At 45.8% G+C, this 51,796-nt stretch carries 47 protein-coding genes and 1 pseudogene; 21 read left to right on the top strand and 27 right to left on the bottom strand.

The genetic code is table 11. The features are described from left to right. The 5 genes from QUB08_RS20150 to QUB08_RS20130 form a co-directional block, all read right to left on the bottom strand. Positions 1-1,148: tetratricopeptide repeat protein (locus QUB08_RS20150; RefSeq protein ID WP_333226459.1), on the bottom strand; the 1,148-nt coding region annotated here is incomplete at its 3' end. Then, positions 1,141-5,232, bottom strand: coding sequence for a tetratricopeptide repeat protein (locus tag QUB08_RS20145; protein ID WP_333226457.1), 4,092 nt, complete (start codon positions 5,230-5,232; stop codon positions 1,141-1,143). The genes QUB08_RS20150 and QUB08_RS20145, both read right to left, overlap by 8 nt. A gap of 24 nt (positions 5,233-5,256) precedes the next feature. After that, on the bottom strand, positions 5,257-8,040 hold the full coding sequence (locus tag QUB08_RS20140) for a tetratricopeptide repeat protein (protein WP_333226455.1): 2,784 nt from the start codon (positions 8,038-8,040) through the stop codon (positions 5,257-5,259). Positions 8,041-8,243: 203 nt separating this feature from the next. Further along, the gene (locus QUB08_RS20135) at positions 8,244-8,372 is read right to left on the bottom strand and encodes a hypothetical protein (protein WP_333226453.1); all 129 of its coding nucleotides are present in this window, start codon (positions 8,370-8,372) and stop codon (positions 8,244-8,246) included. Positions 8,373-8,490: 118 nt separating this feature from the next. Beyond that, on the bottom strand, positions 8,491-9,354 hold the full coding sequence (locus tag QUB08_RS20130) for a calcium-binding protein (RefSeq protein WP_333226451.1): 864 nt from the start codon (positions 9,352-9,354) through the stop codon (positions 8,491-8,493). An 866-nt stretch (positions 9,355-10,220) separates the two neighbouring features. Between QUB08_RS20130 and QUB08_RS32190 the strand changes: the two genes are divergently transcribed. Then, positions 10,221-10,340: a transposase gene (locus tag QUB08_RS32190; protein WP_445300402.1), complete on the top strand. Its 120-nt coding sequence runs from the start codon at positions 10,221-10,223 to the stop codon at positions 10,338-10,340. Between the two features lie 1,927 nt (positions 10,341-12,267). Here QUB08_RS32190 and QUB08_RS20125 read toward each other — a convergent pair. After that, the gene (locus QUB08_RS20125) at positions 12,268-12,720 is read right to left on the bottom strand and encodes a hypothetical protein (protein ID WP_333226449.1); all 453 of its coding nucleotides are present in this window, start codon (positions 12,718-12,720) and stop codon (positions 12,268-12,270) included. 191 nt (positions 12,721-12,911) lie between these two features. On the opposite strand from QUB08_RS20125, the gene QUB08_RS20120 reads away from it, so the two are divergent. Continuing rightward, complete coding sequence (locus QUB08_RS20120) at positions 12,912-13,109, top strand: hypothetical protein (RefSeq protein ID WP_006632170.1); 198 nt, start codon at positions 12,912-12,914, stop codon at positions 13,107-13,109. A 709-nt stretch (positions 13,110-13,818) separates the two neighbouring features. Then, entirely contained in the window at positions 13,819-14,019 is a 201-nt protein-coding gene (locus QUB08_RS20115; protein ID WP_333056545.1) for a hypothetical protein, read from the top strand. 148 nt (positions 14,020-14,167) lie between these two features. On the opposite strand, the gene QUB08_RS20110 is transcribed toward QUB08_RS20115, so the two are convergent. Then, entirely contained in the window at positions 14,168-14,917 is a 750-nt protein-coding gene (locus QUB08_RS20110; protein ID WP_333226447.1) for a pentapeptide repeat-containing protein, read from the bottom strand. 96 nt (positions 14,918-15,013) lie between these two features. After that, complete coding sequence (locus tag QUB08_RS20105; protein WP_333226445.1) at positions 15,014-16,201, bottom strand: RNA-guided endonuclease TnpB family protein; 1,188 nt, start codon at positions 16,199-16,201, stop codon at positions 15,014-15,016. Positions 16,202-16,317: 116 nt separating this feature from the next. Between QUB08_RS20105 and QUB08_RS20100 the strand changes: the two genes are divergently transcribed. After that, positions 16,318-16,830 carry a phosphoribosyltransferase family protein gene (locus QUB08_RS20100; protein WP_333226443.1) on the top strand — a complete coding sequence of 171 codons (513 nt, stop codon included), beginning with the start codon at positions 16,318-16,320 and terminating at the stop codon, positions 16,828-16,830. Between the two features lie 229 nt (positions 16,831-17,059). Here the strand turns inward: QUB08_RS20100 and dxr are convergent, their stop codons facing one another. After that, on the bottom strand, positions 17,060-18,250 hold the full coding sequence (dxr, locus tag QUB08_RS20095) for a 1-deoxy-D-xylulose-5-phosphate reductoisomerase (RefSeq protein ID WP_333226441.1): 1,191 nt from the start codon (positions 18,248-18,250) through the stop codon (positions 17,060-17,062). 127 nt (positions 18,251-18,377) lie between these two features. On the opposite strand from dxr, the gene QUB08_RS20090 reads away from it, so the two are divergent. Continuing rightward, positions 18,378-19,961, top strand: a complete 1,584-nt coding sequence (locus QUB08_RS20090; protein ID WP_333226467.1) for a DUF2079 domain-containing protein — start codon at positions 18,378-18,380, stop codon at positions 19,959-19,961. 9 nt (positions 19,962-19,970) lie between these two features. Then, on the top strand, positions 19,971-21,407 hold the full coding sequence (locus tag QUB08_RS20085; protein WP_333226439.1) for a DUF2079 domain-containing protein: 1,437 nt from the start codon (positions 19,971-19,973) through the stop codon (positions 21,405-21,407). Between the two features lie 155 nt (positions 21,408-21,562). Here the strand turns inward: QUB08_RS20085 and cas6 are convergent, their stop codons facing one another. Continuing rightward, on the bottom strand, positions 21,563-22,687 hold the full coding sequence (cas6, locus tag QUB08_RS20080; protein ID WP_333226437.1) for a CRISPR-associated endoribonuclease Cas6: 1,125 nt from the start codon (positions 22,685-22,687) through the stop codon (positions 21,563-21,565). Positions 22,688-22,998: 311 nt separating this feature from the next. On the opposite strand from cas6, the gene QUB08_RS20075 reads away from it, so the two are divergent. The 5 genes from QUB08_RS20075 (at position 22,999) to QUB08_RS20055 (ending at position 26,926) form a co-directional block, all read left to right on the top strand. Beyond that, positions 22,999-23,361 (top strand): ferredoxin thioredoxin reductase catalytic beta subunit, encoded by a 363-nt coding sequence (locus tag QUB08_RS20075; RefSeq protein ID WP_333104114.1) that lies wholly within the window; start codon positions 22,999-23,001, stop codon positions 23,359-23,361. 147 nt (positions 23,362-23,508) lie between these two features. Beyond that, positions 23,509-23,925 (top strand): DUF309 domain-containing protein, encoded by a 417-nt coding sequence (locus QUB08_RS20070; protein ID WP_333226435.1) that lies wholly within the window; start codon positions 23,509-23,511, stop codon positions 23,923-23,925. Positions 23,926-24,305: 380 nt separating this feature from the next. Beyond that, complete coding sequence (locus QUB08_RS20065; protein ID WP_172186331.1) at positions 24,306-24,776, top strand: LptA/OstA family protein; 471 nt, start codon at positions 24,306-24,308, stop codon at positions 24,774-24,776. 173 nt (positions 24,777-24,949) lie between these two features. Beyond that, positions 24,950-25,678, top strand: a complete 729-nt coding sequence (lptB, locus tag QUB08_RS20060) for an LPS export ABC transporter ATP-binding protein (protein WP_333034782.1) — start codon at positions 24,950-24,952, stop codon at positions 25,676-25,678. Positions 25,679-25,759: 81 nt separating this feature from the next. After that, positions 25,760-26,926 carry an LptF/LptG family permease gene (locus tag QUB08_RS20055; protein ID WP_333226433.1) on the top strand — a complete coding sequence of 389 codons (1,167 nt, stop codon included), beginning with the start codon at positions 25,760-25,762 and terminating at the stop codon, positions 26,924-26,926. Between the two features lie 72 nt (positions 26,927-26,998). On the opposite strand, the gene QUB08_RS20050 is transcribed toward QUB08_RS20055, so the two are convergent. After that, positions 26,999-28,366 (bottom strand): hypothetical protein, encoded by a 1,368-nt coding sequence (locus QUB08_RS20050; RefSeq protein WP_333226431.1) that lies wholly within the window; start codon positions 28,364-28,366, stop codon positions 26,999-27,001. 477 nt (positions 28,367-28,843) lie between these two features. Here QUB08_RS20050 and pgl point away from each other — a divergent pair, with 477 nt between their 5' ends. The 4 genes from pgl (at position 28,844) to QUB08_RS20030 (ending at position 31,932) form a co-directional block, all read left to right on the top strand. Further along, positions 28,844-29,563, top strand: a complete 720-nt coding sequence (gene pgl, locus QUB08_RS20045) for a 6-phosphogluconolactonase (RefSeq protein WP_333226429.1) — start codon at positions 28,844-28,846, stop codon at positions 29,561-29,563. A gap of 210 nt (positions 29,564-29,773) precedes the next feature. Next, on the top strand, positions 29,774-30,565 hold the full coding sequence (locus QUB08_RS20040) for an FHA domain-containing protein (RefSeq protein WP_333226427.1): 792 nt from the start codon (positions 29,774-29,776) through the stop codon (positions 30,563-30,565). Positions 30,566-30,647: 82 nt separating this feature from the next. Continuing rightward, complete coding sequence (locus tag QUB08_RS20035) at positions 30,648-31,139, top strand: FHA domain-containing protein (protein WP_333153305.1); 492 nt, start codon at positions 30,648-30,650, stop codon at positions 31,137-31,139. Positions 31,140-31,194: 55 nt separating this feature from the next. Then, the gene (locus QUB08_RS20030; protein WP_333226425.1) at positions 31,195-31,932 is read left to right on the top strand and encodes a PRC-barrel domain-containing protein; all 738 of its coding nucleotides are present in this window, start codon (positions 31,195-31,197) and stop codon (positions 31,930-31,932) included. Here QUB08_RS20030 and QUB08_RS20025 read toward each other — a convergent pair. Continuing rightward, on the bottom strand, positions 31,918-32,064 hold the full coding sequence (locus tag QUB08_RS20025) for a hypothetical protein (protein ID WP_333226423.1): 147 nt from the start codon (positions 32,062-32,064) through the stop codon (positions 31,918-31,920). The genes QUB08_RS20030 and QUB08_RS20025 overlap by 15 nt on opposite strands. 60 nt (positions 32,065-32,124) lie before the next feature. Between QUB08_RS20025 and QUB08_RS20020 the strand changes: the two genes are divergently transcribed. Further along, complete coding sequence (locus QUB08_RS20020) at positions 32,125-32,799, top strand: hypothetical protein (RefSeq protein ID WP_333226421.1); 675 nt, start codon at positions 32,125-32,127, stop codon at positions 32,797-32,799. Continuing rightward, complete coding sequence (locus tag QUB08_RS20015) at positions 32,796-33,248, top strand: FHA domain-containing protein (protein WP_333153302.1); 453 nt, start codon at positions 32,796-32,798, stop codon at positions 33,246-33,248. The genes QUB08_RS20020 and QUB08_RS20015 overlap by 4 nt, the downstream gene beginning before the upstream one ends. A 145-nt stretch (positions 33,249-33,393) precedes the next feature. Here the strand turns inward: QUB08_RS20015 and QUB08_RS20010 are convergent, their stop codons facing one another. Continuing rightward, a complete protein-coding gene (locus QUB08_RS20010) occupies positions 33,394-33,972 on the bottom strand; it encodes a DUF1997 domain-containing protein (RefSeq protein WP_333226419.1) in 579 nt (192 codons plus the stop codon). Positions 33,973-34,180: 208 nt separating this feature from the next. On the opposite strand from QUB08_RS20010, the gene pheA reads away from it, so the two are divergent. After that, positions 34,181-35,128, top strand: coding sequence for a prephenate dehydratase (gene pheA / locus QUB08_RS20005; protein ID WP_333226417.1), 948 nt, complete (start codon positions 34,181-34,183; stop codon positions 35,126-35,128). Positions 35,129-35,178: 50 nt separating this feature from the next. After that, complete coding sequence (locus QUB08_RS20000; RefSeq protein ID WP_333153299.1) at positions 35,179-35,820, top strand: pentapeptide repeat-containing protein; 642 nt, start codon at positions 35,179-35,181, stop codon at positions 35,818-35,820. 33 nt (positions 35,821-35,853) lie between these two features. Here QUB08_RS20000 and QUB08_RS19995 read toward each other — a convergent pair whose 3' ends face one another. The 8 genes from QUB08_RS19995 to rpsL form a co-directional block, all read right to left on the bottom strand. Continuing rightward, the gene (locus tag QUB08_RS19995) at positions 35,854-36,792 is read right to left on the bottom strand and encodes a PspA/IM30 family protein (protein ID WP_333226415.1); all 939 of its coding nucleotides are present in this window, start codon (positions 36,790-36,792) and stop codon (positions 35,854-35,856) included. Between the two features lie 220 nt (positions 36,793-37,012). Then, positions 37,013-37,654, bottom strand: coding sequence for an LON peptidase substrate-binding domain-containing protein (locus QUB08_RS19990; protein ID WP_015174045.1), 642 nt, complete (start codon positions 37,652-37,654; stop codon positions 37,013-37,015). Between the two features lie 303 nt (positions 37,655-37,957). After that, positions 37,958-38,176 carry a hypothetical protein gene (locus tag QUB08_RS19985; RefSeq protein ID WP_333226414.1) on the bottom strand — a complete coding sequence of 73 codons (219 nt, stop codon included), beginning with the start codon at positions 38,174-38,176 and terminating at the stop codon, positions 37,958-37,960. 46 nt (positions 38,177-38,222) lie between these two features. After that, positions 38,223-38,540 (bottom strand): 30S ribosomal protein S10, encoded by a 318-nt coding sequence (rpsJ, locus tag QUB08_RS19980; protein ID WP_006632193.1) that lies wholly within the window; start codon positions 38,538-38,540, stop codon positions 38,223-38,225. A gap of 182 nt (positions 38,541-38,722) precedes the next feature. Further along, positions 38,723-39,952 carry an elongation factor Tu gene (gene tuf / locus QUB08_RS19975; protein WP_333226412.1) on the bottom strand — a complete coding sequence of 410 codons (1,230 nt, stop codon included), beginning with the start codon at positions 39,950-39,952 and terminating at the stop codon, positions 38,723-38,725. 101 nt (positions 39,953-40,053) lie between these two features. Then, complete coding sequence (gene fusA / locus QUB08_RS19970; protein ID WP_333226410.1) at positions 40,054-42,126, bottom strand: elongation factor G; 2,073 nt, start codon at positions 42,124-42,126, stop codon at positions 40,054-40,056. Between the two features lie 345 nt (positions 42,127-42,471). Beyond that, positions 42,472-42,942, bottom strand: a complete 471-nt coding sequence (gene rpsG, locus QUB08_RS19965; RefSeq protein WP_006632196.1) for a 30S ribosomal protein S7 — start codon at positions 42,940-42,942, stop codon at positions 42,472-42,474. A gap of 144 nt (positions 42,943-43,086) precedes the next feature. Beyond that, positions 43,087-43,467 carry a 30S ribosomal protein S12 gene (rpsL, locus tag QUB08_RS19960; RefSeq protein ID WP_006632197.1) on the bottom strand — a complete coding sequence of 127 codons (381 nt, stop codon included), beginning with the start codon at positions 43,465-43,467 and terminating at the stop codon, positions 43,087-43,089. 455 nt (positions 43,468-43,922) lie between these two features. Here rpsL and QUB08_RS19955 point away from each other — a divergent pair, with 455 nt between their 5' ends. Both QUB08_RS19955 and QUB08_RS19950 read left to right on the top strand, forming a co-directional pair. Continuing rightward, positions 43,923-44,126, top strand: a complete 204-nt coding sequence (locus QUB08_RS19955) for a hypothetical protein (protein ID WP_333226407.1) — start codon at positions 43,923-43,925, stop codon at positions 44,124-44,126. Between the two features lie 218 nt (positions 44,127-44,344). Then, entirely contained in the window at positions 44,345-45,196 is an 852-nt protein-coding gene (locus QUB08_RS19950) for an Npun_R2479 family HD domain-containing metalloprotein (RefSeq protein ID WP_333226405.1), read from the top strand. Positions 45,197-45,352: 156 nt separating this feature from the next. Here the strand turns inward: QUB08_RS19950 and QUB08_RS19945 are convergent, their stop codons facing one another. From QUB08_RS19945 to QUB08_RS19920, 6 genes and pseudogenes are all read right to left on the bottom strand, one after another. Beyond that, positions 45,353-45,868 carry a transcriptional repressor gene (locus tag QUB08_RS19945; protein WP_333226403.1) on the bottom strand — a complete coding sequence of 172 codons (516 nt, stop codon included), beginning with the start codon at positions 45,866-45,868 and terminating at the stop codon, positions 45,353-45,355. 455 nt (positions 45,869-46,323) lie between these two features. Continuing rightward, a pseudogene (locus tag QUB08_RS19940) lies at positions 46,324-46,806 on the bottom strand (chlorophyll a/b binding light-harvesting protein); the annotation flags it as partial. 1,085 nt (positions 46,807-47,891) lie between these two features. Then, positions 47,892-48,629, bottom strand: a complete 738-nt coding sequence (locus QUB08_RS19935; protein ID WP_333226465.1) for a response regulator transcription factor — start codon at positions 48,627-48,629, stop codon at positions 47,892-47,894. Positions 48,630-49,312: 683 nt separating this feature from the next. Continuing rightward, positions 49,313-50,275: an FTR1 family protein gene (locus tag QUB08_RS19930; protein ID WP_333226401.1), complete on the bottom strand. Its 963-nt coding sequence runs from the start codon at positions 50,273-50,275 to the stop codon at positions 49,313-49,315. A 95-nt stretch (positions 50,276-50,370) separates the two neighbouring features. After that, positions 50,371-50,805: a ferritin-like domain-containing protein gene (locus tag QUB08_RS19925; RefSeq protein ID WP_333102835.1), complete on the bottom strand. Its 435-nt coding sequence runs from the start codon at positions 50,803-50,805 to the stop codon at positions 50,371-50,373. 116 nt (positions 50,806-50,921) lie between these two features. After that, positions 50,922-51,374, bottom strand: coding sequence for a hypothetical protein (locus QUB08_RS19920; protein WP_333226399.1), 453 nt, complete (start codon positions 51,372-51,374; stop codon positions 50,922-50,924). Positions 51,375-51,796 lie beyond the last annotated feature (422 nt).

Below are 51,796 nucleotides of genomic sequence, written 5' to 3'. Positions count from 1 at the left end.
ACAGGCATCTTGCCTGTATCTGCTTGTGGAACAGGCATCTTGCCTGTATCTGCTTGTGGAACAGGCATCTTGCCTGTATCTGCTTGTGGAACAGGCATCTTGCCTGTTCTCTTACTGATAATAGATGCAAAACTTTGTTTAAAACTAACAGTTTGATAACAGCTAATCGCCTCGGCAATTTTACATTGCCTCGTCAAAACTTCTCCCAAATTCAGATAAGGCCAAAAAGCCTCCGGTTTAGCTGCAACAACTTCGCGGCACAAGTTCTCAACTTCATCTAGCTTGTTTTGCCTAACAAAAACTTCCCACAAATTGTAATAAAACCACCAAGGAAGATCGGGAGTTATTTCTATTGCTTGGAAAAATGCCGCCGCAGCTTCCTCCCAATATTTTTGGTGGCTCAGAACAGCACCTAAATTGTAATAAGACCAGCAATCATCGGGTTTTTGGGCGACTGTTGCGCGAGATGAGGCTAATGCGCTATTGCACTTTTCTTGCTGCTGCAACAACTCCTCTAATTTCGCTGAAACATTACCATAATTAGGCAGAGCTGTCAAGAGATCTTGGTAAATAATAATTGCGCTTTTTGGGCGATCGTACTTAGCTAAATTCTCTCCTAACTGCAAATAAAATCCCCAATTTTCCGGTGTAATTTGCAATTGATATTGTTCTAAAACCAACTTTAAATCCGACTCAGTTTGTCCGAGAGCATATCCCAACTTCTCGTAAATTCCCGGCAAATCTCCGTCAATTTCAATAGCTTTTAAATACGTCGCAATAGCTTCATCCCACTGTTTTAGTTTAGTTAAAGCGTCGCCTAAATTGCAAAAAGACCAAGCAAAATCCGAGTTGAGTGCAATCTCGCAGCGGTAAGCAGCAGCAGCTTCTTCCCATTGCCGAAGTTTCTGCAAAGCATCGCCCAAATTGTGATAAGACCAGGAAAAATCTGGATTTAACTCAACAGCTTTTTTGTAAGCAGCCACAGCTTCCTCCCATTTTTCAAGTTTCAGCAAAACATCGCCCAAACTGTGATAAGACCAAGAAAAATTAGGATTTAATTCAATAGCTTTTTTGTACGCAGCAACAGACTCATCAAACCGACCGCTTTCTTGCAGGGAATTCCCCAAATCGTGGTAGTCATTATCCATGCAAAACTCCTGCAATAGTCAGTAATTTTTCCAGCGAGTTCAAATCCACCCGCATATCTTTATGTCCAGGAGATTTCTGAGTTGGGTTATCCACCAAATCGCCAAGTAAATAGTAATGTTCCAAACCGCACAAATTGCTAATCATCCAATAACAATGCGGAACATAAAGGGGAGAAAAAATCTCAATTACCTTGGTTCCCGGACTGCAGAAAACTAGATTAGTCAACCCCCCGCCATGAGGTGCGACAACTACTTTAGCAGCAGCCAAACACGATGCTTGTTCCGCTATCGACATCGTTTCTAACTTGACACTGCGAAACCCAAATTTTTCTAAGTATTTAATTACCTCTTCATCGTTGACGAGCCGCCGATAGGATGCTTGTTGACGGGTGATATAAATTCGCTCTGAATAGTCTGTGTTTAGTGGCTGTTGTTTCTTTAAAAATGTCTCTTTGAGATATTCACACTTCCATTTAGAAACCGCCCCCGATCCGTCATAAGATATTGACGGAACTATTAATTTATCGGCTGTAATGTGTAAATTGCAGCGACTTTCTAAAAGTTTATCTTGAGGAATTCCTAAAGTATCTAAAGTTTCTGCTTGATAGGAAGAATCCCAGGCATTGACAACAAACTTATCTATAGTTTCTATCAATCGGCTCCGCTGCAAAAGGTCAAATCGGGTAATCACATCAAACATCCAATGAAAATAAGCAGCTCCCCCCCAGCGAGCCGATAAAAAAGCCACATTTCCATCAACGTGTTCAGCGGGAGGCAATTTGTCGGAAGTGATTACCAATTCAGCACAGCCCATTGAAATATCAGCAACAAGTTTATTGTCTGAAGTAATCACAGCGGTAGTCACAACATCTGCCCAAGCTCGTCCGTTTGGCAATACGGCAACAAAAGCTTTTCTGGAATGACTTTGATGTTCCCAAAATCTGCGGCTGCTGTCGATTGTTTTGGAATCAGATAAATTGATTTGACTCGCAGGATGGATGTCAATGCAGGTGAGGTGCGGATTGGATTCTGCTGCAACGGTCAAATCTTCTCTAAACCCACAGTATTTTTTGAGAATACTTAAGGGTAAGATTAGATTGCTGTATTCTCCCCGATCGCTCTCATTGACTTCTCCTTGTTGTTCCATAGCATAACCTATATTATCGTATGCTTCAAACAAATCGGGTTTAATTTGCAGGGCTTGAACTAAATTAGTGATTGCAGGTTCCCACTGCTGTTTAGCCATTAAACTCAAACCCAATCCTTCGTAACACCAACAGGATTTTGGATCGAAATTGATGCCTTTTTCATAAATGGCGATCGCCCTTTCCAATTCCCCTTGATTCCGCAGTGCATCACCCAACTTTTTGTACAGCCAACTATGATCAGATTCTAGCTCAATAGCACGATCAAAAGCCCCTGCTGCTTCGGGCCAATTTTCTTGTAATTCCAGAAGTTCCCCCAAACTATTGTACAGCCAACAATCATTGGGGTTTAATTCAATAGCTTTGCGGTAAGCCACCGTCGCTTCTTCCCAATTTTCTAGTGCAACTAAAGCCCTACCTAATCTCTCGTAAGACCAACAAAAATCGGGATTGAGTTCAACTAACTTGCGGTAAGCAACAGCAGCTTCCTCCAACTCAGAAAGCTCCATCAGCACCTCGCCTAAATTGTTGTAAGTCCAACAAAAATCGGGATTTAACTCAATAGCTTTGCGGTAAGCAGCAGCGGCTTCGCCGTGTTCATCCATCGCCTGCAAAGTTTCTCCCAAAAATTGGTAAGACCAACTAAAATTAGGGTTGAGTGCGATCGCCCGTTGGTAAGCGGCCCGAGCTTCGTCAAATAGTTCTTTTTTTTGCAAACTTTTACCCAACTTGTGGTAAGTTATGTAGTTGCCAGACTTAATTTTAATAGCTGTTTGATAGCGGGCGATCGCCTCATCCAAATAACCGGAATTCGCCGCAATATCCCCCAACTTTTCCCAACCTAGAGACAACAGAGTTTGCTCCTCGCCCAAACTTTGATTGCCTATTTTTTTAACAATCAGTTGATAGCCTTTGTGTACAACTTCCAACTGACTTCCAAACATCTCCAAAAAAACATCTATCCCAATTTTAGTATCTTGCTCCGGGCTGTCGGGAAACGTAAACTCGTAATCGTCAAAAATCATCAATCCCCCAACTTTCACCAACCTCCAAGATAAAATCGCATCTTGCAGAGCACTGGTGGGTTTGTGGCAGCCGTCAATGTAAGCAACGTCGTAATATTCCGAAGTCAAATTCACTAACACATCTTGAGAGTAACCTTCTAATTCAATTACCCGATCTGCTGCTCCCGTTTTAACAATATTGCCCTTAAAAGGTTGTTGGAAATACAAATCAATACAAGTAATCTTTGCCGTCGGATGAGTTAAAATATTATCCAGCAGCCAGCAAGCAGACATTCCCTGAAAACTGCCGATTTCCACAACTTGAAAATCCGCAATTCCGGTAAATTCCTGCAAATGCCGTTGCCAAATAGGAATATTGTGGGTAAACCAATCTTGGGTAAATTGATAATCTTTTGCCGCACAATCACCCCAACCCCTCAATTCGCTCGCTTTTTGGTGACAAATAATTGCTTCTTCTAATTCCCCTAATTGGGGTAAAATATTTCCTAAATCGTTGTAAGGCTTAGAATTGCTCGGCTCGATTTCAATTTGGCGACGGTAAGTGGCAATTTGTGCGTAGAACTCCTGTTGTTTTGCCCGAACCTCATCCAGTTGGGCGACAACTTCCGCAGCATTGGGTTCAATTTGCAGTGCCATACTATAAAATACGATCGCACCTTCCAACTGCTTCTGTTTTGCTAAACTATTGCCTAAATTTATATAAAACTCCGCTCCATCTAACTCAATTCCCAGCAAGTTGTGGTAATTTTTCCCGCTTGCAAGTACCTCAATAGCTTGACAATAAGTTTCGATTGTGCTGTCTAAACCCGATTCGCTGCGCTTCCGCAAAACATATCCCAACCTCTGATTGATTCCGGTCAAATTCGGCTCAATCTGAACCGCGTGCAGGTAAGCAGCCACAGCTTCATCCCAGGATTGTTCGCAGGTTAAGGCAACTCCCAAATTGACATAAAACCAAGGAATATTGGGATTTCTTGCAATAGCTTTGCGGTAGCAACTAATAGCTTCGGACCACAGTTCTTTATGAGCTAAAGCGTCCCCTAAGCAATTGTATGCCCAGTAGGAATTATCATTAATTTCCAGAGTCTGACGGTAACATTTAATAGCTGCATCAAAGTCGCGTTTTTGTGCGAAAACATTACCTAAACCCACGTAAGCACGAGCATAATTTGGATTGAGTTCGAGGCTTTTGTTGTAACAGGCGATCGCCCGATCCAATTCTCCTCGCTCCGCCCAAGTCTTACCCAAACTGTGGTAAGATTCAAAAGAATTTGGATTGATGGCAATGGCTTGTCGGTAATTGGCGATCGCCTCATCCCACCGTTTCTGACCAACCAGCATTTCTCCCAAATTGTGATAAGCTGTTGCCAGTTTCGGGTTTAACTCAACTGCCCGCGAATAACATTCTCTAGCCCGATCGAACTTTCCCAATTCAACCAAACTATTTCCCAGAGTGACGTGCTCCTCAGCAGTTGCCCAATTCGGCTCGATATTAAAAGCTTGATACCAACAGTCTGCCGCCTCTTCTCGCTTCTCTAACTGCGTCCAAATTCTCGCCAACTGCCGATAAACAGCAGCAAAATTCGGCGCTAGCGAAATTGCTTTTTCACAATTGGCGATCGCCTTTTCCCACTGTTTTTCTTGAGAATACAAAATGCCGAGATTAGCATAAACTTCCGGCAAATTTGGATTGCGATCAATTGCCGATTCATACCACTGCTTAGCTTGCTCGATTTCACCTCGAACCTGCATCACCTTTCCCAGCGTCTGGCAAGCGGCAGCCAAATTCGGTTCAATTTTCAACGCTGACTCGCAAGCAGCAACTGCCTCATTCAACTTTCCTTCGGCTAAATAAACTTCTGCTTGCCGACTCAAATCAACCGCTGCCTTTTCCATCTTCTCAATCGAGGGCATAATTAAACTTTCTCCAGACACCAACTAACCCAAACCCACCACCTCAACCATCCTTTTCAGCGAACTCAAGTTCACCAAAATATCCTCTGTCAGCGAATTCTGATACATCAACTGTCTAATAGGATAGCATTCAAAAGCCTCGCCCGCTAAAAAGTAATGTTCCAACTGCAAATATTGACTGATTCCCCAGTAATAATGGCTGATATAGTGAGGCGACACCAACTCAATTACTTTAGTTCCCTGGCTACAAAAAATCGTATTTGTCAAGCCGCTGCCGTGGGCGGCAACTATTACCTCAGCGTGGTAAAAATGAGCAATTTGCTCTGCCAAAGACATCGACTCAGGAAAAATTGAAACAAAGCCAAAGTTCTCCAAAACCTCAACCACATCTTCCTCATTCAAAACTCGTCGATATCTTGCTTTGCTGCGGCTGATATAAATGCGTCTTGGATAGCTGAAACTAGGTAGAATTCCCTTGAGAAACTCCCGCCTCAAAAAATCCATCGCCCACCCAGAAGGCCAGCCTAAATATCCCGCAAAAGAAGGTACAATCAACTCGGTTGCTTGTATGTGAGGCAAGCGATCGCTCTCCAAGACTTTCTCTTCGGGAATGCCCATAATTCTTAGACTTTCCCGCTGAAATTGGTGTTGACAACTATTCACTAAAAACCAATCAATATCCGCCAAATCCCTACCGCTGTGCCGCAGCAATTCTATCCGCGGCAAAACATCAACCATCCAGTGAAAATAGACATTTCCCGACAAACCAGAAAGCACCGCCACGCTGCCGTCAATTTGCTTGAGAGACGGGAAGGAGTCTAACTGAAAAACGCTGTGTTTCCTCACATCATGCTTTTCGCATCCAGGTAAAAACCCCGGATAATCTCTCGACACATCAGCCAATAAATAATTGTCAGGAGTAATTACAGCGATCGCCTTACAAATCAGCCAATAATTTTCCTGCGGCACAATCCAAACTCGCCCGTTGGGAATTGCAGCCACAAAAGTCTTTGGCGACTCCACAGGTAGCGGTTGCGAGTTGGACAAACGGCAAACTCCCCAACCCAAATGCACCGGATCGAACCACTTAGAAAGTCGCTGCAAACACAGCCCGCAAGTTAACCCGGCACAATCGGAATTTGCCAATTGGGAATTGGATCTCGCCAATTGGGAATTCGGAATATTTTCTGCACTTGCGTCTGGTGCAGGTTTCCAAAATATTTCCACATAATTGTCAGCATCCAACTTAGCATTAACCAGCCAATCCCAACTAGATAAATAAATAGCGTGAGGAGGTTTTATAGAAGTGTTATCTGGCAAGATAAAACTCTGTTTTTTCCACTCTTTCTTCTCTCCATACCCGTGCAATTGCAAGTCTAAAACTTTTTGATAATAATCGAGCGCCCGTTCCCAGCGCCCCTGTTTTTCCAGCAGTTTTGCCAACTCAAAATAAACCTGCGGTAAAGCAGGTTGAATCGTCAAAGCCATGCGGTAAACTGCAATTGCTGCAATGAACCGCTTTTGCTGGGCTAAGGAATTTCCCACCCGCCAGTAAATCTCTGCATTCTGTGGTTGAATTTGCAAAGCTTTTTGATAATAAGCGGCGGCAGATTCGTGTCCGCCATACTCTGTTAAAGCATTTCCCAAATGCAAGTAAATTTCGGCTAAATTATCGCAGATTTCAGCAATTGGTAATTGGGCATTGGGCATTGGGCATTGGGCATTGGGAATAGTTTCTTTTTCTTCCCTCTTCCCTCTTCCTTCTTCCTTCTTCCTTCCAGTTAGTGCTGTGAGAAATCGATCGCACGCAGCGATCGCCCTTGAGAATTCATCATCATCTACCGCCGCAACTCTGCGCCTGTCTCCCAAGCGACAGTAAGCCTCAACAAAATCAGGCTTCAGAGCTATCGCCCGCTCAAAATAAGACATGGCGTCAGCAATTTTGCCCAAAACCATCAAAGAAAACCCGGCGTCTGTATAGCCCGAAATATAGTCGGAATTGAGCTCTATCGCGCGATCGAAACAAGCAAGCGCCGCCGAATGTTCCCCCTGTAATTGCCACGCTTTCCCCAGATTGTAGTGAGCCAAAACCATGTCCGGCTCCAACTCAATAGCTGTGAGGTAAGATGCGATCGCCCTTTCCGGAGTTTTGTCCAGGAAGGCTTGGCCCAAATTATTGTGCAGCGTCGCCCAATCCGGCTTAATCTCGATCGCCCGCTGGTAAACTTCGAGCGCCTCAGCAGCGCGATCGTCCTTTAGCAAAATCACACCCAGATTGCTGTAAGCTTTCACATAATCCGGCGCCACGGCAATCACCTGTCGGTAGGTATCCATTGCCTCTTCGAGCTGACTATTTTCATCTAAAACCACAGCCAGATTGTATAAAGCATCAAGATAATCCGGTTTTTGGGCGATCGCATTTCGGTAACACTCGATCGCCCCCAACAAATTACCCTGCTTGTGAAAAACATTTCCCAAGTTATAATGAACTTCTGCCCAATCTGGTTTCAAATCCAGAGCTTGTCGGTAGTGAAAAACCGCCTCATCCAGCCACGCATACTCGCTGTAAAGTTGACCCAAATAAGCATGAGCCCGAAAAAACTGGGGCGAAATCTCCAAAGCTTGCACAAAAGCGTCTCTTGCCGCCGTCGGATCGCCTTGAGCTTCGAGAATTTCGCCTAAAGTCGTGTAAGCCGAGGGCGAAAACGGTTGAAGTTCGATCGCCTTTTTGCAAAAATCGATCGCCTCAGTTAACTTCCCCCGGTTCAAATAAATTTGGGCTTGCCGGATATATTCTTCAGTGCTCATTGCTCGCGGTGCAGTTGCGGTTTCTTTACCGCTTCAGTAAAACCTAGAAATTCTAATTTAAAAACTTTGTATTTATATTTCAATACGCTTGGGTTAAAAATATTTATTCCGGGCGAGATCCCTTGCAGCATCCCCCTGATTGTTGGGCGACGCAAGAGTAAGTTCTTGCCCCCCCTTGTAGGGGCGGTGCCCCCGTGCCCGCCCTAGGCGCCGGGGGGATCGAGCTTAACCCAACCGTATTGATTTATCTTTTTCCCGATCGGGCGATCGATTAATTTTATCAATAACTGTCGATCGATTTTTTTAAACTGCCCCTGCTTCAGTTCCTGCATTGAATATTTCAACCTCACCCCGCTTGTGGCAGAGTGAGGTTGAAATCCTTTAAAACTACCGGCTTTGTGAGAACAGCCCCGAATCTGATCCGGTGCCGCCCCACAACAGCCAATTGTTTTAGAACAACTCGAAGTTGTTCGAGGTAATCGTCAGGTTAGGCTGCAACTGAGCAACAGTTAGCACTCCGCTGGTGCCGTTGAAGAACAACTTACCGCTTGTTGGGTCGTAGACCAACTTGTTCGTCGTGGCAGATCCTGGAGTAGCTTCGTTGAAACCAGAAACGACGACAAACTCGCTTGCCTCGAACGTGCTGCCCAAACCAGCGAACACACCGCCCTGCTTCAAGCGGATCTTATCTTCGCCTGGGGTAAAGTCAGTGATCGTGTCTACCCCATATTCGCCACCGCTGGAGAAGAAGTAGAACGTATCGCTGCCAGCACCGCCCGTCAGGACATCACTTCCTCTGTCGCCAGAGATAAAGTCATTCCCAGCGCCACCATCGACAGTATCGTTGTCTTTACCGCCGTAGAGAACGTCGTTGCCGTCGCCGCCGCTGACAACATCCCTGCCTTGGCCGCCAAAGACTGTATCGCTGCCACCTCCACCGAGTACGGTGTCGTTGCCTCTGTCGCCAGAAATTAAGTCATTGCCATCACCGCCGTCTACGAGGTCATCACCTTTACCGCCAAAGATGAAGTCATCGCCTGTGCCGCCAGCGACCACATCGCTGCCACTGCCTGAAAGGATGGTATCGTTGCCGTCTGCGCCGCCGACACTGTCATTGCCGCCGCCCGATATAATCAGCTCGTTGCCACTGCCACCAGCGATGACATCAGCGCCCGCAAAAGTCTGGATGATATCGCTGCCGGGGCCGCCGCTCAACCTGTTGTCGCCTTGGGTGCCGATAACGGTAAAGCCACCGCCACCGACACCTCCAGATAGTGAACTTGCTGGTTGTGTTGGATTTGTTACCTGTGTCATTTACACTCCTCCTAAAAGATCAATCATTTTTCTACAATACACTTTTCCCTCCAAAGGGATTCAATAAATGAAACCGGACATCGGTTGAGACCCTAATTGACCCGGCTGCTATAAGCTGTCATGTAATTTAAATTGTCAGCAGCGAGCCTGGGAGCGCGAGTTGAATCCTGTATTCGTTGAGCAGCAAATCTCGGTTGTTTCCTGCTTTTGACTCTCGACTCCACCACTGCCTCCTCTAACACGAAAATATTCCACTTAAACGTTTGCGAGTTTACCATAATGACCGTCGGTGTGGCTAGTCATTATTAAAACAATACCCGGAAGATACACAGAGACCATTTTTAATGGGAGTATGCTCTCAAGATTGAGAAGTTGCACCGGGCCCGCGGGCACTGTCGATCGCCGGAGAGTTCTAGCGCCCGCAATGGGGCTGGAACTGAGCTGCGAGTTCTTTTAAGTACACTGTTGTTGACTTGACTTTTGATTTTCGCCAATAGTTCCCCAGAAATCAAAATTTTTTAGCTGGCTTTGAAAGCAAGCCCGCGCACGCTGGAGGCCGTATTTAATCAAAAGTGCTTCCCAACACAGTCCCTCACGGACTTTTGAGCCTCATCACCTTGATGTTTCCAGCCAAATCCCTCACGCTCAATGTAGGATTTTGGCTAAAAAACCCAGTTTTGCAACCCCTCTCCGTCATTTCAACCATGAGCCGCATCCATCCGCACAATCAGACAATGTAGCGATCGTCTTTTGGTGAAGTTGGGATGAACGGTTGGCCGGTAGATTTGTGACGGTACTGTCACTAGATTTTTGATTTTTGATTTTTGATTTAGTCCACAGATGAATCGCAGTTATGGGTTGGCGCAATTGTAGTTATGGATAATTTACCTGTTCATAATGCTGAAGCCGCCAATTTTTTGATGGTATCTATCGGCTCCCAAGTAAAATTATTACCTCCATACTCGCCGGATTTATCTCCCATCTAGTTGTAGTGGGCAAAAATCCAAGCTATTTTCCGTTTTGAAGCATATAGCAATCCTAAATGATTCAGATAAATTTGTAGGGGTAGTGCCTCCGTGCCTACCCCCTATCTATCGGGCAACCGGGCGTGGGATTGCCCCTACAATAATTATGCAAATGATGCGAGGATTGCTATATCTACCTTCAACTCTTCGGGATGAAGCGATTACTAAACCTATTAATGCTCTTACTGATGAAAATGCTTGACGATCATTTCATCACTCTGCTCTCTTTGGAGAACCAATTAATATAGATAATTTTTTTGGTACATTCGATCGCTCATACCTGTGAGGAAAAATATTAACTTTTTAGCAAAGAGTTTTTCACTAATTGTTGTTAACTTCGAGCTGATCGTTAACGATTAGCAAATTTTCCGAAATTTAATTCGGCATTAATTGAGAGAAAATCTCTAATATTTATTCCTAGCGGTGTGCTGCTAGTTGCGCGGGTGACGCGTTGGAATTGCTCTGGCTATCGTACCTGTAGATTTGAGCGTCACTCTCGAAAATATAATTGATGGAAGTAGCTCCATAGTATGCCAGCGCTAGCAGCGACAATAGATGAAGAACTCTATAAATTGGTTTCTCAGATACTTCGTTCATTTTGACTCCTACTTTTTATGCAAATAACGAATTTGGATACCATGACGGCACTTTTTTTTAGAAGTTCCCAAACGTCTCGCACCTCTAAAAATTTCGCTGGCTCCCGTTATACACTCCTGATGAGCGATCGCCCAAAATAAGTCGTACTTGAGATTTGAAACTGTTTTTGTTGCCTATTTCATATTGCAGTTTCTGCCTTGAATTGTCTATCTAACTGCGGTAAGAGTTAGGCTATTTGGGCGCAAACGAACTCTACATTTTCCTGTTTAGAGCTGCTACGATTTGAAGAAAGGGAGCTGGAAAAGGTTAAAGGGCAAAGAGCCTAGCTGTTTTTCAACGCCTAGCCAGCATTTTCCCACCTTCGATTAATGGTAGGTAGCAGCCGGAAGTATAAAAATTCTTAAGTTGGCCAGCGGCAGGCAAAAATATGTCTGAAGTTATATTTTTGCAAGCAACAGGCCATGTTACATTACATATTAATTTTGATCTTGGTTGAGATGGCAGATAATTTTTGAGTAAAAAAATGTTGCGGTCGCTGTCGGACAATGTGAGTCTGACAATTTTGACTGAACAATTTTAACTGAGCCACACCCTTAAATCACGGTATGACAGAATAAAATTAGGCATCAGTCGATTGGAGACTTCGGCGTGAGACGTTGGCGAGGGCGATCGTCAATCTCGCTTAGTTGAACGATTGGAGATTTGAGATTTATTCCACAGATGAATCTGAGAGCTTGAACAAGACCCTAAAATTTTGCGCTGCTGCCGACTTCTGTCGGAAACTTGTATCCGTTTTTGGGCTCGGTCAATCGATTTTAGATTTGAGATTTTAGATTAAAGAATTGAAGCATTAGACCTCTTGCAAAAATAACTAGGACGGGATCTCCGGCCCATCCCACAAAAAACATTTTTTCTTGTGGAACGGGCCGGAGATCCCGTTCCACAATTTGATTAAAAGGACTTTTGCAAGAGGTCTATTGACCCCACGGATAAATACGTTCGGCAAGTTTCATCGGATACAGGTTTTTTATTTCTGGGTCCTGAGTCTGCTTTCGGAATGAATCCGCGGGCTTGTATCCTGGATGCTTGATTGTCACAAAGCAGAAGGCAGAATTTGATAGCTGTAAAAAAATACTGTTTTAGGATTCAGAATTTTTATAGGGTTCTACCTTCTAGATGCCTTTTTTTTACAATTAAACAAGATAAATTACTCGCTGCCCGGAGCGATGCACGCCGAATAATTTAGGACGAGATCAGCGACTGTGTTGAAGCCAGTTACTTCCACAATTTATTAGAATTCTTGCTCGCATTGAGCTGTTTTTACAACAGACTTTTTGCTGGTAATTTGCACAAGGGATAGGGGCAGAACAACAGGCCAAACGAGAGGGCCGATGATTAAGGCTATCCAAGATATCACGTCTTTTTTAGATGTCGCAGTATCATTCAAAAAACTTTTGAACCAAACAAGAAAAACGATTAAGGCAATCGAAAAGTAGCTAATCATTATCATTTTTTTACCTGCCTGCCTATAGATGCGATAGGAGTATTTATAATTATTGTATCTCAGGCCGTGGCTCGCCGATCGCAGCTTTATGCCCTGATCTGCAAGCTGCCAGTGTCTAAAACCAAAAGTTTCACAGCTATCCAAGTCCATAGCCTGCGAGGTTGAGCGCACATACTCCTGCTGCCCAGCGGCGCGAGGCGCTAAAAGTCTTGCACTCAGGACTTTTCGAGGTTTTGTCAAACCTTGAGGCTACCACCCTAATTATAGCTTATGCGATCGAGGTCTTGGGTTTTATGTGATTGAAATCACGTATACTGGCAGACTTAGGTCACAAACGGAGCCAAGAACGATCACACAGCTTACCCGACTGCAATCACCCTACTCTTTTGTCAAATGATCGATATTATAATAGTCGAGTTCAACGAGATTTCATGCAAGCTCTGACTTTAAAATCCGATCGGGCGATCGCTGAACTGTTCTATCAAGTCACTCATTCAGGCAATCTGACTCGCACCGAAAGCCACGGATTGCGCGAACTCTGCCAAAGCGCTCTCAGCGAAGACGCCAGAGATGCAGTCAACCGCCTGCTGCACGCCATCCGCCGCGGATGGGTCAGGATTTCCGATTAGTCTCCTCACACCAGAAGTTGAGATGAGTATTTCTACTTTCTCTCCTGTCAAGCTTTGCCAACAATAAGATTGAAGTGAGTAGGTCGCTCCATTAACCCTCTCAAAAAAAAATTGTACTGCGATCGAAAAGCTCGACCCGGTTTCTTGAAGAAGCCGGGATTTTTGATTTGAAGCAGCCAGTCGATTTTAGATTTTAGATTTTAGATTTTAGATTTTAGATTGACTTCACAGATGAATGTGGGAGCATGAACTAGAGCTTAAAATTTTGGATCGATGGCCACTCCTGTCGGAAACTTGTATCTGTCTTTTGGCGGGTTATTAAGTATATCCACGGAACAAAGACCACACCAAGAAACTAGGTAAATGTAGGTAAAAGCGGGTTTATAAACAGGCTAAAAGTTTTACCTTGAATTAAGCAGAGCGATTTCCCTAGCAGTCATTAGTAATCTCTTAATAGATAAATCTTAATTTATTTGTTACCGTTTCTTAACCAAAAGTAGAGATTTCGCAGTTGCCAAAAGCGAGAAATCGGGACGGGGTTGGTGTTTCAAGTTGCGGGGCTATCGAGGAAATATCCGATCCCCAAGTCCGGCTGACACAAATCACTCATCAAGAGCTAATTGATCACATTTACTCCCGTAGTTGAATCACATAAATTTTGGAAAAATTAGTTAATACTGTCAAAAGTGAGTTCAAAAAAAAACACATGATGACAACCCAAACGCTGTTACCTCAATTTACTATTGCAGAGCTAGTCTTTCAGGTATATCACTCCGGTCTGCTGACTCCCACTCACCGACAACAGCTCAAAACAGCCCTGTTAAATGACTGTCTTACCGAAGAAGATCAAACAGCCATCAACCGCTTGCTCCACGCCGTTCGCCGGGGCTGGCTGAAAGTTGTAGATTAAACTCGGTTCTAAATTTTTTGCCACTACTCTTTAAATGCACTGTCACTTGAAGGCAGAATTAAATCCCCTTAAAAAAATCAGGCATTAGCCTAAATGTAGGGTGCGCCACAAGCACCCTGCGGTTTTAACTTCTATTTTGTCAGCTTATTTAGTCAGAGATTGTGCCGTCAGGCATCATGGCCTCTCTCAGATTCGCTTCATTCAAATTTGTCCCGCGCAAAGAAGCTTGATGCAAGTTTGCTCCCCGGAGATTTGCTCCCTTAAGGGAAACTCCGCTCAAATCTGCTTGATGGAGATTTGCACAGCTCAAGTTAGCTCCGCTCAAATCGGCTCCCCTCAAATCCGCTTTTTCGAGATTTGCTTCCGTCAAATTTGCCCAACTCAGATTTGCTTGAGTTAGGTTAGCACGGCTGAGGTCAGCTTGTGTTAAGTTCGCATCGGTTAAATTTGCTTTGCTCAGGTTGATTCCGCAAAGCTTGACTTCTGTCAAGTTTGCACCTTGCAAGTTGGCGTTAACTGCATAAACTTGAATCAAAATTGCCCCATGAAGGTTTGCATCTCTCATGTCTGCACCCCTGAGACTCGCCCCCGTTAAATCGGCCCCGCTGAAGACGACACTCCGCAAGATGGCTCCGCTCAAGTTCGCTCCCACCGCCTCGCATTCGCCAAAATTAGCGGACATGAGGTTGCCTTGGGAGAGGTTGGCTTGACTGATATCTGCTTGATACAGATTAGCTCTGTAGAGGGTGAGACCGATCGAATTTGCACCTTTTAAATTAGCGTGACTCAGGTCAATATCGCGCAAATTTGTCCTTGACATATGGGCACCGCTCAGGTCTACTTTGTGGAAAACCCTTTCTCCGGCTGCATACCGTCTGAGAAGTTCCTCTGCATCCATGTCATTTTCCCCAAAATAATTAATAATACCTTTGATATTTCAATAATATTAGGATTGACATCCACCCAGGCGTAAACGCACGAGGATTCCCAAACCTCACGATTCAGGTTTCTGCTTCTGTCCCTTACGGGGTTTCGCACCAGCCTTAACAGATTTACTCTGTTCAGGTCTTACGGTCGCTCCACAGACTGACACGGCAAGCCCTGCCGCCAAAATATTTTTTGCCGCATTAATATCTCGGTCATGGTGAGTGTGGCAATTAGGACAATCCCATTCCCGGATATTCAACGGCATCTTGTTAACGATGTGTCCGCAATTACCACACCGTTTTGAACTCGGAAACCATCGGTCAATCTTAATTAAAGTACGACCGTACCAATCGCACTTGTAGTCAAGTTGTCTGACTAATTCCCCCCAACTTGCATCACTTATAGAAGCGGCAAGTTTGGGATTTTTAATCATGTTCTTCACAGCTAAGTTTTCTACGGCGATGGTTTGGTTTTCACGCACCAACCGCGTTGTTAACTTGTGAAGATTATCTTTCCTTGCATCACTAATTTCTTGATGCACTTTCGCTACTTTGAGTCGTGCTTTGTGACGGTTTTTTGACCCTTTTTGTTTGCGACTTAAAGATTTTTGCGCTTTTCTAAGATTGCGATACTTTGCCTTGAATCCTTTGGGATTGGCAATCTTTTCGCCAGTGCTATAAGTGAGCAAGCTTGTAACTCCCAGGTCGATACCGACTTGATTATCTGTTCTGGGTAATGCTTCAATTTCAACCTCTACCAGCAGAGAAACTGACCACCTACCTGATGGTGCAAGCTTTACGCTTAAGCTTGATGGTCGGCAACCATCAGGTAGTGTCCGGCTCCAGCGAATGGGTAACGCTTCTGTGCTTTTTGCTAGGTAGACTTGTCCATCTTTGAACTTAAATGCTGACTTGGTAAATTCTGCACTACCACCGTTGCGTTTCTTTTTGAAGTTAGGATATTGTGCCCGCCCATCAAAAAAGTTGGTATAAGCCGTTTGTAAATGTCTCAAGCATTGCTGCAGTGGCACGCAGCTCACTTTGTTCAGAAAATCTAGTTCTTCAGTTTTCTTCCATTCGGTTAACATTGAAGAAGTCTCAGCATAGCCTACCCGTTTGTGTTCTGCGTACCAAGCTTCCGTTCTTGTGGCTAAAGCACGGTTGTAGACCAAACGAACACAACCCAAAGTACGTCGCAACAAACTTTCTTGTTCCGGCGTTGGGTAGAATCGATAGCTGAAGGCTTTTAGTGTCATGCTGACCTTAAGTACGCTATTTCACATACTAGCACGTCTTGTGTGAAATGGTATATCTTAACAAAAATTCATGTAAAGCCGTCCTAAAAGGACGGGGTTTCAGACCCATTTTTTTGATGAGCGACCTTTACGTTTCTTGGCCTGAGTACCATCGGAAAATTGAGGATTTGGCTGTAAAAATTGAGGAATCTCAGTGGAAATTTGATCGAATTGTCTGTCTGGCGAGGGGGGGGCTGCGGGTTGGAGATACTCTGTCACGGATTTTCGACAAACCTCTGGCGATTTTAGCGGCCTCGTCCTATGGTGGGGCCGAGGGAAATGTCCGGGGTGCGATCGAGTTTGCCCGCGATTTGACAATGGTGGGCGATAATTTGGGCAGCCGCATTCTCCTGATTGACGATTTGGTGGATTCGGGAATTAGTTTAGAGCAAGGTATCGCTTGGCTGAAGAGTCGCTACGGCGAGGATATTCAGGAAATTCGGACTGCTGTACTCTGGTACAAGGCTTGTTCTGTTGCCAAGCCGGATTATTATGTAGATTATTTGGCTGACAATCCTTGGATTCACCAACCTTTTGAAATGTACGAAAAGATGAGTGTGGCTGATTTTGTGGCACAAGTTGGGAGTTAGTCTATAAAAGGCTAACATCTGGTCAATTTTTTATAGGGTTTTGCCGATATTTTGCACTTTGTGGCATAGTCCGCCAGGGGTTAAAAACCCCTGTCTCGTAGCTAAAGTCCTCTGAAAGAGGACTGGATATCTATCAAGGTTGGGCAGTCGGTTTCAACCGACTTTAGCTATGAGACGGGGAATTTATTCCCCGGCGGGCTTGTGGGTAAGTGCAAGTCGGCTGATACAATTAGCGAACCGAAAGAATCCGATCGCCCAATTCCATACTATCTGCCAAAACTTCCTGCCGCGCCCACCTATCCGCGGCCAAAATATCGTCTAAACCAGGACTTTCACAGTTATCGGCTTGATGTTTGTCGCACGCCTTCTCAATCAGCTTCGGAATATCCAAAAACTGAATCTTCTCCTGCAAAAATAGCGCTACCGCCTGTTCGTTTGCCGCATTCAGCACCGCAGGCATCGAACCGCCCGCACGTCCCGCCGCATAAGCCAACTGCATACAAGGATACTTTTCGTGGTCGGGTTCTCGGAAAGTTAAATCACCGGATTTTACCAAATCCAGCCGCGGCCAATCTGTATTAATTCGATCGGGCCAAGACAAAGCGTAAAGCAGCGGCAATCGCATATCTGGCCAGCCCAATTGCGCCAAAACCGAGGTGTCTTGCAGCTCAATTAACGAGTGAATTATGCTCTGAGGATGGATGACAATATCAATGTCGTCATAATCCATTCCGAATAAGTAATGAGCCTCGATTACTTCTAATCCTTTATTCATCAAAGTAGCAGAATCGATCGTGATTTTCTGCCCCATTGACCAATTTGGATGTTTCAAAGCATCGGCTACTGTTACTCCTGCTAATTTGTCGATCGGCAAATCTCGAAAAGAACCGCCCGAAGCAGTGAGAATAATTCGCCGCAACCCGCCAACCATAACACCTTGGAGGCACTGAAAAATTGCCGAATGTTCCGAGTCAGCAGGTAATATTTTAACGCCGTATTTTTCGATTAAGGGGTTGACAACAGGGCCCCCTGCGATTAATGTCTCTTTATTGGCTAAGGCGATATCTTTGCCTGCTTTGATAGCCGCAATTGTTGGCAACAAACCGGCACAGCCAACTATGCCCGTGACGACGGCTTGAGCGTCGCCGTATTGGGCAACTTCGACAACGCCTGACTCGCCAGCAAGTAAAATAGGTTGAGGGTCGATGTCTGCGATCGCCTCCTTCAATTCCAGTAATTTATCTTCGTCGCAAATGGCGACAATCTCTGGTCGAAACTGGCGAATTTGCTGGGCCAACAACGTTACATTTTGTCCGGCGGTTAACCCGACAATCCGAAATTGATCGGGGTATTGAGCTACAATATCCAGAGTCTGAGTGCCGATCGAGCCTGTGGAACCGAGAAGAGTTATTGCTTTCACAATTTTTTAATGTTTTGTGGATTATTCTAATATTACGATTGCGGGGATAAAAATTAGTGCTTAACTATTGCGTGGAAAGCACATTCGATGGAATCATATTTTGAGTGACCACCTAGTGCCAGATTTCATGCAGAATAGGGAAAATTTTGCTGATGACCGTGAGGACATCGGTGTCTCGAACTCGGAAAATATAGAGGAAGGTCGATCTCAGCTACCGTCGAGTTTGGTTTGGGCGATCGCTACTGCTGCGACAATTTTCTTTTTGTGTAGCAGTTTACGCCACGCTTTATTCCAATCAACTGCTTTCGATTTGGGAATTTTTGACCAAGCAATTTACTTGATCAGCCAAAACCAAACGCCTTTTTCTTCTTTAATGGGGATTCATATTTTGGGCGATCACGCAGCGGTAATCTATTATCCGCTAGCTTGGCTGTACAAAATTTCCCCGGATGTGCATTGGCTGCTGTTTGTACAAGCAGTTGCTTTATCCCTGGGGGCTTGGCCTACCTGGAGTTTAGCGCGTTTGGCAGGTTTGAATCAAGAACAATCTCGTGCGATCGCATTGATTTATTTGCTCTATCCGGTGGTATTTAACATCAATTTATTTGATTTTCACCCGGAAATAATCGCTTTACCCGCACTTTTGGCCGCAATTTTGGCGGCGCGTTTAAATAAAATTGTGTGGTTTTGTACCGCTATTGTGTTAGTTCTCAGTTGCAAGGCGGTTTTGTCCCTAACCGTTGTTGCTATGGGTTTCTGGCTGTTTTTTTGCGAAAAAAAGCAACGGTACGGGGCGATCGCACTTTTGCTCGGTGCAGCTTGGTTTGTGATAGCTTCCCAGAAAATTATCCCCTTCTTTAGCGGCAGCGAAGTCGCTGGAGTCGGGCGCTACAGCTATTTAGGCAAATCCGTACTAGAAATTATCATCAATCTCATATTAAAACCACAGTTAGTATTAGGAAAAATTCTTTCCTTCGATACATTTAAATATTTATTTCTCCTCACCTTACCTGTGATTTGGCTGCTATTGCCATTTTCGGGCAAACTACGCCTCAAATATTTAACAGCGCTAATTCCTGCCCTCCCTACCCTGCTGATCAATATCCTCTCTGACTTGTCCTTTCAACGCAGCTTAGCCTATCAGTATTCAGTGCCTGTAATTCCATTCTTATTTTTAGCAGTTATCGCGAAGGAAGAAACAAGGAACAGGGAAGAAATAAAAGGCAACAAGGAAGAGGATAAAGCAAATAAGCAACATTTTTTAACATGGAGCAATCTGCCACAATTTAAAAATTTCCAAATTTCTCAACTTTGGCTGGGAATTCAATTGCCGAGAATCATGATAATTTGGTCACTACTAATTTTCCTGTGTGTGGGCGAATATAAAGATTTTTACCTGTACCTAAATAGACTAGATACCTGGCAAGCTACACGCCAAGCAGTGGCACAAGTTCAACCGCAAAGCAGTATTTTAACAGATAATAGATTAGCCCCTCACTTTACCCACCGCCCAATAGTAAAATTGCTGTCACAAATTTCGCCCCAAACAAATTTAGCTGAATTTCAATACATATTATTAAACCTGCGCCATCCCTGGCCTGATACTGAAAAACTTGGTGCTACTTTAGCAAATACACTTAAAACTTCTCCCGATTTTAAATTAACTTATCAAAAAAACGAAGTCCTGCTATTTAAACGAAGGGCTGATTAAACCAATAAAATGCTAACTTTAAAATCCCTAAAAACTCATCCAGTATTTTTAATGATTGTCGTGACAACGATAGTCTTATTTGCCGCCAGCAGCGCGCGGCACGCTTTGTTTCAGTCAACTGCATTCGACTTAGCAATTTTTGACCAAGCAATTTATTTAATCTCCCAAAACCAAACGCCATTTTCCTCATTAATGGCAATAAATATTTGGGGCGATCACGCCGCTTTTATTTTCTATCCACTAGCTTTACTTTACAAAATATATCCAGATGTTCACTGGCTTTTATTAGTGCAAGCTGTTTCCCTAGCTTTAGGTGCTTGGCCGAGTTGGAGTTTGGCACGTCAAGCGGGATTAAACCAACGAAAAGCAATTGCAATTTCAGCCGTATATCTGCTTTATCCCGCAGTATTTAATGTCAATCTCTTCGACTTCCACCCAGAAGTAATTGCTTTACCAGCACTGCTAGCAGCAATCTTAGCCGCGAGGCTGAATAAAACTTTGTGGTTTTGTGCTGCTATTGTATTAGTTTTGAGCTGCAAAGCCGTGCTATCTTTAACTGTGGCTGCGATGGGTTTGTGGCTGTTGTGTTTTGACAAAAAACGCAAGTTTGGACTCATAGCTCTCTTTCTAGGCGCGGGTTGGTTTCTGGTAGTTACTCAGGCAGTTATACCGTATTTTAATCAGGGAAGAGAACACGCGGGTATCGGGCGATATCAATATTTGGGAAAGTCAGTTTTTGAAATTGCTATTAATTTAATAGTGAAACCAAATCTAGTTTTAGGGCGTTTGTTTTCTTTTGATACTTTTGAATATTTAGCGTTATTGCTATTACCTATAATTTGGTGGCTGTCTCCGCGTCATCTGTCATCTTTAATTAGTGCTGTGCCGATGTTGGCGATGAATATTCTTTCCGATATCCCCGCTCAGCGGGATTTAATTCATCAATATTCTGTGCCGATATTGCCGTTTTTGTTGGTGGCCGTAATTTCCAGTTTAGCAGCTAGCAATCAGCAAAAGGGAAAGACAATATTTGAGAGATTGCCACTTCCTAATTATCCCTTGCCTAGAGTCATTGTAATTTGGTCGTTGATTGCTTTCTTAGCTTTAGCGAAATACGGCTATTTTTGGACTATTTATTTAAAGGGGATCGACACTTTGCCGGCTACCAAAGAGGCAATTTCTCTTGTGGAAACCAAAGGCAGTGTTTTAACAAATGCTCAGATTGCTCCGCACTTAGCGCACCGCCCTGTGGTAAAATTAACTCAGGCTAACGCGCCACCTGCAAATCTCGCAGAATTTGATTATGTATTGCTGAACCTCAGATATCCTGGCTGGATGAGCGATCGAGATTTTGTTAATAAATTAGTAACTCAACTAAAAAACACCCCTCAATTTCAACTAAAATATCAGCGAGACGACATATACCTATTTACTAAGAGTCATTAGTCAGCAGTCATTAGTCATTAGTCAATTAGTCAGTAGTCAGTAGTCATCACTCATCATTCAGCAGTCAACAGTCAACTGTCAACTGTCAACAGTCAACAGTCATCATTCATCATTCAACAGTCAACAGTCAACAGTCAACAGTCAACAAATTCGCGCTAATCCTCCACTTGCACAGCCCTTCTTGCCAACTTCACGTAAGTTTTCACAGTTTCATAAGGCATTTCCAAATCAGCAGCAATATCAAACAAAGATTCCCCCAATTCCCGGCGCGCCAAAATCGTCGCCCAAGTTTCAGCAATCTCAGCAGCGCGACTTCCACCTTTACGCTTTCTGTGCGCCATAAACTTCTGTGTCAATTCCTCTATTCGCGCCGCCAATACGCTTTGTATCGATACTGCAGGTAGCGCTTCTGTCAACCATTGTGCTCGCGTTTGTCCCAATCCAAAAGTTGTTTTGTGGCCCGTGCCGCAGTAAGGCGCTAACCGCCCTAAAGCATAAAATAATTGTACAAAATCAGGACGATTGTGAGCCGATCGCCCTAGCCCAAATTCCACAGCCCCAGTGAATCCCGTTACCATGCCTTTTTTGCCCGCCGCTACCTTTTGCGACTCCAATTTGTGGCGGCTAATAATTGCATTTTCATCAATCCAATTCAAAAATTCTGCTTGGTCAAAAATTCCCCCCGAAAAGTTATTCCAGCGGCGCAAATAACTGTGAAAAACATTTTCGGGAACTGGCAGAGGGAAGTGATGCCCTTTGCTACGAAAGCTTGTAGGAGTCACAAAACTAAGTTTGATGGTTGGCGAAAATGGGGTGTCTGCTGTTAATAATTGCTGATAAGTTGTGGGAGCAAAAGCAATATCCCAAGAGCGAATTACGATCGGAGCATTTCGCAAATCTATCTCTTCGGGCAAATTTTGCAGCCACTGACTCAGCCACTGCACTACAGGCTTTGAAAGTCCTGTTACGTACCAGCGATAAATGCGATCGCCCAAAAGCTGAAATTCTTTGCCGCCGGGGAGCAAATCACCTTCCAATCCCGAAATAGTAAAGGCTTTTTCTGACTGTTCATCGTGCAAAAGTTGTGATAAATCCGGGTCAGTTTGCTGTACTTGACCTAAAAACCAAGCGTGCAAACCTATAGCATACTGCGCGTACAGATAGCTAGCAGCGCGGGGAGTCAATTCAAACACTAATCCGACTAACTCGGTGTCAGCCGGCCAAATCAGCCCAGACGGAGGAGATTTTTTGCTGTGGGTGCGGTTCGGGGAAGTTGCCATCAGATGCCGTGCCTATAGCCGTCACAGAAAGAGCGCCGTGCTATCTTATCCGATTTTTATCCCCTTTGGGGGATGATTGTTGAGGGCGATCGACTGCCCAAATCTTTTGGCAGCTCCAAAAACCCGCCCTGCCGCAAGTTTCCCGCACCCTCCGGGATAGACAAAAACCACTAAAAAACCAACAACCTAAAACTCAATCTTTGTCAAGGTTTTCCTCCTTGTAAGTAAACAGAAATATACAAGTGTTTAAAATCACATTCTGCGCTACAATTGTCAAAAGCTCGTAGCATCCTCAACTTCGATCCTAAACTATGAACACAACAGAAAAATCTAAACTCTCCAACGAAAAAACTTTGGAGGCGATGAAGAATTTCTCCGAAACCTACGCCAAGCGCACCGGAACTTTCTTTTGTTCTGAACCTTCCGTCACTGCTGTCGTGATAGAAGGACTAGCAAAACACAAGGATGAACTAGGCGCTCCCTTATGCCCTTGTCGCCATTACGAAGATAAAGAAGCCGAAGTAAAAGCCGCCTACTGGAACTGTCCCTGCATTCCCATGCGCGAGCGCAAAGAGTGTCACTGTATGTTATTTCTGACGCCAGATAACGATTTCGCTGGAACTAATCAGGAAATAGGAATGGATCAGATTCAAGCTGTCAGAGACACTATGTAATCGGTTAAGTAGGCGGTCGTGAAATGGCAGTAGTTTTGAAAACAGGTCGTGATTTTTCCTATTTTTAAGACTTAGCTATTTAACAAAAATCGATCGCCGCCTACTCAAACACACATCCGCCATCGAAAATCCCCAATACCCAATCGAATGACAGAGGAAATGCCGATCGAGTTTTGGCAAGGTATCGAACAGTTTAACAGCCAAGAATTTTACGCTTGTCACGATACTTTAGAGGCTTTATGGATGGAAGCAGGCGAGCCGGAAAAAAGGTTTTATCAGGGAATATTGCAAATTGCGGTCGCGCTTTATCACTTAGGAAATCAAAACTGGCGCGGTGCAGTAATTTTGCTGGGAGAAGGAATAAATCGGCTCAGTTATTATCAGCCGAGTTATGCCGGGATTGCCGTTGAAGACTTGCTCGGACAAAGTGCTAAACTTTTGAGCGCTTTGCAACAAGCTGGCCCGGAAGAAGTAGCTAAATTTCAACAGTTATTCGCAGGTACAGAAGTTGCAGGCTTGCAATTGCCGCGAATTATAGCAGAAGGAAGAAGCCAGAAGCAATAAAAATAGATGTTTGAGCAATTAATAACGTTCTAATCGTCTTGGAGTTTGCTATATGGCGCGATGGCCAATTTTAAGTAAAGGCTTGTAGTCTCAGGTGCCGCACACCTTGCCTCACACTTAGGGGGCGGGCTATCGTGCAGGCCCAGCCAGAGAATTTTATGTGTCGATTCACAGGCTTTTGGGCTTGTTTCTAGGTAAGACAGTTGTAGCCACTCGGCAAAATAACCAATTAAATTCGCTGTTGTCTTGCTAGGATAATTGGTTGAGACTATCGGGTCAATCGATCGACCTCACGGGAATCTTTCTGGCCGTTAAGATAAAATACCTAACTGAAGGTAATGCCCTTCAGCAATTTTACAAATTTTGAGGCTTGTAAGCTTATGATGCCCTCCGCTAAACTACTCAATTCCAGAATATTCAAAGGATTATCGCTGCTGTTGCCCCTGACTCTGGCAGGCGCGATCGCCTCTCCCACCTACCCGCAAGCCGGGCCGCCCCGCACTCTCAGTGTGCGATCGGACATTCAAGAAGCCGACTCTAAAACCGGCATCGTGACAGCCCGCGGCAACGTCCAAATCAACTATCCAGCCCGCCAAATACAAGCAACCGCAGCTCAAGCTCAATATTTCAGCCGCGAGCGCCGGATCATTCTCAGCGGAGACGTTTACGTATTGCAGCAGGGCAACAGCCTGCGCGGCGAAACCATAACATACCTCATCGACGAAGGGCGGTTTATTGCCCTGCCAGACAACCCAGGACAGGTAGAATCTGTTTATCTGGTGGCCCCGGAACAAGATGCAGCAGCCCAAAATGCAGTGGGCTCCCCACGTCCAACTACAGCCCCCCGGTAACAGTGGCTCGCAGCAGCGAAATTTCGCCTCAGCCAAAACATACTACTTGGGATAGATGCGAAATTTCGTCTTTATAAAACTCACAAACTTGAAAAGGTAAAATTTAAATTAGAGAGTCGATCGCACAAAGCCTCAGTCTGAAATTTAGCTTGTAGAGGTTGCCGGGAGCGAAAATGAAAATTGTACTCGAAAATATTCACAAATCCTACGGAAAACGCAATGTAGTCAGTCGCGTCAACCTGTCGGTAGCCCAAGGAGAAATCGTAGGACTGCTAGGCCCCAACGGTGCAGGCAAAACCACAACATTTTACATAGCAACCGGATTAGAAAAACCAAATCAAGGCACCGTTTGGCTAAACGATTTAGACATCACTAAATTGGCGATGCACCAGCGAGCGCATTTGGGAATTGGCTATCTCGCTCAAGAAGCAAGCATTTTCCGAAACATGAGCGTGCGCGACAACATTTTGTTAGTCCTAGAACAAACTCAAGTGCCGCGCTGGGAATGGCGAGAGCGAGTCGATTTCCTATTGCAAGAATTTCGCTTAGAAAAAATAGCATCTAGTTTGGGAATTCAAATCTCTGGGGGAGAAAGGCGGCGGACTGAACTAGCCAGAGCATTAGCCGCTGGGCGAGACGGGCCGATGTTCCTATTTTTAGACGAACCGTTTGCAGGCGTCGATCCGATCGCCGTAGACGAAATTCAAACCATTATTGCTAAACTGCGCGATCGTAAAATCGGCATCCTCATCACAGATCACAACGTCCGAGAAACCCTCGAAATTACCGATCGAGCCTACATCATGCGAGACGGCCAAATTTTAGCCTCCGGGGCTGAAGAAGAACTCTACAGCAACCCTTTAGTGCGACAGTATTACTTAGGTGACAACTTCGTGCGATAGTCTTTTGAAGGCATTCCGCAAACGGCATAATTTTAGATTTGAGATGTTAGATTGAGGAGCAAACTGCAAAAATCCCAAACTATGAAAATAGCAATATCCAATTCTTTGAATCCCATCAACTGGCTGCCGAGAATTTCCGTAATGGATTGGTACATTACCAAAGAACTAATCGGCCCATTTTTATTTGGCGTCGGACTCTTTACATCCGTCGCCGTCACAGTTGGAGCCTTATTTGAATTAGTCCGCAGAGTAGCAGAATCCGGCCTCCCCTACGGCGCAGCCATAGAAATTTTTCTCCTGCAAATTCCCTACTTCGTAGTATTGGCTTTCCCCATGTCAATGCTGCTAGCAACCTTAATGGCCTACAGCCGAATGTCCAGCGACAGCGAACTCATCGCCCTCCGCAGTTGCGGAGTTAGCGTGTACCGATTAATATTGCCTGCTGTGATAATGAGTTTAATTGTTGCAGGCTTAACTTTTGGTTTGCAAGAGTTAGTTGTACCCGCCGCCAGCTACAGAGCAACTCTGACTTTAGACAGAGCCCTGAAACGAGAAAAACCGATATTTCAAGATAGAAATATTATTTACACAGAATTTCGCAAACCAGAAAAAGGCGGCGACGAAATCCTCGCCCGCTTTTTTTATGCAGAACAATTTGACGGCCAGCAAATGAAAGGTTTAACAATTATCGATCGCTCCACCCCAGGCCTCAATCAAATCGTTTCTTCAGAATCCGCTACTTGGAATCCCTCAGAAAATACCTGGGATTTTTTCAACGGAACCGCTTATATAGTAGCTCCTGATGGCTCTTACCGCAATATAGTTAGGTTTCAACACCAGCAGTTGCAACTGCCCCGCACGCCCTTAGATTTAGCTGCGAGAGCGCGGGATTTCAAGGAAATGAACATTGCCCAAGCTTTAGAGCGTTTGGATATCCTTAAAAACAGTGGCGACGAACGGCAAATTCGCAAATTACAGGTGCGAATTCAAGAAAAATATGCTTTTCCTTTCGTGTGCATGGTATTTGGTTTAGTGGGAGCAGCTTTGGGAACTCAACCGCGCCGCTCCGGCAGAGGAACGAGTTTTGGTATTAGCGTAGTTGTGATTTTTACTTACTATGTATTTTCTTTCATCACCAGTTCTATGGGCGTGAAAGCTGTTTTGACTCCGATTCTTTCGGCGTGGCTGCCGATCGTGTTTGGTTTGGGAATCGGAGGATTATTGTTGGCGCGGGCTGCCGCTAGGTAAGTTTTACCACTAACATTGGGAATAGGGAATTGGGAATTGATAATATCGTTTTCGTGGCCCAACTTCCATCATTTAAGGATTAGCAAAAGTATTAATTTCGCCACCGCCAATATAGCGTCCCGGAGCCAGGGAGCGGGGTGTAGCAAAAGGTTGAGGTTGAATGGGCTGCACGCCCTGATTTGTGTTTTGGGGAACAACTCCAAAGTTAGGCTGCTCCGGCAAATTAAGCTGACTCGGTGGAGGTGTTTGAAATTGAGAATTCGCTGAATTAGGAGAGAATTGAGGACTAATTATCTTGCTTCCCCCAATCCCACTTGGAAAGGGAGATGGACCGACATTTGGAAGTAGACGTGTTGGCGAAGGTATGGCTACTGGAAGTGCCACAGGTTGAACTTCAGGTGCGAAGCCTGAGCCAGATAAATTAGTTTGGTAGGGATTTTTCGGCAAAGCCACCGGTGCAGCCCCTGCATTAATTTCGGGGAGGTTCGGCACTCTGGAATTTAACCCCGCCAATGATTCAGCGACTGTAGCTGTCGGTTTTAAGAATTCTTGAGATTCCTTGCTTACAGTATTTGTCGGAGTCACAAGGGGGGGAAGTGCTGTGGGAACATTCACAGGATTGGCTCCACTTTGAGCTGTAGCGGTCGTTGGGAGCAAATTTGTCGCATTTCCTGCAGCCGGATCGGAAGCCGGTCGATCGAGCAATTTAGCCGAGTCTGCTGTTTTCTCAGCCGAAGCCGCCGTTGCCGAAGTGTTAGCAACGACGTATTTTTTCATAGCTGCTTGCAGCGGACTTAAAGGCAGAGAATTTTCGTTTTGTTTATCTGAATTAGCATCACTCGACGCCTGCGATAAAGTTGCTGTCGCTGTACCCCCAGACTCAGGCTTAATCGTTTTTATCCCGGAAGTTAGTCTCTCGCTGCTAGATAAACTCAACGCTGATGTGGCGTTTGAACTTGGCAAGCTGGAATTTTGGGGGTTATTGTTTCCGGCCTCGACAGCAGGATTTGCTAAATTTGGCAAGGGGACAAATCCGCTGCTTCCTACCTGCTTGGGTGCTGAAGATGGCTGAGGAGTTTCTAAGTCCCGATCTCGAAGTTCCTCGAATAAACCTTTGCTTTTTACTACTGATGAATTTAACAAGTTCAGTTCAGAAGCAGTAGATCCATTAAACTGATTGACTAGCACTGGTGAGCTGTCGATTTCAGCGGCAATGGCGGTATCTTCAGCAGATAGTCCCGATAGCGAAGCTGGAGTGTTTGAGGCTGGTTCTTCTTCGCCATCTATACTCAACCTTTCTGGATTTACAGAGACCTCCCAGATAAATAACCCCCCCGCACACAGCACGGCTAACGGAGCCCAAACCGCCGGTTGGGTCCAGTGGCGCAACCGCGCTATTAGATAGCGGACTGATGTAGGAAATCGCTTAAAAATTGACATAGTTTTGCTTCCTTCCGAGCGTGCGGATTTAAAACTATTTTTCCTAGTCTACCACATCAATCTTGATTATTTTTGCTAGGCAGGGGTAAGTGCGATCGGGATCATCTCGGTTTGGCTTTTACTGTCGGTGTGCGATCGTCCGGCTGGCTATATTTATAGACTTTGCTGTGCGGGGCGGATCGGAGTCCCAAAAAACGCTTTTTACTTTCTGCCCAGATGCTCCGAGTACGATCGAACTTTTGATTGAAAGTTGTGACAGCTCAATGCAACAGGTGAAAATCCATAAAGCACTGGTAGGAATATGTCTGGCTTTCCTCCAATCAAGGGGCATAAGATGATAAAATTGTATGGGATGCTGTGCCATGCCTGCCGGGTCTGTCAGCAGAGCGACCTCAAACCAAAATGTCAAACCAAAATGTCAAGGTAAAATTGGCAATTGCTGAGAACAACACGAATAGGAAAGTTGAGAGGAAATTAATGAAAAAAATAGTAGAAGTATTAGCAAATCGGGAACAACTAATAGATCGATCGCTGGAGATTGTGCTGTCGAAAATCTCAGAAGCCATAGCAGAACGCGGACTTTGTACGATCGCCGCAGCGGGCGGAAGCACACCAGAACCACTCTACAGAGCGCTCGCAGCCCAAGACCTGCCTTGGGACAAAATTCACGTTTTCTGGGGCGACGAACGCTACGTTCCCCCAGAACACCCAGACAGCAATCAAAAAATGGCGCGCCTCGCGTGGCTCGATCGAGTGAATATCCCCGCCAGCAACATCCACCCCATGCCCACAGGCGCCGGCGACCCCGCAGCCGACGCGGAGGCGCACCAAACCGAATTACAGCAGTTCTTCAAAGTATCCGACGGCGAGTTTCCTGCCTTCGACATCATTTTATTGGGCATAGGAGACGACGCCCACACAGCCTCTCTATTTCCCGGCACAGCAGCCTTGCAAGTCCGCGACGCCCTAGTAACTGTCGGCAACAAAGACGGTCAACCCCGCATTACCTTTACAGTCCCCTTAATCAACCGGGCCCGGTGCGTCATCTTCATGGTCGCAGGAGCCAGCAAACAACCCGCCCTAGCTCAAATTTTTGCCCCCGCAGCCGACGAAATGACCTATCCAGCCAGACTCGTTCAAGCAGAAGGCGAACTTTGGTGGCTGCTCGATGCGGCTGCTGGCTCCTCCGTAAAATAGCCGACAGAGCCGCCAGCGTGCCAAAACAGTCAGCATTCATTATCACTAACTCAATCTTGCCCATCACAGCTAACGTCACAGCGTCAGCTCAGTTGCTAGTATGAGCGAAGCAATATAAGAATTGTGGCGGTTAAAGTTAAAATTTGACCATATACACGAGTATTTTTATGAGGCTGATTTAAAAATCTGGCCGATAGCAAGGAGAAATCGATGATTGTCTGTCCCAATTGCAATCACCAGAACCCCGACGGGGCCAGCCAGTGTGAGGCTTGCTACACGCCTTTACCTGTTACCGCAAGTTGCTCGAACTGCGGTGCAGCAGTTCAGACAGATGCAGCATTTTGCGGTCAGTGTGGCTTTAACTTGCGTCCGGGTTCCATAGTTCCAGAAGTTGAGGTGACAGTACCGTCCCCCTCGCCTGTAGGCCCCACAGTGGTATCGTCACCGGCGCCGGATTTAGTGCCACCCGAACCCCTGATGGCAATGGAACCTCTAGTTACCCTGAATAAGGGGCTCAACTTGGAAAAAACTACCGCCAGCATTCCGACTACTCCTGATCCCCCGCCTTCGCCCTCGGTTCCTGTTACAACTGAATCGGTGGCAACACCAGTAAATATCTCTCCTCCGGTTCCGGGCCCACAGCCAGCAGGTGTAGCTAAAACTCAACTGCAACAGCAGTCGGCCCGCCTGCTACACGTTCAGACAAATACGCCGATGGAATTGCCTCACAGTCTGGCTGTGGTTCACATAGGCAAGCCAAATGACTTAGTGCCGCCGGATATTGATGTTTCGGGATTTGCTAATTCTGAGATAGTTTCTCGGGTACACGCAAATCTCCGGGTGGAGGGAGATGCTTGCTACCTAGAAGATGTAGGCAGTTCCAACGGCACTTACGTCAACAATACTCCGCTACCCAAGGGAAACCGCCACCGGTTGCGACCGGGAGACCGCATCTCTCTGGGCAAAGGAGACCTGGTTACGTTTTTATTTCAAATCTCTTAGAGCGAGTTTGGATTGGGCGATCGAAAGTCTAAAATCTAAAATCGCATCTTGAGGCGCTCTACCAAAACTCAATGCTGCCAATGTGATTAAGCTGACCTTGCTACATCCACTCCAGTCTATACCCGTCCGCAGTTGGATATTTGAAGACGAGCAGGTCGTCCGGATCGGGCGCTCGACCGAAAACCACGTCGTTCTTTTTAGCGCTGTGGTTTCTCGTCGCCACATCGAATTGCGGCGCAGCGGCATAACTTGGGAACTGATCAATTTAGGTACCAACGGCACTTACCTCGATGGTAAGCCGATCGCTAAGGTTCCCATTGTGGACGGTCTGATCGTTCACTTGGCTCGCTCTGGGCCGAAAATTCAAATCAACGTAGGCCCGAATCAATCCTCCGTCCAGTTAGGACTTCTTAGCGTCAAGCCCAGGGAGGCTAAGGAAATTCACGCTCCCTCGGCCGGCGTGCACATGAGCACGATTCCTGTTCCCGACCACAAAGAAGTTGGCACTTCCAGGGAAGAGGACGAGTTAACCCAGGCAGATAATAATCGCCATTATTCGGAAGAAGAATATTAAATCGGCTTCTTTGGACGATCGACATTTTTCAAAGGCGGCACTCAGGAGTTTATTTATGAGTACATCACCACAGATTGTTAGGCGCAGCGAACTGCAGGGCCGCCGCACCATCGACCGCAGAACGGCGGAAGAGGTCGGCAGGGTAGATCGGGTTTGGCTCGATGCTCACTCCCAACGGGCGATCGGCTTTACTTGCAAGTCGGGACTTTTGGGCAGCAAAAAAACTTGGTTCGCTTGGGCGCAAGTAGATACGGTGGGGGAAAATGTTTTTGTCACTATTAACCCGGAATTGCCGGAACTTCATCAGCCGGAACAAGCTGTTTGTCCGATCGGGCTTGAGGTGCTCACGGACGCTGGAAATAAGGCAGGTGCAGTGGTTGACTACCTATTTGATGTCCGCACGGGTTCAGTCACCAACTACCTATTTAAATCGAGCGGCTGGCGCGGTGTTTTAGACGACATTTACTTGTTACCTGTGGCAGCTATTTCGACCATCGGCAGCAAGCGGGCGATCGTCTCTGAAGCTGCTGTATCGGAGCCAGTGCAGTACGCGGAGGGACTGCACAAAAAAGTCGGTCTGGTAGCAGAGTTTTTACATGAAGATTTCGACAGAACTCTCAAAAATGTGGCAGGTGTGAAGCGGGGCGCTCAAAGTCTGGCGGAAAAATTCCAAGATAAAGCTCTCGAAGTCAGGGATGTAGCTCAAGAAAAAGTTGCAGAGTTGAAGCGGCAAAGGCAAGAATCTGTCCCGCCAGATCCGAATCCGGAGCCGCCTGAGTCAGATTTGAGCTGAAGTTTGGCCTTCCCGCTCGCCGGGGGAGTAATTGCCGATCGCATTTTGGGGCGACGCGCGCGAGGAAGGTCGATCGGTATTTTCGCTATGAGAGATTGATCCGTTGTCGCTCAAAATTCCAGTGCTGCTCAAAGCATTGTATTTTAAAGGTATCGCATCAATAAGGAAAATGTTAGCAACTCCAAATGACCTATGCTGTTTGATACAACTCACATCTTGCACCATTCTCAAGAACAGGCTTTTCGGCCTGTTCCACAAAGAGTGAATTTTCTTGTGGAACAGGCCGAAAAGCCTGTTCCTAAACAAGTAATTGAGAATGGTGCAACATCTCAGATACAATCAACAAGTATTTTATCTAGAGACCCCAGGATTAATAATTGGTTAACTTCTTTCTTTACAAACAGCGATTCGTTGAGCAGTGACTGTCGCCCCCTCAAGAACTCGAATCAGCGGTGCAACCAGCGCGGGTCTGAGTTAAATTCTCTGGTTCGTCAGCGGGAAAAGGGTGATTTGGCCGATCGAATTGAGCGGCTCACCCATCGGCACAATCGCTCCCTCACAGCCCAAATTAATCAAGCGGTTAAGACCGCTGTCCATCACTGGGAAGTTCACCCGATTAATACCAGCGTGTTTGGTTGTTACCGAGGACAGCAAAAATTTGCGCCTGCGCCAAAAGCTAACCCTCAAAAGTTGGTTCCAATGCCTCAAGCAGCCAAAAGTTCGACTTTTAGGGCAGAGCGAGGAAATCCGGGCGCACTGATGACGGCTTTAAAAATCAAAATTTTTGCAGCTCTCTCCCAAAAAATCTCTCTCTCTCTGGAAGTATCCCCGTTTCTGTCTGGCGGTGGAGTGTCAAAACATCAGTGATTACCTTAACTCTTTTACATCCTATCCAGTCTGTCCCAGTTCAAAGTTGGTGTTTTGAATCAGAACCGGTGGTTCGGATCGGTCGATCGAACGACAATGATGTAATTATTTACAGCGCTGTAGTTTCCCGCCACCACGTAGAGCTGTGGAATCACGCCCAGGGCTGGGAAATTATTAATTTTGGTGCTAACGGCACTTATGTAAATGATAGACCGATCGCTCAGGTGTCAGTTGTAGACGGGATGACAATTCGCTTGGGCAATTCCGGGCCAAAAATCAGGATTCGGGTGGCCGCCACGAATCAACCGGGCAAAATAATCAAGCCACCGCAGCGCGAACTCCGCCAAAAGGACGAAGTTTCAAAAGACAGGTCAACTCCTTTGCCGGGGGGCGTGGGAATAATCGAAGACGATGAACTTGGAGGGATCACTCAAATCGATCTTGACTGACCGGCAGCTATCTATATATCCCTGCTGGCTAGTTCCAACAAAGCGACCGATGCCCCATTCTAGCGTCTAACTAATATTGTGGTAAGTGGCCTGATTGGTGCCTAAATATCCCTATACATTAATTAACAGCTTCTCTAGTAGGATTTCACCCTTCTAAAGATAAGATTGGGGGGATCTCGATCGATCTTAGCTCACTTTCGCTGCTTGCCCAGCGGCGGTAATCTAAGAGCAACTGGTGCATCAACCGCTGTTTGACGCTCAGCAGTACGCTCTTGAGCAAAGCATTCCCCGTTGCTTCTAAAATGGGTTTGGGCGTCAGCCAAAACGGCGGCGGTAATTCTACTTGCACTTCCAAATCCGCTTTTCCCTTCAAGTATGCTACCCCGCTGCTTTGGTGTACACAAAGCTTTCCTTTGAGATTGAGAGCAAAGCGATCGTTTATATAACCCACGCCACGAATTTCGCAGGCGACGGACTCCAAATTGATTGTGCCATCCGACTGGGCCCACACCCTCATGTCTACTGTGGGTTGAATGCTCAGCATCATAAATTGTAACGGTCGCATTTTTAGGCGGAAACAGTCATCGCTTAGCTGTTGTGTGCGACTTTGATCGACCAGGGCGTTCACCAGTCGCCTCGGCTGGCGCAGATAATGTTGAATGGGAACTCGTTCCTCTGGTACGGCGATCTCAACGGATTGGGAAGAATTAAAGCGGGTATACATGAGAAAATATCAAAATATAGGATTCCTAAGCATATCTTAATAAACTATCACCTTTTTTAAGGTGACATAAGTTGCCCCCTAAGTCGTGTACCCAGCAATGTCATCCGAGAAATCACTGATAAAAGCTTTCGGGACATCGCTAATTTTTCATCATACTTCCTAGCTGATGAGAGTAAAGCAAACATTTGTAACCTAAAATTGCCTCTAAATGAAAATTTCGTTAGCGAAGCCCTCGAAGAGGATCGCACATCTCGGCCCTGTTGGTACAAATGCAGAAACAGCGGCTCTAGCTTATGTCAATTGGTTGAGCCTGGAAACTAACTTGGAATGCACCCTGTGTCCTTATTCCACCATTTCTCAAGCGCTAGAGGCATCTGCCGTAGGGCAGGTTGACTATTCAGTTGTGCCCGTCGAAAATTCGATCGAAGGCAGCGTGACTGTCACCTTAGATACACTGTGGCGACTCGATCAACTCCGCATTCAACACGCCTTAGTTTTGCCAATTTCCCACGCCCTGGTGTCTAATGCCAAAAATTTTAACGAGATTCAAAAAGTTTACTCTCACCCGCAAGCGCTAGCTCAGTGTCAGGTATGGTTGGGGCAGTTTATTCCCTCAGCTCAATTAATTCCGGCCAATTCAACCACGGAAGCATTGCAATATCTCGAAGATAGAAATGTAGCGGCGATATCTTCGCCAAGAGCTGCTGAACTTTACCATTTGCCAGTGTTAGCTCACCCCATTAATGATTATCCCGATAATTACACTCGGTTTTGGGTACTCAGCAGGAGTGGGGGAGAAATCGCCAACGTAGAACCAGGGGAGGGATCATCCATTAAATCCATTACAGAATCTGCTTCTAAGTTGATCCTTGATGCTTCACCGTCTAATTGCACCCATACCTCACTAGCTTTTAGCGTACCTGCCAATATGCCGGGAGCACTGGTAAAACCTTTGCAAGTATTTGCCAGTCGGGGTATTAATTTAAGTCGGATTGAATCTAGACCGACTAAAAGATCGCTCGGAGAATATATTTTCTTTATGGACGTTGAGGCTAACGCCTGCCAAGCATTTGTTCGATCGGCACTCGAAGAGTTAAAAAATCACACAGAAACTTTAAAAATCTTTGGTTGCTACAGCTTAGTGTCAGTAGTATAATTTCTTTTTATGTACTATACTTTTTAAGTAAAACTTAGGAGGCTGGCGAGATGAATGCTGATGAACTTCTCAAGCGATACGCAGCCGGAGAAAGAAATTTTCATGAAACCAACTTGAAAGAGGCTTTTTTGCGAGAAGCTTTCCTAATTCATATTAATCTAGCCTGTGCAAATCTGAAGGAAATCAATTTTGCTTTGGCGAACTTAATGGGGGCCAACTTAATAGCTGCCAAGCTAAAGAATGCCTGCCTGGTGATGACCCGCCTAAATGGGGCTAACCTGAGCGGAGCCGATCTAACTTTCGCAAGATTAACAGGAGCTGACTTGATTGAAGCAAACTTGGAAAACGCCAACTTGAGCGACACCAAAATGATTGGTGTTAATTTGAGCGGAGCAAACTTGAAAAACGCCAACTTGATGGAAGCAAACCTCTTAGATGCTTGCTTGGACAATACAAACCTTGAAAAAGCCAATCTAAGCGACGCTAAACTGCGGGGTTCGAGTCTGAGAAAAGCCAACTTGAGAAAGGCTTTTTTGTGTGAAAGTAACCTTGAGGGCGCAGATTTAAGAGAAGCAGATTTGAGCGGTGCTAATTTGAGCGGGGCATTTTTATGCGGGGCTAATCTGGAAGGAGCTAAGTTAGATGAGGCAATTTTAAGTGGGGCCATACATTTTTGCGTCAGACAAGTTTGAGTTCACGCAATATATAACCGGAGAATCCGACAACTAAGGACTAAAAAATATACTATTGACTTGGCTGAAAGTGAAGTCTATTTGCTGCTGTACCTTAGCAAAATGAAGCTGCATCTTGAGGATCTCTTTCTTGGAATTAGCTTGAGCAATCTTACTTTCCAAAGCCAGCAAGTTGCGGTTGAGATTTTCTACTCGCACAGTTTGGTAGTCTAAGTCAATTTTTAGTTCTGCAGCCTGCTCGAATTGAACCTGCTGGCGAACCACGGCGAGGCGGACTGAATTTTCATCCTGTGTCTGAAGAGCTAGCAAAGCTCGCTGCTGCCACTGGTTGGCTTGAGATTCAGCTTGATTGTACAGCCACTGAATCCGCAGTTGGGCGGAAATCGCGATGCCAACAGCCTGACGCAGTTCTTTGAGAGGTTCCTGAATTTCTAAGATTAATAGTTCCCAAAGATTCATCAGTTCGCTGGTAAATTCTTCGCGTTCTACAGAGGCTACCAGTGCTTCTAACAGCAACAAATTTGGTTGCATCTGCTGCGTAATTGTCTCAAATATTAACTGTGCTTCGGACATTTGCCGATCGTAATTTTTTTCTGAGACTGCACCGGATGAGTGCTTTAATATTTTTTCAGTGCTCTCTACCTTAGATTTTGAATCTACACAGGAAGCTACAAAGGCCTGTAATTTTTCGCGGGCGATCGAATTCAGCCTTTGTCGAAGCAAATCGCAGGCCGCCCGCTGCACTGGCCCTGTTTCGCTTTGACAAATCTTGATGACTATTTTTAAGCCGGCATCGCCGTAATTCAATGTCTCTCTCAAGGCGGCGATTCGATGTTCGCTGACAGAACTAGACAGCCGGTGTTTAACTCCTGCTAGTCCGCCGAGCACTACACCGCCCACAGGAGGTGGCAGTTGACCGCCTCTAACTGCATCGTAGGGTTTCGGTTGGTCGTGATTGTCTAACACAAGCATTTACTGCTATAAGGAACCTATCCGAACCTGTTTGAAGTTAAGAATTAAACAGATACCTGTTCCAAAAAAGAATGGAACTGTAGGCCATCTCCAAACCCTTAGTTCAATAACTCATTCCCAATCGAAAATCAAAAATAAAAAATCGAAAATCGAATGATTTGTGTGTAATTCTTTCTTCAATGCAGGTCAAACCGATTGTGCTTTTTCCTAGGCAAATTGGCTACTTGAGGGTATCTTTAAGTACAGTCCTCGCTGCCAAGTGATTGCGAGTCGAAGTCAAAATTTCGGTTTCGCGTTCCAATCTCGCAGCAGTATCTTGCAATTCTAAAAGAGTTTGCTGTTCTGTCGCTGCGCCGTAAAGGTAGCTGGCTACCCAATAGGACAATTCTGTAGGCAAACTGGGAATGTCTTCGGGCAGGTCGATCGGCTGATCCATCAATTTGCTGGAGAGGCGAACTACATCTCTCAGCAGTTGTTCGACATCTTTTCCCAAAGGTCTGAGGTCTTGTTGCGGCGGTGCGTCTTCGATCCATTCTACTAGACCGACTAAATAGGGTTTTTCGCGAACGGCGTCGAGGACTCGGAACCGCTGCTGACCGAGAGTCATTATTTTCATGCGATCGTCGGGCAGGCGCTGGCAGTGAATCACTTCGGCGCAACAGCCAACGGCAGAGACTTTGTTTTGGTTGGGGTCCCACATGAGCACACCGAAACGCCGATCGCCCTCCAGAATCGTATTCATCATGATTCGATAGCGAAACTCGAAGATTTGCAGCGGGAGTGGCCTACCTGGAAATAGAACCACTTCCGGCAACGGAAATAAGGGGAGTTCGCGAACTGCTACAGAGGAAGAGGATGCCATTGTCGCTCAAAAGTGACGGTACTTGCGCTTATTTTTCTTACTTTAACTGATTAAAGGCAATTCCGGGGCAGGAGCGATCGGGCTTTTTCGCTTGCAACGGGAGCGACGGCTCGCTATCTCCCGTGCTGACAGCTTGAAAAAGGCGTTATTTCGTCAAAATGTTAAATATACCTTTTTGCTAAACTAAGTAAGTCCGAAGGCGATGATAGCGACTGCTAAAGGAGCGTTTTTGTAGTGAGCGCACCTTAATTAAAAATAATTATTTAAGTTCGTGCCGGAGCAGAAATTATTGCTGATTATTAACTAATAACTAATACCTAATATAGCAACCGCCTTGGCGGTTAGGACGTTGTTAATGGCTGAAACGATTGATTTTATTGCTTCTTCCTTCTTCCTTCTTCCTTCTTCTTTCTTTCTGACATCCGTTACATCGGCTACAGAATCCCTTGCCGAACTTCCTTCTTTCTTCTTCCTTCTGCTATCACTAATGACTAGGGAAAATTCAACAAAAAGAAGGAACAATTTATTTAATCTTTGTTCCTTCTTTCCGAGTTTTCGATAAGTCAATCTACAGCTTGACTTCGATATCTACGCCGGCTGGCAAATCCAGTTTCATCAAAGCGTCAATTGTTTTGGCAGATGGCTGGTGAATGTCGATAATGCGGCGGTGCGTGCGGGTTTCAAAGTGTTCGCGAGAATCTTTGTCTACGTGGGGCGATCGCAGCAAGCAATAAATCCGCCGTTTTGTCGGTAGGGGAATCGGGCCGATCGCTGTGGCTGCTGTCCGATTTGCTGTATCTACAATCTTTTCGCAGGATGCGTCTAGAATTCGGCGATCGAAAGCTTTGAGGCGAATGCGAATTTTTTGCTGTTGAATTGTTGCCATTTTTGTTTCTTGAATTTTCGAGGTTCAGTTTGTTATTTGTTGTCTTTTTGCAGTTGTCTTTTTGCAGTTGTTTTTGGGCTAACTGCTAACAGCAGACTTCTGAGTAATAACTAATCACTAAATAGCAGAAAAGCCTGATTAAATTTGGCGGCTTTTCTGCTATTTAAGCTGTTATCGGATTCCTACTTAAGGATTTTGGAAACAACGCCGGCGCCGACGGTGCGGCCGCCTTCGCGGATAGCGAAGCGCATTCCTTGTTCGATCGCGATCGGGTGAATCAGCTCAACAGTCATTTTGATCCGGTCACCAGGCATCACCATTTCTGCTTCAGTACCGTCATCAGCGGTGAACTGTGCGATCGTGCCGGTCACGTCAGTGGTACGGACGTAGAATTGAGGGCGATATCCAGAGAAAAAGGGCGTGTGCCGGCCGCCTTCTTCCTTCTTGAGGATGTACACTTCAGATTCAAACTGAGTGTGAGGCAGGATGCTTTTCGGCTTGGCAATCACCATTCCGCGTTCAATATCCGCCTTTAAAATCCCCCGCAGCAGTAGACCAACGTTGTCGCCTGCCAAACCTTCTTCCAGAGACTTGGTGAACATTTCCACACCAGTCACTGTAGTGCTGCGAGTGTCCTTAAGACCCACCAATTCGACTGTTTCGCCGACTTTGATAGTTCCACGTTCGATCCGGCCTGTGGCGACAGTACCCCGACCAGTAATCGAGAATACGTCTTCAACTGCCATCAAGAAAGGCTTGTCAACTTCGCGTTCTGGGGTGGGGATGTAAGCATCTACTTCTTCCATCAGCTTGTAAATTTTGTCAACCCACTCATTTTCGCCCTTTATAGTCTTGGGATTAGCAAGCATCGCTTCGAGAGCTTTCAATCCCGAACCTGTGACGATGGGGATGTCATCGCCCGGAAAATCGTAAGAGCTCAAAAGTTCGCGAACTTCCAGTTCTACCAATTCCAAAAGTTCAGCATCATCCACCATGTCTTCTTTGTTCAAGAAGACAACCAGGCTGGGAACGCCAACTTGCTTAGCTAGCAGGATGTGTTCGCGAGTTTGAGGCATGGGGCCGTCTGCCGCTGACACTACTAGGATGCCGCCGTCCATTTGAGCAGCACCGGTGATCATGTTTTTCACATAGTCAGCGTGTCCGGGGCAATCTACGTGGGCATAGTGCCGACCTGTGGTTTCGTATTCCACGTGAGCAGTATTAATCGTAATACCCCGTGCTTTTTCTTCTGGCGCAGCGTCGATGTCGGCGTAGTTCTTAGCCTTTGCTTGACCTAGTGCAGAGAGAGTCATCGTAATCGCGGCGGTCAAAGTTGTTTTGCCGTGGTCAACGTGACCGATCGTGCCGATGTTTACGTGGGGTTTATTCCGTTCAAATTTTGCGCGTGCCATTCTTGATCTGTTCCTTGTTTTTTTTAGCGATTTTAGACTTGAGATTTTAGATTCTAGATTTTGGATTCAATCCAAAATCCAAAATCTAAAATCCAAAATCATTAGTTCCCTTTGTTCTTAGCGATAATGGCTTCAGCCACATTTCGCGGCACTTCTTCGTAATGGCTGAATTCCATTGTGAAGATGCCTCGACCTTGGGTTTTCGAGCGGATGTCGGTGGCGTAACCAAACATTTCTGCTAGTGGAACTTTTACAGAAACTTTGGCAATCCCCTGATCTGTCTCTTGACCTTCGATCTGACCCCGACGCGAGTTGAGGTCTCCGATGACGTTCCCGATGTAATCTTCGGGAACTTCAACCTCTACTTTCATCATAGGCTCTAGCAGCACTGGCGACGCCTTCATCACGGCTTCTTTGATCGCCATTGAACCGGCGATCTTAAATGCCATTTCTGAGGAGTCTACGTCGTGGAAAGACCCGTCTACCATAGTAGCTTTGAGGTCAATCACGGGATATCCTGCTACAATACCTGATTCGCAGGCTTCTTTCATCCCTTGTTCTGCCGGGCCGATGTACTCTTTGGGTACAGTGCCACCAACAATTTTGGAGACAAATTCAAAGCCGGTTCCGACTTCGGTGGGTTCTAGTTCGATCACAACGTGACCGTACTGACCTTTACCGCCACTTTGGCGGATAAATTTACCTTCGGCACGGACGGATTTGCGAATGGTTTCACGGTAGGCTACTTGTGGCTGACCCACGTTGGCTTCTACTTTGAATTCCCGCAGCATCCTGTCTACCAGGATTTCCAGGTGCAGTTCGCCCATACCGGCGATGACTGTCTGGTTGGTTTCTGGGTCAACGTTGACTCGGAAGGTGGGGTCTTCTTCCGAGAGCGACTGGAGGGCTTTGGAGAGCTTCTCCATGTCTTGTTTGGTTTTGGGTTCGACAGCCACCGAGATAACTGGCTCTGGTATAAACAGAGATTCCAGAATCACTGGCGCTCCTTCTTCGCAGAGGGTGTCGCCGGTGAAGGTGTCTTTCAAACCCAAGGCTGCTCCCAAGTCTCCTGCCCGCAGTTCCTCAACTTCTATCCGATCGTCGGCTTTGAGGACAATTAGGCGAGAAACCCGCTCTTTTTTGTCTTTGGTGGAGTTCAGGACGTAGGTGCCTTTTTTGAGGATACCGGAGTAGACCCTAACGAAGGTCAGCCGGCCGAAGGGGTCAGCCATGATTTTGAATGCCAGGGCTGACAGGGGCGCGCTGTCGTCTGCAAATCGTTCTGCTGTGTCGCCGTTGGGCAGGAGTCCTTGAATTGGAGGAACTTCCAAGGGCGAGGGCAGATAGTCGATGACTGCATCCAACAACAACTGAACGCCTTTGTTTTTGAAGGCAGAACCGCACAACATTGGTACGATCGTACCTTCGACAGTGCCGTGACGCAGGGCCAAGCGGATTTCGTCTTCTGTTAACTCTTCGCCTTCGAGGTATTTCTCGGTGAGGGCGTCGCTGGTTTCTGCTACGGACTCGATCAGCTTGGTGCGGTATTCTGCTGCTAGATCCTTTACTTCATCGGGGATTTCTACTTCCTCGATGTCGGTGCCGGTGTTGTTGTTGTAGATGTAGGCTTTCATCTCTACTAAATCTACAATTCCCCGGAAGTTTTCTTCACTGCCGATCGGGATTTGGATGGGTACGGCGTTCGCTCTCATTCGATCGCGAATTTGGCCGTAGACTTTGTAAAAGTTTGCCCCCATCCGATCCATTTTGTTGACGAACACGATCCTCGGTACTTTGTACCGATCTGCCTGTCGCCAAACTGTTTCGGATTGCGGCTGCACTCCCCCTACCGAGCAGAACACTGCGATCACTCCGTCGAGCACTCGCATCGAGCGTTCGACTTCGATCGTGAAGTCTACGTGTCCGGGAGTGTCGATGATGTTGATTTTGTAATCTTTCCAACTGGTGGTGATAGCAGCGGCAGTAATCGTAATTCCCCGCTCCCGCTCTTGCTCCATCCAGTCAGTGACTGCTGTTCCCTCGTGCACTTCACCCATTTTGTGAACCATGCCTGAATAGAACAGAATTCTTTCAGTTGTTGTTGTTTTGCCCGCGTCAATGTGGGCTGCGATGCCGATGTTGCGAGTTTTTTCTAGCGGGACGGTACGTGCCACAGCTACCTCCTTAATCTTGTGTTGCTGTTATAATACTATTATACTACACAGTAACCCTATTTTGCACTCCCCAGCGACTTACAAAAGTCTCTGGAGCTTATTGTTACATTTTAATATTTTTTGCAAAATTTGTTTACAAAAATATTAAGGATGCGACATGGAGGAGTCAGAGAGTGCGTGAATTTTGAGTGCGTGAATTTTGATTTTGGGAGTTTTGAGTTTGCTTGCGCGATCGCAACTGCGCCAAGAGAAGCAATCTCAACACTCAAAACTTACACTTTCCAATTTCTCACCCGATGCTTTTATACCGAACAATCGCGCTCTTCTCCATGCCCGATGTTGCAGTTAGTAGCGGTAGTGAGCAAAAGCCTTGTTAGCTTCAGCCATGCGGTGAGTTTCTTCGCGCTTGCGAATAGCACTCCCTGTTTCGTTAGCTGCATCCATCAGTTCGTTGGCTAGCTTGGCTGCCATTGAGCGGCCGGTGCGGGCGCGGGCAAATCTGATCAGCCAGCGGAGGGCGAGGGTGGTACCGCGATCGGAACGCACTTCCATTGGCACTTGGTATGTGGCGCCACCTACCCGGCGGGCTTTGACTTCGACCAGGGGTGTTGCGTTTTTGACTGCTTTTTCAAACAAGTCTAACGGTTCAGCCCCTGTGCGTTCTTGGATGGTTTTGAGGGCGTCGTAGACGATGCTGGAGGCAACGGATTTTTTGCCGTGCTGCATGATCCGTCTCACCATCATGCTTACCAACCGGCTGTTGTAGGTTGGATCTGGTGGAACTGGACGTTTTTGAATAACTGTGCGGCGAGACATAGTTCTATTTGGGATTTTTGATTTTGAATGATTGAGTTTGGGGTTTTGGAATCACATCTCGATTTATGACGATCGAGCGTGCAATTGATCGGCGCGATCGGATTTTTTTTGCTTCCCAACCCCGACGAGCGGGCGAGTTCCGTGTTATTTTTTCTCTTTAGGACGCTTGGCCCCGTATTTGGAACGACCCTGCTTGCGGTCTTTCACCCCAGCGGTGTCTAATGTACCCCGAATGATGTGGTATCTAACTCCGGGCAGATCTTTTACCCGACCGCCCCGGATCATTACTACCGAGTGTTCTTGCAAGTTGTGACCGATCCCAGGGATGTAGGCGGTGACTTCAAAACCAGAGGTCAGCCGTACCCGAGCCACCTTCCGCAGCGCCGAGTTGGGTTTTTTCGGGGTGGTCGTGTACACTCTGGTGCAAACTCCGCGGCGCTGCGGGCAACTCTTGAGAGCTGGCGATTTGGTTTTTTTCTGCGTTTGTTCCCGTGCTGAACGGATGAGTTGCTGAATAGTGGGCATGAGTTACGGCATTTCTAGCTTTTTGCTGAATATAGTGATTTGGCTGTATCCGCACTGAAAGTCCCTTCCCCTCTGGGGGGACGGGATGAATGAAAATAATTATGGGTAAGTGAGGATACCAGACTCTGTATTGTACACGACGCGTGTTTCTTTGGCAAGAAATTTGCGCGACCCGCGCTCAAACTTCCTTCCTTGCTGCAAGTTGGGAGGGGGCGAGCGCAACGGGAGAATGGTATGTGACATCCTATAATTTAGGCGCAACTATGATGATTTTCACAGCCGTCAGCAAAATTTATGACGATCGCAATATCGCGCTTTTTCGCTCAAATTACGATTATTAGGAGAGGCGCATTAACTCCAGGCTGCGATCGCATCACAGTCTATAGCCGATCTACATCACATAAAGTTATCTAAAATTGCCGGACAATAAGAAATATACATTTAGTTGACGGCAGATGACAACCAAAGCTTATATTCCTGAATATAAAATTTGCGAACTTTACTTGAACATTTGGAAATCCGGTAAGATCGATCGGGATCAGTTCCAGCAAATTCAATACGCAATTAATTCTCACAGTTTAAAAAGTTCAGACGATCGAAAAATTGTCAGCAGGCTGCTGTATGCAGTACGGCGGGGATGGGTGTCAGTGACGGACTGAGTTGCTTGGGAGTTTTGAGTCAGGGCGCGAGATTGCTTCGTGACTCCCCGGGCGTAGCTGCGTCACTGAGTTGTGAGATTGCCACCCATTTGCCGCCCACAGAGCACAACGCACACGGGGTGCAGGAGTTGTGAACTAAAATCTCATCCATAAAATTAGAGGACTCCCCAATAGATGCACCGCTCTTAAAAGGAAATATTAAGGTAAAAGGACACGGTATGTTTAATTCTACAGAACTGCTGATCGAGGCTTTCATCCAACAACTTCAGAACGGGTACAGCCGCACTTACGGAGGCTACAAATCAGACTATGCTGACATTATTGCCTGGGTGGGGGCAATGGCGTTAGAAAACATCGCCAACAGCGACGCTCTTTATCACAATGTAGAACACGCCATTTGCATTAGCTTAGTCGGTCAAGAAATCTTGCGGGGAAAACACATTCGCAAGGGCGGAGTTTCCTGCGAAGATTGGCTGCACTTCATCATTTCTTTGCTGTGCCAAGACATCGGATATGTCAAAGGAGTTTGCCGACAAGACCAAGAATCAGAAGGATTGTATGCTACGGGAAAAGATGGCATGAGAATTGCACTTGCTCCCGGTGCAACAGCGGCTAGCTTAGCTCCTTACCGAGTTGACAGAGCTAAATTGTTCATTGACGAGCGCTTCGGCAACCACAAGCTAATTAATGCTGAGATAATTAAGCAGAACATAGAACAGACTCGTTTCTCGGTGCTTGACGGCAACACTGACGAGGATGCAGTTAATTACTCTAGTTTAGTTCGCGGTGCTGACTTGATAGGTCAGCTCAGCAACCCGCAATATTTGCAGAAAATTGGCGCGCTGTTTTACGAGTTGGAAGAAAGCGGTGCTACTAAAGTTTTGGGCTATCGACATCCGGGCGACTTGCTGCAAAGCTACTCTAAGTTTTACTGGAGCGGCATTTATCCGCACATCAGTGAATCTCTCGGTTACTTGCAGTTGACGCAGGAAGGCAAACAGATTGTTGCTAGTTTGTACGCTAACATATTTCGGATGGAACACCAACGTTGCGATTCTGAGGTTGCTTGATTGCAAAAGAGAATTCAGCAGTCAGCAGTCAGCAGTCAGTTGTCAGTAGTCATTGGTTATTTGTAGGTGCTAATAACTAACAGCTCATAACGAATAAAAAAGCACAAATTACCAATTACCACCAATTACCAATTACCGAAGGGTATTTCATTCAACTCAACTAATTTCCTCATGAATTTCTGAATGATATCTGGGACACAACCAATTGCTGGGTACCAAAGAAGGCCATCCCTCCCGTAGCGCTTCCAAACAAACCGCACGCACAGTTAATTGACAGTCAAGCAGTTCTACCCCAGCTTTTTCAACTTGCTTTTTGCCAATTTTTAAAATCGATTCATCGCTAAATTCAAAGGTTTTGTGACACTGAATGCAAACTAGATGGTGGTGGTGGTGCAATTCGGGAAAATTCAGTTCGTAATGTTTGTGTCCTTCTGCTAATTCTAGTTCCCGCAAAATTCCTATCCTTGCTAATAAATGCAGCGTTCGGTAGACAGTAGACAAGCCTATTCGTTCTCCTTTATTCTGCAAACTCTTGTATAATTCTTCCGCACTTAAATGATTGCCTTGCGGTAGATTTTGAAAGACACTCAAAATAGTTTCTCGTTGGGGAGTCAGGCGGCAGCCTCTCTGGTTGAGTTCGACTTTGAGTGAGTTAGCACTGTATAAATTCATGTCGGAAAAAAATCAAAAAATTGAAGGGAGATTTTGCTGGATTATCTGTTATTTGTTCGCGCTCTTGTTTAGATTGTCCAAAAGTGTATTTTCCTTGAAAATCAATCTAAGTTTAGACTCACTCTGCTAGCCACCTATCCCCCTTGCTCAAGGTGGAACTGAAGCAGTGGTAGTCGGTATTTCAGCGTAATTTTTGTGAAGTTTAGAGCAATGTTGCGGATAAGCATTGGTCAAACAAGTCTTAGGTTCAAAGTCAGTGCAACCATCGCATCTTCAGTACAAGCCACGCACGGGCGCACTGTAAATGTGAGGCGGTAGTCCGTAGTAAAAAAATCCCAATAACAAGGAATTGGATACAAGCGCTTGATTTGATGCACTCCTTCGGGCAATGTTACGGACAGACTCCACAAAAATAATCAAAGTGGCGATACATAAATATTAGAAAAAAACAGTCATAAACCACCAAAGTACATAGCTTTGGCCACCAACAAGAAGGTAGCGACACCCAGCAAAACTAGGCGGATTCCCAAGATGGTGGTCATTTTGTCTGCGTCTTCCCATGTGTAGCCAAAGAAAGAAGTTCTTGCTTCGAGGGTGGCTGGCCCTTTGAGGGAGTAAAAGATGCCGCCGAAGCCGAGAAAGAGGTGAATCGCGCTAACGGCGAAGTACGGATCAGTATCGACAATTTTGCCTCCCCCACCCCCGCCCCAGCCGAGTCTGGCTAGATTTGGCAACAGGATTAAGCCTTGTTCGTACATGGGCAATTCTGGGTTAAAGCGGGAAAGCTCCAATAGGCTATAGGCTCCCGCCCAGAAGACGATGAGGCCGGCGTGGGCGACGTGGGTACCGAGCAAACGGCCCGAAAGGTTGATTAAGCGGGCGTTGCCGACCCACCAGGGAAATGATTTTCCGTCGGGTGGGAAGGATTTTTTTGCCATGCTGGTCACGGCGATTTACCTCTTGAGAAAGATGCCAGGGGAGTTTTCAGCGATCGCAGGTTATTGATATAGATAATCAACAATTTTAGTAGTTTCGTCAAGGGGTATTTGAGAAAAATTTTCACTTATTTGAGTTCTGGTATGTAAATCAGTAGGAAAAAACATCGTTATATCACGATTATGACTGTTTTGGGCGCTTTAGCGGAATTTGGTTTCTCGTTAGCAAAAATAGCAGCTAAAGGAATACCTCTAAATTTATTGATAAATAATATTATTAAAGAGTATTAAGCTGTTCTACATTTAAACTGTCTGTCAAAAATCAATACAACTCTTGTGGGACGGGCTTCTAGCCTGTCCGGAATTTCCAATTTAAATGCGTAACAGCTTATGGCTAGAGTATTGTTTAACTACCAGCCGGGAAGTCCCGGGCGTATATTTAGAGCGGATTAATCAGAGCGCTGGGCCCCGTACCCCGTTGGGAATTACGCCCGCGTGATGAAAGGCTCGTCGGGTTTCGGTACGGAAACCGACAATTATTCTTTTATACCCCAAGATGCTCGGGAAATACTCTGATACTATATTAGCAAGTGGGGGTGGAACTACCTCACTATAAAAAGCATGAGAAAAAAAAGGAAAAAGAAGCCTGCGGTCTAACTGTACTCAGTTGACCGTCAGGTTTGTTCACGTAGCTATCCAATCCTCTCGGAAAAGACAAGGTGGAAAAAGAAATCCGGTACTTTCCTATGGACAAGCTTCTATAAAAGTAGGGTTAGAGGGAGGGCGGTTTCATTCTCACGAAAATCGCGATTTTGTAGGGGTAGTGCTACCCCTACTCCCCGTGCCTACCCCCCACAGACGATTTCACAGTTTCAGACATGGGGCAGCCACGGGGGGCAGCCCCTACAAGAGAATGAAACCGCCCTGGGGTTAGAGGGGGCTGCGGGATTGTTTTTTTCCGAATCAAGAGAGTTAAGGGCTACTTGTTGACATATTCACTCAAACTCCAAACAACAAAGCCTGAGAGCATTAGCTCTCAGGCTTTTCTAGCGGGATTTTTAACTGCTTGTTGCATTTGGCGTGCTAGCTCAAGCAGAGGATTTGGTTTCTTCAGCTACTTGCTCGTTGTTGGGCAACTCCAGGCAATAACCAGCCCCGTATACGGTTTTGATGTACCGAGGATGGCGGGGATCGGGTTCCATCTTGGTTCTCAGGTGTCTGATGTGTACACGAATAGTTTCGATGTCGTCGTCGGGGTCGTAACCCCACACTTCTTTGAGAATTTCGCTGGGAGAGACTGTCTGACCGTGGCGCTGAAGCAAGCAGTGCAGCAACTCAAACTCTAGGTGGGTCAGTTTGACTGTCTGAACGTACCAAACAGCTTCAAACCTTTCGGGGACAAGGGTCAGTGGGCCGTAGTTCAGGATTTCGGAATGTTTGGCAGCTTGGGGGATGCGGTCTGTGCGCCTTAGTAGAGCTCGCACTCGGGCTAGCATCTCTTCTAGTTCAAAGGGTTTGGTCAGGTAGTCGTCGGCGCCGGAGTTGAAGCCTTCTACTTTGTCTTGAGTTTGACTTAAGGCTGTCAACATCAAGACGGGAATGTCTGAGGTGCGCTCGTCACGCCGCAAACGCTGACATACGGTGAATCCGTCTACTCTAGGCAGCATGAGGTCTAGCATGATCAGGTCGGGCAGCAGTTGTATGGCCAGTGCCTGACCTTTGATGCCGTCTTCTGCCTGGGTGACTTCGTAGCCAGCCATTTCTAGGTTGACGGCTACGAGTTCGGCGATCGCCGCGTCATCATCAATAACAAGTATCCGGGGCATCATTATTTATCTCACCGCTAACCAGATTGGGGAGGCTACAGCCTTCTGGGGGTTCCAGGTAACTTTAACAAGCAATTTTTTAATTTTAAGCTTCATTTAAGAATTATAAGGTTGATTAAGACCTTTTTGAGCTATGTAAAAATTGTTGTATTAATTATAAGCGCCTTCAGTGGTTATCAGAAAGACTGTTCGCCAGAAATCTGGCCGGGAGTAGATTTTTTGTTGGCGGGCGCGACTTATGTGGCGACGAGTGATGATGGGATTTGAGATTTTAGAGCCACCCTGCGTTTGTTTGCTGGTAGTGGGTCATCGCCCCTGTTCTCGATCGACACCTTTGCGGGCCTGACATTGCCAATTCTGCTCTCTGCGAGTTACATATTTTCGACGATCGCCCACTCTACGACTTGTGATTTATAAACTTCGTGAGGTTGAGAAAAATTTTGTTTTTTTTGAGGGTTAGCCCTTGCTTTTTTTAGCTCTTGACTGTATTATTTAATAATAGAAATCTAACTATTTATTTTCCAAAAATTGACTATTTCCATTATTAAATAATATCATACAAATGTCAAAGAGTCTATCCCAAACCCCTAAAATTTTGGGCCGATTTTGGAAAATCAGGCAATTTTTTTGTGCCTCAGAAGCAGTGAAAGCAGTGAAATAATCTGTAACCATAGCCGACAGAACTACTGAGAAAGAGTTGATTTTTGAGCGGGCTGAGTATTTTTGTTGGGAACAGTTGCCTGAGAGCCTAATTTTTGGAAATAAAGACCGCCGATGGTGGCTAAGAATATTGTGTAAGCCGCCGCTTGGACGAGATAAAGTCGATCTCTGTATCCAAACAGTGCTTTGAGAATCACTCCTGGAAATTGTCGATCGGGCAAAATTTCCGCTGCATTCCACACCATCGGCCCTAAAATACAAGAGTGGAGTGGTGCGAGGCGATCGTAATAAACACAAATCGCTGCATACTGGCTATTCATCTGCGACAAAATCCCAGCGGCTTGGTCAAAATGTTTGAGTGCAGATACTGCCAAACCTGCCACGATTAACAGCAACAAAATCCCCATAAACTTAAAAAACAGGCGGATATCAATTTTGACACCCCACTTGAACAGTAGCGCGCCAATGATTGCCGCCCCAGTCAAACCGCCCAAAGCACCTAAAGCAGGAGTTAAACCTTGTTGAAATTGAGCGCTGACAAATATAACTGTTTCAAAACCTTCGCGCAGTACCGCAATAAAAATTAAGCCAAATACGCCCCAGCCGGCATTGCTATTTTCTGTCAAAGCTGCTGTAACTGCTCCTTCAACTTCAGCTTTGAGAAAGCGCGCTTGCTGAGTCATCCAAATTAGCATCCAGCTTAGCATTGCGATCGCCACCATCCCCAACACGCCCTCTAATAGCTGTTTAATTACTGGTGCGTAAGGCTGCTCTGATGTTGATAGTGCTGCGAGCAATCCATTTAATAGAACACCCACAAAACCGCTAGCAGCAATGCCGGCTGCGACACCTGCATAAACCCAAGAATTGAGGTGAGTTTGCTCGGCTTTTTTGAGGCAAGCTAGTACAATTCCGACGACTAAGGCGGCTTCTACACCTTCACGCAGGGTAATTACAAAAGTTGGTATTGCTTCACTAAAATTCATTTTTTATAATCATGGGGCATGGGCAGGGGGCATTGGTCATTGGTCATTGGAAATAACAACTTACCACTAACCAATAACCAATAACAATGATTAAATCAACTATAATCCCGCAGCATTTTTTTCAATTCTACTTGGTGCAATTCTTCTTGTCCAATTAGATTGCGGGCATATTCTTCCAAATAAACGCTGGAGTCTGTCACAACGTCAAGTAAAGATTTATACTTTTTGAGCGCTTTTTTCTCGTGATTTAAACTTTCTTCTAACAAGTCTTTCACCGAGTGTTTGTAGGTTTCTTCGATGGGAGCAATTTTCTGACTGGGATGCCCCTCTAAACCGGTGAGAATTTCTCCTGCTTGTTGGGCGTGGAGTAGGGATTCCGTGGCTTGTGCTTTAAAAAACTGCACGATGGGAATCCGGTTTGGCCCTGTCACCATTAGTGAATAGTGGGTATAGCGCACGACACCTGCAAGTTCCCATTCCATGATGGTGCATAGCAGTTCCTGAGTTTTTTTTTCGTCAAGTTCTTTCATTTGTTGTTTTAGATGTAGAATGCCTTAGAGGGCGCTGTTTATAATATCACATTTAAGTTAAAAATGAAAAGTAAGGTGCGGATGGCGCACCTTACCGGAGAGATGTTGTATCTGAGTTAGGGGTTAACTTCTAAGGTTCCTGTAGGAGCAAACACTACAGTAAACTTAGCGACTGGTGCTGCACTGTTACTGCTGCTAGTTTCGGAAGATTTCAGCAGATTTGGCAAAGCACTTTCTTGGGTGTAATCCTTGGCTGGTTGATTAAGGGGCTGGAAATTGCCGATCGCCCCATCTTGACTTGTACTGACTCGATAGACTAGATTTTGATTCAACGTAGGGCTAGTTTGCCAAGTCTGATTTATGCGATCGTAGACTTTTAGAGCTAACTCATCTAGTTTGACGCGATCCGTAATTTCTGCTGTCTGATTTGTTCCATCCACCGCCTGAACTTGCTGCTGGCCTGCTGATACAGGTACAGCTTGGACAGTCTTATCTGTAGGGCTACTCGCAATAGCGGTTTCAGTAGACCTATTAGTGAAAGGTACAACCTCTGGAGACTTGTCAGGCAAATTTTTGGGGTTGTAAATAGCTAAGCTGTAATTATTTGCAGCCGGAAGCCCACTGTTACTCGAAATAGCTGGTTAGGCCCCGCCCTTAGCAACAGCATTAGCGGGATTTGGCCGCTCGATTCTCAAAGATTTGACATGAAAACCGCGAAACTTTTCTTTTTGGCTAAGGCGCCACATTGCGAGGGGAAAAGTCAATCGATTTGAGATTTGAGATTTGAGATTTGAGATTTGAGATTTAAGCATTGACTCCACGGATAAATTTGGGGGCTCCTTTATCGGATACAGGTTTTTTATTTCTGGACGGATGAAGCCGGGGGCTTTTATCCTGGATGTTTTCGGTCAATCGATTTGAGATTTGAGATTTGAGATTTGAGATTTAAGCATTGACTCCACGGATAAATTTGGGGGCTCCTTTATCGGAT

Origin of the sequence: Microcoleus sp. BR0-C5 (genome assembly GCF_036705045.1) — a bacterium.
Lineage (GTDB): Bacteria > Cyanobacteriota > Cyanobacteriia > Cyanobacteriales > Microcoleaceae > Microcoleus.
The sequence above is the reverse complement of the archived record's forward strand: the minus strand, read 5'-3'. Positions and strand labels throughout refer to the sequence as shown.

Excerpts from the sequence above, each read along its gene's own strand:
- QUB08_RS20145 (WP_333226457.1), bottom strand. The coding sequence starts at position 5,232 with ATGCCCTCGATTGAGAAGATGGAAAAGGCAGCGGTTGATTTGAGTCGG.
- QUB08_RS20140 (WP_333226455.1), bottom strand. The coding sequence starts at position 8,040 with ATGAGCACTGAAGAATATATCCGGCAAGCCCAAATTTATTTGAACCGG.
- QUB08_RS20135 (WP_333226453.1), bottom strand. The coding sequence starts at position 8,372 with ATGCAGGAACTGAAGCAGGGGCAGTTTAAAAAAATCGATCGACAGTTA.
- QUB08_RS20130 (WP_333226451.1), bottom strand. The coding sequence starts at position 9,354 with ATGACACAGGTAACAAATCCAACACAACCAGCAAGTTCACTATCTGGA.
- QUB08_RS20120 (WP_006632170.1), top strand. The coding sequence starts at position 12,912 with ATGCAAGCTCTGACTTTAAAATCCGATCGGGCGATCGCTGAACTGTTC.
- QUB08_RS20115 (WP_333056545.1), top strand. The coding sequence starts at position 13,819 with ATGACAACCCAAACGCTGTTACCTCAATTTACTATTGCAGAGCTAGTC.
- QUB08_RS20110 (WP_333226447.1), bottom strand. The coding sequence starts at position 14,917 with ATGGATGCAGAGGAACTTCTCAGACGGTATGCAGCCGGAGAAAGGGTT.
- QUB08_RS20105 (WP_333226445.1), bottom strand. The coding sequence starts at position 16,201 with ATGACACTAAAAGCCTTCAGCTATCGATTCTACCCAACGCCGGAACAA.
- QUB08_RS20100 (WP_333226443.1), top strand. The coding sequence starts at position 16,318 with ATGAGCGACCTTTACGTTTCTTGGCCTGAGTACCATCGGAAAATTGAG.
- QUB08_RS20090 (WP_333226467.1), top strand. The coding sequence starts at position 18,378 with ATGCAGAATAGGGAAAATTTTGCTGATGACCGTGAGGACATCGGTGTC.
- QUB08_RS20085 (WP_333226439.1), top strand. The coding sequence starts at position 19,971 with ATGCTAACTTTAAAATCCCTAAAAACTCATCCAGTATTTTTAATGATT.
- cas6 (WP_333226437.1), bottom strand. The coding sequence starts at position 22,687 with ATGGCAACTTCCCCGAACCGCACCCACAGCAAAAAATCTCCTCCGTCT.
- QUB08_RS20075 (WP_333104114.1), top strand. The coding sequence starts at position 22,999 with ATGAACACAACAGAAAAATCTAAACTCTCCAACGAAAAAACTTTGGAG.
- QUB08_RS20070 (WP_333226435.1), top strand. The coding sequence starts at position 23,509 with ATGACAGAGGAAATGCCGATCGAGTTTTGGCAAGGTATCGAACAGTTT.
- QUB08_RS20065 (WP_172186331.1), top strand. The coding sequence starts at position 24,306 with ATGATGCCCTCCGCTAAACTACTCAATTCCAGAATATTCAAAGGATTA.
- lptB (WP_333034782.1), top strand. The coding sequence starts at position 24,950 with ATGAAAATTGTACTCGAAAATATTCACAAATCCTACGGAAAACGCAAT.
- QUB08_RS20055 (WP_333226433.1), top strand. The coding sequence starts at position 25,760 with ATGAAAATAGCAATATCCAATTCTTTGAATCCCATCAACTGGCTGCCG.
- QUB08_RS20050 (WP_333226431.1), bottom strand. The coding sequence starts at position 28,366 with ATGTCAATTTTTAAGCGATTTCCTACATCAGTCCGCTATCTAATAGCG.
- pgl (WP_333226429.1), top strand. The coding sequence starts at position 28,844 with ATGAAAAAAATAGTAGAAGTATTAGCAAATCGGGAACAACTAATAGAT.
- QUB08_RS20040 (WP_333226427.1), top strand. The coding sequence starts at position 29,774 with ATGATTGTCTGTCCCAATTGCAATCACCAGAACCCCGACGGGGCCAGC.
- QUB08_RS20030 (WP_333226425.1), top strand. The coding sequence starts at position 31,195 with ATGAGTACATCACCACAGATTGTTAGGCGCAGCGAACTGCAGGGCCGC.
- QUB08_RS20020 (WP_333226421.1), top strand. The coding sequence starts at position 32,125 with ATGCTGTTTGATACAACTCACATCTTGCACCATTCTCAAGAACAGGCT.
- QUB08_RS20010 (WP_333226419.1), bottom strand. The coding sequence starts at position 33,972 with ATGTATACCCGCTTTAATTCTTCCCAATCCGTTGAGATCGCCGTACCA.
- pheA (WP_333226417.1), top strand. The coding sequence starts at position 34,181 with ATGAAAATTTCGTTAGCGAAGCCCTCGAAGAGGATCGCACATCTCGGC.
- QUB08_RS20000 (WP_333153299.1), top strand. The coding sequence starts at position 35,179 with ATGAATGCTGATGAACTTCTCAAGCGATACGCAGCCGGAGAAAGAAAT.
- QUB08_RS19995 (WP_333226415.1), bottom strand. The coding sequence starts at position 36,792 with ATGCTTGTGTTAGACAATCACGACCAACCGAAACCCTACGATGCAGTT.
- QUB08_RS19990 (WP_015174045.1), bottom strand. The coding sequence starts at position 37,654 with ATGGCATCCTCTTCCTCTGTAGCAGTTCGCGAACTCCCCTTATTTCCG.
- rpsJ (WP_006632193.1), bottom strand. The coding sequence starts at position 38,540 with ATGGCAACAATTCAACAGCAAAAAATTCGCATTCGCCTCAAAGCTTTC.
- tuf (WP_333226412.1), bottom strand. The coding sequence starts at position 39,952 with ATGGCACGCGCAAAATTTGAACGGAATAAACCCCACGTAAACATCGGC.
- rpsG (WP_006632196.1), bottom strand. The coding sequence starts at position 42,942 with ATGTCTCGCCGCACAGTTATTCAAAAACGTCCAGTTCCACCAGATCCA.
- rpsL (WP_006632197.1), bottom strand. The coding sequence starts at position 43,467 with ATGCCCACTATTCAGCAACTCATCCGTTCAGCACGGGAACAAACGCAG.
- QUB08_RS19955 (WP_333226407.1), top strand. The coding sequence starts at position 43,923 with ATGACAACCAAAGCTTATATTCCTGAATATAAAATTTGCGAACTTTAC.
- QUB08_RS19950 (WP_333226405.1), top strand. The coding sequence starts at position 44,345 with ATGTTTAATTCTACAGAACTGCTGATCGAGGCTTTCATCCAACAACTT.
- QUB08_RS19945 (WP_333226403.1), bottom strand. The coding sequence starts at position 45,868 with ATGAATTTATACAGTGCTAACTCACTCAAAGTCGAACTCAACCAGAGA.
- QUB08_RS19935 (WP_333226465.1), bottom strand. The coding sequence starts at position 48,629 with ATGCCCCGGATACTTGTTATTGATGATGACGCGGCGATCGCCGAACTC.
- QUB08_RS19930 (WP_333226401.1), bottom strand. The coding sequence starts at position 50,275 with ATGAATTTTAGTGAAGCAATACCAACTTTTGTAATTACCCTGCGTGAA.
- QUB08_RS19925 (WP_333102835.1), bottom strand. The coding sequence starts at position 50,805 with ATGAAAGAACTTGACGAAAAAAAAACTCAGGAACTGCTATGCACCATC.